The sequence below is a fragment of the Leuconostoc fallax genome, from assembly GCF_004354645.1.
GTDB lineage: Bacteria > Bacillota > Bacilli > Lactobacillales > Lactobacillaceae > Leuconostoc_B > Leuconostoc_B fallax.
The window spans coordinates 120343-178013 of sequence record NZ_PUFI01000014.1 but is presented as its reverse complement, the minus strand read 5'-3'; the positions used below and the strand labels follow the sequence as shown (position 1 = coordinate 178013).

66 protein-coding genes and 1 pseudogene (2 of these 67 only partly in view) are annotated in these 57671 nt (G+C 37.2%); 11 read left to right on the top strand and 56 right to left on the bottom strand.

Going from position 1 to position 57671, the window contains the following annotated elements:
- The 35 genes from C5L23_RS05190 to C5L23_RS05025 form a co-directional block, all read right to left on the bottom strand.
- Positions 1-911, bottom strand: the 5' portion of a protein-coding gene (locus C5L23_RS05190; protein ID WP_133264392.1) for an XkdQ/YqbQ family protein. It extends 136 nt beyond the left edge of the window; the window shows 911 of its 1047 coding nt (coding positions 1-911); it begins with the start codon at positions 909-911; its stop codon lies beyond the left edge, outside the window.
- Positions 908-1681 carry a hypothetical protein gene (locus C5L23_RS05185; RefSeq protein ID WP_133264391.1) on the bottom strand — a complete coding sequence of 258 codons (774 nt, stop codon included), beginning with the start codon at positions 1679-1681 and terminating at the stop codon, positions 908-910. The genes C5L23_RS05190 and C5L23_RS05185 overlap by 4 nt, the downstream gene beginning before the upstream one ends.
- A 12-nt stretch (positions 1682-1693) precedes the next feature.
- On the bottom strand, positions 1694-7027 hold the full coding sequence (locus C5L23_RS05180) for a tape measure protein (RefSeq protein WP_010007791.1): 5334 nt from the start codon (positions 7025-7027) through the stop codon (positions 1694-1696).
- A 47-nt stretch (positions 7028-7074) separates the two neighbouring features.
- Positions 7075-7221: a hypothetical protein gene (locus C5L23_RS08520; protein ID WP_170168013.1), complete on the bottom strand. Its 147-nt coding sequence runs from the start codon at positions 7219-7221 to the stop codon at positions 7075-7077.
- A 38-nt stretch (positions 7222-7259) separates the two neighbouring features.
- Positions 7260-7676 carry a phage tail assembly chaperone gene (locus C5L23_RS05175; protein ID WP_133264390.1) on the bottom strand — a complete coding sequence of 139 codons (417 nt, stop codon included), beginning with the start codon at positions 7674-7676 and terminating at the stop codon, positions 7260-7262.
- 55 nt (positions 7677-7731) lie between these two features.
- Entirely contained in the window at positions 7732-8190 is a 459-nt protein-coding gene (locus C5L23_RS05170; protein WP_010007796.1) for a phage tail tube protein, read from the bottom strand.
- A 17-nt stretch (positions 8191-8207) separates the two neighbouring features.
- On the bottom strand, positions 8208-9584 hold the full coding sequence (locus C5L23_RS05165) for a phage tail sheath family protein (protein ID WP_010007798.1): 1377 nt from the start codon (positions 9582-9584) through the stop codon (positions 8208-8210).
- A gap of 3 nt (positions 9585-9587) precedes the next feature.
- Positions 9588-9950 carry a hypothetical protein gene (locus C5L23_RS05160; RefSeq protein ID WP_010007799.1) on the bottom strand — a complete coding sequence of 121 codons (363 nt, stop codon included), beginning with the start codon at positions 9948-9950 and terminating at the stop codon, positions 9588-9590.
- Positions 9937-10368 (bottom strand): phage tail terminator family protein, encoded by a 432-nt coding sequence (locus C5L23_RS05155; RefSeq protein WP_133264389.1) that lies wholly within the window; start codon positions 10366-10368, stop codon positions 9937-9939. The genes C5L23_RS05160 and C5L23_RS05155 overlap by 14 nt, the downstream gene beginning before the upstream one ends.
- Before the next feature lies 1 nt (position 10369).
- Positions 10370-10813 (bottom strand): HK97 gp10 family phage protein, encoded by a 444-nt coding sequence (locus C5L23_RS05150; protein WP_081458715.1) that lies wholly within the window; start codon positions 10811-10813, stop codon positions 10370-10372.
- A complete protein-coding gene (locus tag C5L23_RS05145) occupies positions 10797-11189 on the bottom strand; it encodes a hypothetical protein (protein ID WP_010007806.1) in 393 nt (130 codons plus the stop codon). Before C5L23_RS05145 ends, C5L23_RS05150 begins: the two co-directional genes overlap by 17 nt.
- The gene (locus tag C5L23_RS05140) at positions 11186-11605 is read right to left on the bottom strand and encodes a head-tail connector protein (protein WP_010007807.1); all 420 of its coding nucleotides are present in this window, start codon (positions 11603-11605) and stop codon (positions 11186-11188) included. The genes C5L23_RS05145 and C5L23_RS05140 overlap by 4 nt, the downstream gene beginning before the upstream one ends.
- Before the next feature lie 2 nt (positions 11606-11607).
- Complete coding sequence (locus C5L23_RS05135) at positions 11608-11868, bottom strand: hypothetical protein (protein WP_133264388.1); 261 nt, start codon at positions 11866-11868, stop codon at positions 11608-11610.
- An 8-nt stretch (positions 11869-11876) separates the two neighbouring features.
- Positions 11877-12800, bottom strand: coding sequence for a hypothetical protein (locus tag C5L23_RS05130; RefSeq protein WP_010007809.1), 924 nt, complete (start codon positions 12798-12800; stop codon positions 11877-11879).
- A gap of 12 nt (positions 12801-12812) precedes the next feature.
- Complete coding sequence (locus tag C5L23_RS05125) at positions 12813-13388, bottom strand: phage scaffolding protein (RefSeq protein WP_010007810.1); 576 nt, start codon at positions 13386-13388, stop codon at positions 12813-12815.
- A gap of 153 nt (positions 13389-13541) precedes the next feature.
- Entirely contained in the window at positions 13542-14567 is a 1026-nt protein-coding gene (locus tag C5L23_RS05120) for a minor capsid protein (RefSeq protein WP_010007811.1), read from the bottom strand.
- Positions 14568-14587: 20 nt separating this feature from the next.
- Entirely contained in the window at positions 14588-15976 is a 1389-nt protein-coding gene (locus C5L23_RS05115; protein ID WP_010007813.1) for a phage portal protein, read from the bottom strand.
- 18 nt (positions 15977-15994) lie between these two features.
- On the bottom strand, positions 15995-17263 hold the full coding sequence (locus C5L23_RS05110) for a PBSX family phage terminase large subunit (RefSeq protein ID WP_010007815.1): 1269 nt from the start codon (positions 17261-17263) through the stop codon (positions 15995-15997).
- Complete coding sequence (locus C5L23_RS05105) at positions 17256-17717, bottom strand: terminase small subunit (RefSeq protein WP_010007819.1); 462 nt, start codon at positions 17715-17717, stop codon at positions 17256-17258. Before C5L23_RS05105 ends, C5L23_RS05110 begins: the two co-directional genes overlap by 8 nt.
- A 179-nt stretch (positions 17718-17896) precedes the next feature.
- Positions 17897-18484, bottom strand: coding sequence for a hypothetical protein (locus C5L23_RS05100; protein WP_010007821.1), 588 nt, complete (start codon positions 18482-18484; stop codon positions 17897-17899).
- 360 nt (positions 18485-18844) lie between these two features.
- Positions 18845-19279 (bottom strand): hypothetical protein, encoded by a 435-nt coding sequence (locus C5L23_RS05095; RefSeq protein WP_010007822.1) that lies wholly within the window; start codon positions 19277-19279, stop codon positions 18845-18847.
- Positions 19280-19308: 29 nt separating this feature from the next.
- Positions 19309-19674 carry a hypothetical protein gene (locus C5L23_RS05090; RefSeq protein ID WP_133264387.1) on the bottom strand — a complete coding sequence of 122 codons (366 nt, stop codon included), beginning with the start codon at positions 19672-19674 and terminating at the stop codon, positions 19309-19311.
- A complete protein-coding gene (locus tag C5L23_RS05085; protein ID WP_010007826.1) occupies positions 19671-20240 on the bottom strand; it encodes a hypothetical protein in 570 nt (189 codons plus the stop codon). Before C5L23_RS05085 ends, C5L23_RS05090 begins: the two co-directional genes overlap by 4 nt.
- A 108-nt stretch (positions 20241-20348) precedes the next feature.
- A complete protein-coding gene (locus C5L23_RS05080) occupies positions 20349-20741 on the bottom strand; it encodes a DUF722 domain-containing protein (RefSeq protein WP_010007830.1) in 393 nt (130 codons plus the stop codon).
- A gap of 173 nt (positions 20742-20914) precedes the next feature.
- Positions 20915-21340 carry a YopX family protein gene (locus tag C5L23_RS05075; protein ID WP_133264386.1) on the bottom strand — a complete coding sequence of 142 codons (426 nt, stop codon included), beginning with the start codon at positions 21338-21340 and terminating at the stop codon, positions 20915-20917.
- Between the two features lie 466 nt (positions 21341-21806).
- On the bottom strand, positions 21807-22262 hold the full coding sequence (locus C5L23_RS05070; protein WP_133264385.1) for a RusA family crossover junction endodeoxyribonuclease: 456 nt from the start codon (positions 22260-22262) through the stop codon (positions 21807-21809).
- 3 nt (positions 22263-22265) lie between these two features.
- Positions 22266-22352, bottom strand: coding sequence for a helix-turn-helix domain-containing protein (locus C5L23_RS05065; protein WP_081458717.1), 87 nt, complete (start codon positions 22350-22352; stop codon positions 22266-22268).
- A 509-nt stretch (positions 22353-22861) separates the two neighbouring features.
- A complete protein-coding gene (locus C5L23_RS08515; RefSeq protein ID WP_010007834.1) occupies positions 22862-23818 on the bottom strand; it encodes a phage replisome organizer N-terminal domain-containing protein in 957 nt (318 codons plus the stop codon).
- A gap of 11 nt (positions 23819-23829) precedes the next feature.
- Positions 23830-24486 carry a hypothetical protein gene (locus C5L23_RS05055; RefSeq protein WP_010007835.1) on the bottom strand — a complete coding sequence of 219 codons (657 nt, stop codon included), beginning with the start codon at positions 24484-24486 and terminating at the stop codon, positions 23830-23832.
- A complete protein-coding gene (locus C5L23_RS05050) occupies positions 24483-25442 on the bottom strand; it encodes a recombinase RecT (protein WP_010007836.1) in 960 nt (319 codons plus the stop codon). Before C5L23_RS05050 ends, C5L23_RS05055 begins: the two co-directional genes overlap by 4 nt.
- Entirely contained in the window at positions 25442-25627 is a 186-nt protein-coding gene (locus tag C5L23_RS05045) for a hypothetical protein (RefSeq protein WP_010007837.1), read from the bottom strand. Before C5L23_RS05045 ends, C5L23_RS05050 begins: the two co-directional genes overlap by 1 nt.
- Positions 25624-25827, bottom strand: a complete 204-nt coding sequence (locus C5L23_RS05040; RefSeq protein WP_010007838.1) for a hypothetical protein — start codon at positions 25825-25827, stop codon at positions 25624-25626. The genes C5L23_RS05045 and C5L23_RS05040 overlap by 4 nt, the downstream gene beginning before the upstream one ends.
- A 1-nt stretch (position 25828) precedes the next feature.
- Positions 25829-26554 carry a phage antirepressor KilAC domain-containing protein gene (locus C5L23_RS05035; RefSeq protein WP_010007840.1) on the bottom strand — a complete coding sequence of 242 codons (726 nt, stop codon included), beginning with the start codon at positions 26552-26554 and terminating at the stop codon, positions 25829-25831.
- Between the two features lie 105 nt (positions 26555-26659).
- On the bottom strand, positions 26660-26932 hold the full coding sequence (locus C5L23_RS05030; RefSeq protein WP_133264384.1) for a hypothetical protein: 273 nt from the start codon (positions 26930-26932) through the stop codon (positions 26660-26662).
- A gap of 208 nt (positions 26933-27140) precedes the next feature.
- Positions 27141-27356, bottom strand: coding sequence for a helix-turn-helix domain-containing protein (locus C5L23_RS05025; protein WP_010007844.1), 216 nt, complete (start codon positions 27354-27356; stop codon positions 27141-27143).
- Between the two features lie 283 nt (positions 27357-27639).
- Between C5L23_RS05025 and C5L23_RS05020 the strand changes: the two genes are divergently transcribed.
- From C5L23_RS05020 to C5L23_RS05005, 4 genes are all read left to right on the top strand, one after another.
- Complete coding sequence (locus C5L23_RS05020) at positions 27640-28020, top strand: helix-turn-helix domain-containing protein (protein ID WP_133264383.1); 381 nt, start codon at positions 27640-27642, stop codon at positions 28018-28020.
- A 21-nt stretch (positions 28021-28041) separates the two neighbouring features.
- Entirely contained in the window at positions 28042-28464 is a 423-nt protein-coding gene (locus tag C5L23_RS05015; protein WP_010007847.1) for an ImmA/IrrE family metallo-endopeptidase, read from the top strand.
- A gap of 54 nt (positions 28465-28518) precedes the next feature.
- Entirely contained in the window at positions 28519-29028 is a 510-nt protein-coding gene (locus tag C5L23_RS05010) for an Ltp family lipoprotein (protein ID WP_010007848.1), read from the top strand.
- Positions 29029-29134: 106 nt separating this feature from the next.
- Entirely contained in the window at positions 29135-30268 is a 1134-nt protein-coding gene (locus C5L23_RS05005; protein WP_029508657.1) for a tyrosine-type recombinase/integrase, read from the top strand.
- A 102-nt stretch (positions 30269-30370) separates the two neighbouring features.
- On the opposite strand, the gene C5L23_RS05000 is transcribed toward C5L23_RS05005, so the two are convergent.
- The 9 genes and pseudogenes from C5L23_RS05000 to C5L23_RS04960 all read right to left on the bottom strand — a co-directional run bounded on the left by C5L23_RS05000 (position 30371) and on the right by C5L23_RS04960 (position 38759).
- Positions 30371-32590 (bottom strand): DNA internalization-related competence protein ComEC/Rec2, encoded by a 2220-nt coding sequence (locus tag C5L23_RS05000; RefSeq protein ID WP_133264382.1) that lies wholly within the window; start codon positions 32588-32590, stop codon positions 30371-30373.
- Positions 32590-33255, bottom strand: a complete 666-nt coding sequence (locus C5L23_RS04995; protein WP_133264381.1) for a helix-hairpin-helix domain-containing protein — start codon at positions 33253-33255, stop codon at positions 32590-32592. Before C5L23_RS04995 ends, C5L23_RS05000 begins: the two co-directional genes overlap by 1 nt.
- Positions 33256-33326: 71 nt before the next feature.
- Positions 33327-34418 (bottom strand): annotated as a pseudogene (locus tag C5L23_RS04990) (SepM family pheromone-processing serine protease).
- Positions 34402-34887, bottom strand: a complete 486-nt coding sequence (gene coaD / locus C5L23_RS04985) for a pantetheine-phosphate adenylyltransferase (protein ID WP_010007852.1) — start codon at positions 34885-34887, stop codon at positions 34402-34404. Before coaD ends, C5L23_RS04990 begins: the two are co-directional and overlap by 17 nt.
- Positions 34888-34896: 9 nt before the next feature.
- A complete protein-coding gene (gene rsmD / locus C5L23_RS04980) occupies positions 34897-35451 on the bottom strand; it encodes a 16S rRNA (guanine(966)-N(2))-methyltransferase RsmD (protein ID WP_133264380.1) in 555 nt (184 codons plus the stop codon).
- Positions 35432-35746, bottom strand: coding sequence for a YlbG family protein (locus tag C5L23_RS04975; RefSeq protein ID WP_133264379.1), 315 nt, complete (start codon positions 35744-35746; stop codon positions 35432-35434). Before C5L23_RS04975 ends, rsmD begins: the two co-directional genes overlap by 20 nt.
- Positions 35743-36918: an FtsW/RodA/SpoVE family cell cycle protein gene (locus C5L23_RS04970; RefSeq protein WP_133264378.1), complete on the bottom strand. Its 1176-nt coding sequence runs from the start codon at positions 36916-36918 to the stop codon at positions 35743-35745. The genes C5L23_RS04975 and C5L23_RS04970 overlap by 4 nt, the downstream gene beginning before the upstream one ends.
- 57 nt (positions 36919-36975) lie before the next feature.
- Positions 36976-38052, bottom strand: a complete 1077-nt coding sequence (gene pepA / locus C5L23_RS04965) for a glutamyl aminopeptidase (RefSeq protein WP_010007856.1) — start codon at positions 38050-38052, stop codon at positions 36976-36978.
- A gap of 29 nt (positions 38053-38081) precedes the next feature.
- Positions 38082-38759, bottom strand: coding sequence for a 2,3-bisphosphoglycerate-dependent phosphoglycerate mutase (locus C5L23_RS04960; RefSeq protein ID WP_010007858.1), 678 nt, complete (start codon positions 38757-38759; stop codon positions 38082-38084).
- Positions 38760-38888: 129 nt separating this feature from the next.
- On the opposite strand from C5L23_RS04960, the gene C5L23_RS04955 reads away from it, so the two are divergent.
- A complete protein-coding gene (locus C5L23_RS04955) occupies positions 38889-40250 on the top strand; it encodes an MATE family efflux transporter (protein WP_133264377.1) in 1362 nt (453 codons plus the stop codon).
- Positions 40251-40397: 147 nt separating this feature from the next.
- Positions 40398-41705 (top strand): NCS2 family permease, encoded by a 1308-nt coding sequence (locus tag C5L23_RS04950; RefSeq protein WP_133264376.1) that lies wholly within the window; start codon positions 40398-40400, stop codon positions 41703-41705.
- A 48-nt stretch (positions 41706-41753) separates the two neighbouring features.
- Here the strand turns inward: C5L23_RS04950 and C5L23_RS04945 are convergent, their stop codons facing one another.
- The 9 genes from C5L23_RS04945 to ytpR all read right to left on the bottom strand — a co-directional run bounded on the left by C5L23_RS04945 (position 41754) and on the right by ytpR (position 51166).
- Positions 41754-42686 (bottom strand): hypothetical protein, encoded by a 933-nt coding sequence (locus C5L23_RS04945; protein WP_010007859.1) that lies wholly within the window; start codon positions 42684-42686, stop codon positions 41754-41756.
- 1 nt (position 42687) lies between these two features.
- On the bottom strand, positions 42688-43542 hold the full coding sequence (locus tag C5L23_RS04940) for a hydrolase (RefSeq protein ID WP_133264375.1): 855 nt from the start codon (positions 43540-43542) through the stop codon (positions 42688-42690).
- 138 nt (positions 43543-43680) lie between these two features.
- On the bottom strand, positions 43681-45027 hold the full coding sequence (gene glnA, locus C5L23_RS04935) for a type I glutamate--ammonia ligase (RefSeq protein ID WP_010007864.1): 1347 nt from the start codon (positions 45025-45027) through the stop codon (positions 43681-43683).
- Between the two features lie 13 nt (positions 45028-45040).
- Positions 45041-45379 carry a MerR family transcriptional regulator gene (locus C5L23_RS04930; RefSeq protein WP_010007865.1) on the bottom strand — a complete coding sequence of 113 codons (339 nt, stop codon included), beginning with the start codon at positions 45377-45379 and terminating at the stop codon, positions 45041-45043.
- Between the two features lie 80 nt (positions 45380-45459).
- A complete protein-coding gene (gene polA / locus C5L23_RS04925; RefSeq protein WP_010007866.1) occupies positions 45460-48150 on the bottom strand; it encodes a DNA polymerase I in 2691 nt (896 codons plus the stop codon).
- 89 nt (positions 48151-48239) lie between these two features.
- Positions 48240-48956 (bottom strand): Bax inhibitor-1/YccA family protein, encoded by a 717-nt coding sequence (locus tag C5L23_RS04920; protein ID WP_010007867.1) that lies wholly within the window; start codon positions 48954-48956, stop codon positions 48240-48242.
- Between the two features lie 85 nt (positions 48957-49041).
- Entirely contained in the window at positions 49042-50373 is a 1332-nt protein-coding gene (murC, locus tag C5L23_RS04915) for a UDP-N-acetylmuramate--L-alanine ligase (protein WP_010007868.1), read from the bottom strand.
- A complete protein-coding gene (locus C5L23_RS08615) occupies positions 50366-50527 on the bottom strand; it encodes a hypothetical protein (protein ID WP_010007869.1) in 162 nt (53 codons plus the stop codon). The genes murC and C5L23_RS08615 overlap by 8 nt, the downstream gene beginning before the upstream one ends.
- Positions 50528-50530: 3 nt before the next feature.
- Positions 50531-51166, bottom strand: a complete 636-nt coding sequence (ytpR, locus tag C5L23_RS04905; RefSeq protein ID WP_010007871.1) for a YtpR family tRNA-binding protein — start codon at positions 51164-51166, stop codon at positions 50531-50533.
- Positions 51167-51248: 82 nt separating this feature from the next.
- On the opposite strand from ytpR, the gene C5L23_RS04900 reads away from it, so the two are divergent.
- The gene (locus C5L23_RS04900) at positions 51249-51566 is read left to right on the top strand and encodes a hypothetical protein (RefSeq protein WP_029508660.1); all 318 of its coding nucleotides are present in this window, start codon (positions 51249-51251) and stop codon (positions 51564-51566) included.
- A 77-nt stretch (positions 51567-51643) separates the two neighbouring features.
- On the top strand, positions 51644-52990 hold the full coding sequence (locus C5L23_RS04895) for an MFS transporter (RefSeq protein WP_133264374.1): 1347 nt from the start codon (positions 51644-51646) through the stop codon (positions 52988-52990).
- A gap of 289 nt (positions 52991-53279) precedes the next feature.
- Here C5L23_RS04895 and trmB read toward each other — a convergent pair whose 3' ends face one another.
- From trmB to C5L23_RS04880, 3 genes are read right to left on the bottom strand one after another with little or no spacing between them, the layout of a single operon-like run.
- Entirely contained in the window at positions 53280-53939 is a 660-nt protein-coding gene (gene trmB, locus C5L23_RS04890) for a tRNA (guanosine(46)-N7)-methyltransferase TrmB (protein WP_010007875.1), read from the bottom strand.
- Between the two features lie 30 nt (positions 53940-53969).
- Complete coding sequence (locus C5L23_RS04885) at positions 53970-55265, bottom strand: ABC transporter permease (protein WP_133264373.1); 1296 nt, start codon at positions 55263-55265, stop codon at positions 53970-53972.
- Positions 55252-55992, bottom strand: a complete 741-nt coding sequence (locus tag C5L23_RS04880; RefSeq protein ID WP_133264372.1) for an ABC transporter ATP-binding protein — start codon at positions 55990-55992, stop codon at positions 55252-55254. The genes C5L23_RS04885 and C5L23_RS04880 overlap by 14 nt, the downstream gene beginning before the upstream one ends.
- 70 nt (positions 55993-56062) lie before the next feature.
- On the opposite strand from C5L23_RS04880, the gene C5L23_RS04875 reads away from it, so the two are divergent.
- From C5L23_RS04875 to C5L23_RS04865, 3 genes are all read left to right on the top strand, one after another.
- Positions 56063-56488 (top strand): HIT family protein, encoded by a 426-nt coding sequence (locus C5L23_RS04875; RefSeq protein ID WP_010007879.1) that lies wholly within the window; start codon positions 56063-56065, stop codon positions 56486-56488.
- A gap of 9 nt (positions 56489-56497) precedes the next feature.
- On the top strand, positions 56498-56734 hold the full coding sequence (locus C5L23_RS04870) for a hypothetical protein (protein WP_010007880.1): 237 nt from the start codon (positions 56498-56500) through the stop codon (positions 56732-56734).
- Between the two features lie 72 nt (positions 56735-56806).
- A protein-coding gene (locus C5L23_RS04865; protein WP_010007881.1) for a peptidylprolyl isomerase crosses the window boundary here: on the top strand, positions 56807-57671 show its 5' portion. It continues 41 nt past the right edge of the window; 865 of the gene's 906 nt are visible here — the first part of the coding sequence; the start codon lies at positions 56807-56809; its stop codon lies beyond the right edge, outside the window.

The following is a 57671-nucleotide window of genomic DNA, read 5'->3' as shown; positions in this document are numbered from 1 at the left end:
CGAATACCTAATAATCCTATAGCAGTCACTTTTAATGTTTGAGAGATTTTATTCTTCTCTCTTAAAAGTTGCTTTGCTTTGGTTAACATTTGTGCATCGTTCATATCGTTATCAGCTTTTTCGACAATCTGTAATCTTCCCCATTGCTTAATATGATCTGCTGAATCGGCATGTTTTACTGTTGTAGTAGTCCAAGACGTCGTTTCCGTTTTGGTTTTCTTCTTTTTAGTTTTTTCATCATATGTTACAACTTTACGTTTCTTACTATGCTTATCTTCACGGATCACTTTGACCGTGTTTGCTGATTGATCAATAGACTGCGTATAGTTGAAATCAGTTAATAATGAGGCATCCCCTAATATTAAATCGGTTTGTGTTTGTTGCGCTTTAAGAAGCTCTACTGTGCCGTAATTGTCTCGAATATAATAGCGTGTCCCTGTTGCAGATAAAACATTTTCAATACCTGTCTGCAGCATTTCAAAGTATGTTTTTTGATCTGCTACTTCTGTTTTCAACTTATACGTAGAATTATTTACGACTTTATGCGTAATACCAGCTGCCTTTGTTACACGTTCAAATCGTTGTGACAAAGTCGAAACTGGCCAAACAATCGAGTCCTGATTTTTAAGATATCGTAGCTTATCATAAGCGACACAACTTATCGTTTTATTATCCTTGCTGTATTCCGCACTAAAAATATATCCCATGAAGACATTGTTACCGTTCCATCCGAAGTAAACGGCATCTCCCATTTGAGGTATAAAAGTATTATCAATCATCAGCAACTCAAACGATAATTCACCAGCTTCATAAGTAGTATCTGTCGTCCATTTAGGAGGTAAAACCAAACTCCGCACATCCCAACTATCATTTGTTGTCCGTCGTTTAATAATAAATTTTGAAATTGTCATGTTGATTTCACCGCATTTTTAGATACCCAACCACGCCAACCGCCATTTAAATTAGTCACATGGTAAGGATATTTTCTTCCAGGTGCCACAAAATTAATCTTCCGTTTGGCATTTTTTTCAATTTGACCTGGTCCACTACCATAACTGTCTCGATGTAACTGACCATTAACCATAACCACAGAGCCAATACCAATTTTCTTAGCGGGCTTGGGTCTTTGTTTCCCTTTCTTAGGTGTAGTTTTCTTAGCAGTTTTTTTATTTGATATTTTCTGAACTGCAACCTTTCGGTATTCCGTTAACTTAATTGTTGCAACCCATTCACCATCAAAACCATTGCTGAATTCCCATTTGAAGCTCGTAACCATCATCGATAGATTCATATACCCACTAGTAACTAAAATACGACCAGGCTTCCTACTATCCTGCCAATCTCTAATAAATTTAATATACTCAACACCATCTGAAAATGGCAATTTTTGTGCAGTTGTATAATTTACTTTTTTTGGATTTTTGGGAATAAAAAAAGAAAATTCATACTCACGTAATTTTTGACTACCTATTAAATTAACCTCTCCAATAGCTGACACATCTTTGGCCTCACTTCCCAAAGTAGCCTCATGTGCAATATCACTTGGATTAACCGGTAATTCAATCGTTTTATTTTTGTGGTTAGTCAAATACACACCAATATGAATTTTCTTTTTATTGGACTTTGTTGAAACTATTGAAGCACCTTTCTTTGTTGGTGCTCTTTTATTTTGAGTAGCCATACTATATTAAACTCACCTTCTTAAAGTTTTATTACGCTTTTCCATTAGTTTTTGTTCAATCAGTGCCAACATTTTCTCCGCATCATAGTTCTCATTAACACTTTGAATAACAATAGCACCCGGTTGAATAATTACATCAACATCACCTTGTTCATGATTGAGTACCGGTTTGGGTTGTTGAACACCTAATAGATCATCATTCCTAGCAATAGTGTCAGTGTTTAAACGGTTGTTTTCTACGTTTACAGTGTCACTACCACCAATACCACTAATAGCTGATACAAACTTCAAAACTGCTTGAGTAGCCAAATCAAACCCATTAATAATTGCATTAATAAGATTATTATCGAAACTCCCCGTAAAATTCTCCTGATGAGTCATAGTTGTGTTTTGAGTTAAATCCTTTGGATGTGGTATTGAAGCTGTATATCGAACGGCTGCATTCTGATCACTTATTTGAGGTATTACAGGTGCATGCGCATCATAATTGAGATTTGCATGCTGATCTCTAATCTGCGGTGTCATCGGAATAACATTACTGTAATTAATATGAGCATTTTGGTCTCGAACATTTTGTAACGGCTCCGCCCTGCTCAAATATTGATTGATAACTGTTTGGCCATTAGCCTGTGGTGCCATCGGTACAATATTCTTGTACTCAATATTTGCAGTTTGATTTTGGATATCGTTTAGTGGTTGGATTGAATTGACATATTGAGTAGTAGCTACTCGATCACTAATTTTTGGCGTTTCCAGAGCGCCACTTTTGTATTGAACATTTGCTATTTGATCTCGAATATTTGGAACATCTTGCAAAACCTGGTTATAGCACACGGTAGAATTTTGATCCTTAACATTAGGCGTTGCCATTTTATTAAGAACATAATCAATACCAACAACTTGCTTAGCAATTTCTGGTAATTCTGGCACTGCATTGTGATATTGAATAGCTGCATTTGCATTTTCAATACTTGGCTGTGTTGGCACAATATTCATATAATCTACAGTTGCAGTTTGATTACTGATATTAGGCGTACCTTCAACGCTATTTTCATAATAGTTTATAGCTGATTGATTTTGTAACTGTGGCGCTGTTGGTACGGCATTAACGTACCTTAACATTGTTACTTGATCATTCTTAACTTCTGGAATATCTGGCAATGTATATGCTGTCACGTTACCACCATTGATATCAGGCATTACATAACCTTCTGCTGATTTAACAGCAGATTCTGCCATATTAGCACTGGCATCACTTACCGAAGAAGCATTAGCGATAATACCGACCGCCATACCTAATGCCACGAACTTTCCAACTTGATCTCGCATTACTCGTGATGGCGAATGAATATTCAAAAAGCTTTTGGCTGCGTTAACAGCACTTTTTGCCATACTTGCTGCTGCATCTACTGCCGCTCCAATAGAACCTTTAATCCCATTAACAAATCCCATAACAAAGTCTGTACCAGCGCTAACCAATGAACTGCCATAGCTTCTAACTGTGCTAACAGCACTTTGCATACCGCTACTTACAGATGAAACGACATTACTCATTGCAGACATTACAGCGCTAACTATTGAACTAAATACAGAAGATACCGTTGTATATAGGGCTTGAATACCAGCTGATAATGCTACAAGAGCTGCGCTTGTGGCAATAATTCCTGCCGATAATACCATCAGACCTGCGCCTGCTATTGTAGCTCCAGTACCAGCTACTATTAGTCCTGCACCAGCTACAAAACCGGCAGCACCCATAATACCTAATGCAACACTAGATGCCATAGACATGGCGGTTAATAATGTCAGCGTTGCGGTCAAAGCTATTGTAGTGGCACTAATCATCAATAGACCTGCCGAAACCATTGCTACCGTCGCTAACATTAATGTCAATCCTGTAACAACAGCCATCGTTCCAGTGGCTAACAACGCCATACTCGTTGAGGCCAACATGCTACCTGTCGCGATCATTAACATTGCTGCACTAGCCATCAATGCTGTAGCAGACATCATAATCATTGTTGCAGTAATCATAGTGAACGTTGCTACTAGCACTAATGATGTTGCACTCAAAACAACAGAAGCAGCACCCATGACTGCCATTTCCGCTGCCAAAATACCAAATGCTGATAACAGAGCAGTTGATGCCGTGGCCAAACTAATAAATGCCGCACCTAAGGTTGGTATTTGCGCTGCCATATTTGTAAAGGCTGTTCCAACAGTTGGTAATGTTGCAGATAATACAGTCGCCATTGCTACCACCGTTACCATTCCAGCTGATAACAAGGACATACCGGCACCTGCAATCGCTAGACCAGGACCTGCTGCAGCTACTGCACCTAATCCAACAGCTGTAGCAGTTAGAGTTCCTGCTAGCTTTCCTAATGGCAACGAAACTAATTGACTAACACCATTTGCTAACATTTCAAACCCTCTACCAGCTGATAACGCAGCATTGCCGATAGAATCAAAGACTTTGGCTAATGCATTCAAAACACCTGATATTGCATTACCAATAGCATCAACTACCTTACTGATACCTCCAGATACTGAATCCACAACTTGGCTCATGGCATTACCAATTGAAGTAACAACCTGACTAAAACCATCAGCCACAGAATTAACTACTTGTGAAATACCATTAGCAATGCTACTAACAAGTTCAGAAATAGAAGAAATGATTAATGCTACAGCCATAGCGATACTCATGACGATAATAGATACTGCACTAGCAATTGATGCAGCTGCAACAGCAAATGCCATAGATAGCGCATTAATGACTGGAGGTAATGCTTGAATGGCTGGTATTGCCAAGCCCATTCCCATACCAATCATCAAGATAGTTGCACCAAAAGCTAACATAGCCGGTATTGCAGCAGTTAGAGCTGTACCAAATAAAGCAAATGTGATAACCAGCCCTGCAACAACTAAGCCAAATGCTGCCATGGCCACGGCTCCTGCAGTTCCTGTTTGAGCAATCGGTGCCATAGCTAATGCCAAAATTGAAACACTTGCAGCAAACACTGCAATGCCTAATACATTGGCGGTTAATGCTGAACCAAATGTTGCAAATACTGCTGCTAAGCCAGCTATTACAACGCCAAATGTTACTAAAGGCCCAATGGCTGTGCTACCTAATGAAGCGAGTGGTACCATTGCCAAAGCCATAGCAGAAACAGATGCAGCAAATACACCAATACCAACAGCACTGCTTTGCAACTTGCTTCCCATTGATCCTAATATAATGGCTAAGCCACCCACAACTGCGCCAAATGACAATAACGGAGCAACTGCTGATGGTCCAATAGAAGCTAAACCACTCAACTCTCTAGCCAATAAGGCAATGGAGGCAACAACTAGAGCTATACCTGCCATCTTAGCCAATCCACTAAGTGCCCCCGTAGTTTTTTGAACAGGCTTTGCACTTTTTCCAAAGCTGAACATCCCCTTAGACAAGCTATTCAATTTTCCTCTAAACAGATCAAGTAGTAATGATATAGGCTTAAAGAATTTAAATGCAGCTACTACTGCTAAAGCACCCACAGCTAATAACGGTAATGACTGTGTAAAATGCCGAATAGTACTAGGATCTAAACTCTGTATAAAATTAGATACGCCTTGTATAGCTCCCGCCAAAAGTTTAAGTGCGCCTGCTGCCCAACGTGCTGCAGTTGCAATAGGATTAATTGCTTTTTGCCCTTTAACACCTGCTAAAGCACTTTTAATAGCATTAATGGCAAAACCAGCTTGTAAGAAAGCGCCCTGTAAGTCATCAATAGCGCCTGTATCTTTAAGTACGCTCCAGAACTCTTTACCCCACTTCATTGCAGTTTTGAAGCCTTTAGATAACCCATCTACTGCTGTGGTTGCAAATCGATTGATAGTAGGCACGGAGCTCTTAATTGTATTAGTAATACCATCGATTACTTTGGTCATGCCACCTTTAGCCATGGCATCTAATACAGTAGCCGTTGCATTGGTAACTGCATTTTTCATATTAGCAAATGATGTTCCGATACCTCCGGTTGCAGTACGTGCAGTATTTGCAAACCCTTTGGCACCACCGTCAAGCTCAATAAATCGCTTATTAAGCTGATCCATTGTGACATCACCATTCTTTAACTTAGCGTAAAGATCACGTTCTGCACTTTTACCAGTCAACCCAAATGAATTAGCGACTTTAGTCAATGCATAAGGCATGGTTTCTTGAAGTGTTCTCCAAGATGTCATATCAACGGTACCACTGGCTAACATTTGTGAATATTGTTCAACACCACGTGACGCATCTCCAGCACTAGCACCTGATGCCAAGAAAGCATCATTTAAGGCGGTAGCAGTCTTAGCACCTCCAGTAGCACTTTTTTCCAAAATAGCAAAGCTTTGAGCACTTTTTGTTAAATCCTGTAGGGATGTAGGTAATCCATCAACACCCTTTTTCAATATATCAACAGACTTATTGGTATCCTGTGTTGCATAGCCCATTTGTGCCATAACTTTTGGATAAGCGTTCAGTGTATCAACACGACTAACAGCACCACCGATACTATCTTTAACCATGCCCACCGCTTTACCAATACCAGCGCCAATTAAGTTCGCACCTAACATACTTTTAAACATGCTACCGGTCTTTGTTGCCGTTTGTGTCAATTGGCTAAATCCACTAGCACCTGTGTTAGTTTCAGACCTAATTTTATTGCCTAAACCAGTAAAAGCATTCTTGGCAGTATTACCTGTTGTTATCGCTGCAGTAGCCAACTTACCAAAAACACCGCCACTACTGGCGGTGTTTTGTAATGAACTTCTAAGTTTGGCACCAATCGTACCACTTGCTTGCTGTAATTGTGCTGCTTTAGCTGTGGCTGACGTAAATTGAATAGCCAAACCTTTGGTATTGTTTTCTGCTTGTTGTAATTGGGACTTTAATTGGCCCACGTTATTCTCAGCTTTCAACATTTCAGATGCTGAAGCCTTACCACCATTGGCTAATTCTTGGACATGATTTTGTGCCTCTGATAACGCTTTGGATGTCAAATCAGTCACGCGTTGAGAACGCTGTAATTCCTGTCCTAAAGAAGTAGCCCTTCCTTTTGCTTGTTCAAGAGGCGATACCATCTCGGTCATACTCCTAACAGTCTTCGTAGCAGTACCGTATGCTTGATTGAACGACTCACCCATACCTTTAGCAAAACTTGTCATGGCTGAGCTATTGATGTTGGATTCAACCGCTGATTTAAATTTATCAATTTGTGATGTACTACGACTAATATTGCTATCTAAACTATTTAATTTGTTAGAAAAATTATCAAATAGCTGTAGCGTCGCACTGAGTGTTGTTCCCGACCCCATAAATATCCCTCCACATTATGTACACGGTGTTGCCACCGTATTTGGCGTCATTTTGATTTTGCCTGACGTTCTGCTCGCTTCATTTCTGCCTTTTCTTGCTCAACTTTGATGTTAATTGATGCAATAACAAGTGCTTTTTCATAACGACTTAGGGATGACCATTGTTTAGGTGACCATCCGTGATTATTGAGCATATGAGCATAGTAAGCAAAATCTCCATTACCGCCTTTAATTAGTTTTTTGCATCTTCCACTAAATCATTAACATCTTCATTAAAGCCGTTGAATTCAGTTACTTCTTTTGCCAAAGTAGCGAATTCACCAGCACGAAGCATTGTACGAGCAGTATCCACAGCTGATCCTGTTCCATAATTTTCTTGTAGAACAGCATCTGAAAAGTTAGGTACAACCGTTGATGCCACAACTAACAAGCCAGCATACTTATCTCCGTCTGTTTCTGTGCGTACTTGGCCATTCTTGCTACGCAACTTGACCGTAGCACGTTGACGTAAGGCTGTGTTCTCAGCTTCAGTGATTGTCTTAATAACAAAAGGCTTTGGGAAACGATCAATCTTCACTTCCTTTTGCTCAACTGTTGCCTCAACGTTTTCCTTCAAAAAATCTGATACATTATATGCTGTTTCTGTCATGATAAATTTCTCCTATAATTTTAAATTCTGATATCAATTGATTTGTAAATACTAATTAAATGCCATTAAAAGCCGATACAAGGTTAAAGCCTTCAAACGAGAAGTCGCTTTCCCATTCCATAACGCCATCATCTGCTTCTAATGCCACCAATGGGATACTATCCATATTAATGTTATGGAATGCTACTGTTTGCTTTCCAACTGAACTTGTTTCGTCTTCAACGACTACTGTGGCATCAAAGAATGTATCAACACCCTCATTAGCCATCTTTTGACCTAATTTAGCCCAATTTGAATTAATAACCTTGCCACCCATGGAACCAGAACCAGCAATACTAGTTGTTTTCTTCTTAGTCCACAATGAGCCAATAACTTGAACATCTTCCTTGTTCTTATCGATTTGAGCAGTAAATTCTGTCAATTCAATTAATTCAATATTTTGGCCATCAATATTGACAGTCACCATACCTGATTTTGAATTGATAACATCTTTACCTGATAACACATCACGCATTTGTTGTCCCCCTTAGATTATTGAACTGTGATCTTTGCGTATAACTTTTCCATTGAATCCGTTGGTTGAACTGCCAACGTCATCACAACGGCATCTTTATCTGCACCAGGTTCAACCGTAATATCATCTGGTACAAAGTTTTGAATGGCTCCTTGTGCTTGTAGCCCTGTCAAATAGGTAATACGGTTAGCCTTAAACACATCACGACCTTGTGGGTTGTTATCCACTTTCCCAATAAATTGCTTTTCATAAGTGTCATGCGTATTGTTAGCAATTTCATCCAAGACACGTAGCACACGATTCTTACGGAAATATTGGTTCTTTGATACTGAATAAGTGTGGTGTGAGTTGATGTCCTGTTCAATAACAACACTGCCATCACGACGTGCTGTAAAAACAATCTTTCCAGCTAGTAACGCTTTTTCTGTATCACTGTTACTAAAGCGTGGTACTACGTCCACAGCTCCAGGATATGAGCGATATGTCAATGACTCATTTATATCAGCTGCAGCACTCACACCAGCAAAATAACCCGCTGCAACCGTTTCAGGTAGTTCATTGTCGTTTAACAGCTTCACACCATTTTGAACAACACTAATACCTTCATAATCGTAATCAAAGTTATCACTACCAGGAACAACACCTGTAACTTTCAGGCCATCATTCTCTCGTAAACTTTTGATTGTGTTGTAAACCATCAAATGAATATTTGCATCTTTATCTGCTCCTGCGGCAGTCAATACATTAAAGTTCATTGTTTCAGTAGCATGGTTAATTTCAGCTAATAGATCTTCACTTAGAACCGTTGTGCCACCTGACAAATTAAGTGTAATCGTTGATGACACCGCATCAATCAATGCACGGCCATCATCCCCTTGTGAAGCAGAAGTTGCCTGTACATCAAGATAAGCATTAGATTTTAATTCTGATGCATTTCGTACTGACTGTGTATTAACCAACTCTGTTCCAAAGAATGTGGCCACATCTAACTTTGTCGTATCAGTGGCATCACGATAAACGCTTACCTTAACACTGTTGCCTTTTTCTCCAGCATACTTAGCTGTGAATACCCAAGGTAATACATCACTTGTGGCTGTTGCCTTGTTTCCAGCATTAGAATTAAATACTAGAACACTCTTAGGTGCCCCCTTTAAGATTTCATTCAATGCTGCTAACTCGTTAGAGTTAATATCAACGCCAAATAATGCTTTGAAGTCGCTACCACCGCCAACTTCTGTTACACCATTCTTACCCCAACCAAATGAACCGCTATGAATCCAGAAAACAACACCTCGTGAAGTATCTGATCCTGCTGCCGTTAATGAGTTAGAGCTAACATCAACATATGCTCCAGGGCGTGCTTTGTTTTGTGATGTCCAATTTCCACCTGCCATAATTTAAAAAAGTCCTTTCTTCTTAAAATCTGCAAACAATTGACGAATCTGAGGGCGTGTGTACGTTCTCCCAGGCCTTGTCAGCATTTTTATCATCAACATGTCTGTATCGTTAAAACTACTTGTTAATAATTGTTCACGAGTAAATTCGATACTGTCATAAACTTCTGGATCAATACCAGAAGTTGCTTTTTCAGTTATCGGTTCTTTTGTTTCAACAGTTTTACTGGCACTATTTTGCGCTTTAGGCGTAACAGTGTTTTTCGTACTGGTTGAAACATCTTTATCATTCTTATCTGTACTAGTTGATACCTTTGTATCATCAGGCTTAGTACTAGATGAATTTTTAGAATTATCTGTTGCCATTCAACAATCCTCCTTCATAAATTAAATTGTTATTCATCTTTGGCCCATCATCTGAGACATGGTCTTGCACATAAATATCAAACTGAAAATGCAAAACATCGTCCACTATGTTTAGTGAACGATGCCATAATCGTGCAAAATTAGGTTGAATAAGTTTGAATTTTTCCATCAATAACTCACTCTTTAAATCAATATCAGATAGTTTTTTACGGCTGTCCTCTGCCGGCATATATACCAAATCATACGTATACATACGATGTTCATGATGACCAATTGAGCTTCCAATAGTCACCGGTAATCTTTGAATGAGATAACATGGTGTTTCATATGCACCATTTTCCTGTTTATCACGATAAATAATCATGTCAGGATCAATATCCGCTAAAGTATTACCGATAAGCAATGTAATATCTGTCATATTATTTACCAAATAATTTATTAATTTCAGCTGTGAAGCGTTTATCTACTCGTTGTGTCATAAGCGCTTCAATCTCAGTCATTGAATTTTTCAACATAAATTTACCAGGCACAAATGGTGTAACCAAGCGTGCATTGATAGCAGGTACGTATCTTCCTACCTTCTGCCGATGACCAAATTCAACAGATGCAGCATATTCAGTATTATTGACAAGCTCAACAACAACAGCGTTGCCACGTTTAGTGGCTGATGTCTTTTGCCAAGCACTCTTTAAACGACCTTTATCAGTTGGGGTTCGCTCTTTGACAGCAATCAATCCTAAATTACCTACATCATTCATCTCACTAATCATAGCTTGCAAGATATCTTGATTATGAAGTGAGTTTTGCAAGTTACTCAAGAAAGATTTTATTTCACCATCGTCAAATTTACCCATTCTTGACATTAGTCACCTCTGATGCCTTTCTGTCTAACTTCATGCGTACTTCTTGATGACTCTCATATCCCATATAACCGCTTGATGAACGTTTATAGGTCGTCTGATATCCATTAACGTCTGTAACCACAATAGTAGCTGCAGCAGGTATCTTAATATTGGCATCAATAAACAACACTGCATCAAAAGAATCTATCATGCCAACACTATCTGTCTGAACAACATTTTGAGTAATTTTAGAAACCTTACATGGATAATCTTCGGCAATAATCTTTGGTTGAGTTTCAGTAAATGGTCCAGACTTTGCAACACCAGAACCATATATCGTGGCTTTATCCCGATATAATGTATTCAAAATACTTCCCATTCCGCCAAATAAACTCATCTCAACAACCGCCTATAAGTATTTAGAAGCCCATAGTAACTATTTGTAATGAGATTGACACCTAATAAACTGGCCATAACTTCACCGTCTGATTTAAAAGACACACTTGTATCTCCTTCAGTCAAATTTGAAACATTCTGGTTAACCATTTGTTCAACAGGTGTAGTAAAGCCCGACAAATCAATCGTATTTTTAGCGATCATAACAATCGTTTCATCAAGTTCAGCAGGCAACTCATTAACGGGTATATGGGTATAAGTCGTCACATCTTTAATCGCTTTGTTGAGTAACAAATCAATAATTTTGTCATACATTTGACTGTATTCCTCATTATTCTGAATCTTTTTAGGAGATACCAATTTCAATGTCGCTAACAAATGATCATATCGGGGATGAGTTACCTGTTCCTCTAGCATAGTTACTCCTTAACGTCGTCAGCTGTTTCCTCATCGTTTTCAATAGCTACTTCTTCGGCTACTTCCATTTCGTCATCTTGAACATCCAACTGCTCATTCAAAGCAATGATCGCACCATTGTGATGGGGATGTTTTTCTGACTTCAATTCTTCTAGCCTTTCGCTACGCACACCAACATGTTTGAATGTATCGCCTTTCTTGTATAAACGATTAGCCAACTTATCAGTGAAGTCTTGTAGAACAATATACTTTTTTGCCATCATCTGTCTCCCTATCCTTGTGGTGCTGTCCCTGTTTTACGATCAGAAATATGGAAGAAAATACCATCCTTACGTGGTTTCAAAAGTAATACATCTTCATATGAATTTTCGTAATACAAATAATTACCAGAGTTTGCAGCAGTAGGTGCATCAAATCCTGCAAATTCATATTTTTCTGGTGCAATTTGAACACCATTTAAAATCAAGAACATATCAATTTGCTGTGAACCATCAACAGGCAATGCACCGACTTCAAAGTTATAAGTTGTATGCATAAGATGTGCTGGCACAACCTTAATAGTTACATCATCCAATGAGTAAACACGACGATCAATACTTGATGAGGAACTCAAAATGATTGAACGTGATCGTGCCTGTGCTGACTTCAAAATCTTATTAACAGTTGGTGTCACATAAAGAATACGTTGCAATGAATTAGCTACCTGTAATTCATCCAACTGCGCCATCCACTCATCAAAGAGATCCAGTACATTTTCTTCAGTCAGAGTATCTGTAATAATCCCTTTATCGTTAAATGCCTTCTTCTCTTTATATAACTTAGAGAACATAAAACGATCTTTTTCAGGGATCTTTTGTTGTGTATTGAAAGCATTTGTTACGTTAGCAATAGATGTTACTTGATTTGTTTCATCAACATCCAATGGGTCAACAATCGTTGACCAATCACGCTCAAACTTTAATTCGTAATCATCATAATCATTTGAGTAATTCATGACAGGTTGTGTAATTGTTGCTCGCTTACGATCACGTCGGCCACTTTCAATGGTTAACTTAGGCACCTTAACATGCTTGGCACCTGAAAAATTAACTAATGCATTGGCAGGCGAATTCCATAAATCGCTTGAATGTAGAAGTGTTTGATAAATTGTTGCTTGTAATGCAGCTTGATAGCTTGTTGCATAGTTTAAAACCATGTCTTACCTCCGTTATTGTGTATTAACAGTGCCACCCATTGCAGAAATAAAGGCATCTGTTGCATCTTGATTAGCAGGATCTCCACCAGCCGGCTTATATCCTGAATCTGTCTTACCTAAATCAAATAAGTAAGGTTTGTCTTTTTGAATTGCTTCAATCTTGTTAGATAGCCCCTCTACCTCCCCTTTATCATTAAGCTTAAGTTCACTTTTATCGATAAATCGCATCAAATCATCATTATTGCGGGCTTTAGAACCTGTCAAAGCCTGAGCAATGGCCGTATCTAACTTCAAGCTATCAATGCTAGACTGTAAGTTTTGAGTATCATCTGAATACTTTGATTTCAACTCATCGTACTTCTCTTTATAGTCAGCATTATCTCCAACCATCTTTTTCAATTCGGCCATATCTTTATCGCGTTGCTTGATTTGCGCTTTAAATCCATCACGTTCAGTGGTTAATTCATTGACCTTATCCTGTAAGGCAACAGCATCTTTAAGAGACTCTGTATCTTGGCCATGAATTTTCATAACACCATTAACTTGATCTTCTGATAAACCTAACTTAATTAATTGTTCTCGCTTCATTGTTTTACCTCTCTCGTGATTTATTACGCGGAACGACCGCGATTGAGTGCATACAAAAAGCACACTATTTGTAACGCCCGGTATGCTAGCGGGCGAATATATTATGTACAGCGTGCCGTATATTAACGGTACGCCATTATTTGATAACAATGTTTATATATCATTTAAGCCAACAGAATTGGCCCACTCATTATAAGTTTGCTTAGGGATGTACTTCCCTTTATTGGTATCAGGATCTCTAGCCCAACGTTGATGGCTTAATCGTTCTTCTCCCTTAACCACTGGCACCGTTGTGCAACGGCAATGACCATGAATAGGTGGATAATTAACACTGATTTTTCTATCATCTACTGCAAAAGTTTCATAATCCAAGTCACCACATATTGCACACGTTTTTGTTTCAAGCGTGGCCAAAAATCGATATTCCTCAATATGTTCCGTCTTATATGCCTTATAGCTGGCTTCATTAGCAGCATGAGACATTTCTGTAATGATAAGTCGATGTTGTTTATATTGCTCAAACTCTTGAAACTTTGCACTGGCATGTTTAATGATGTTGTAATTACTCATCCCCATCAATATGCCACGTCTTACCGCAGTAGTTAATTCTTGTGGCAAGTCATTAACAAAGTTGCCCCATACTCGTTCACTAAAGTTTTTACCGTGCCAACGCTGATTTACAAAGGTTTCTAATTGTGCATCAGTGTATTTGTCAAAGTTACTGTCATAGGTTGCTTTCTCACTTTGTATCTCATACACATCACGATAATAATTTTGTTTGAATTCATTAACTAGTGTGTTTTCCATGGACTTAACTTCTAAATCAGCATACTTAGCTATGACAAATTGTGTCTCAGCTTCAAGAGCCTGTAATCTAGTAATTTGTAAACGGTAGTAGGCTAAATTAAGTCGCCCTTCATATCTGCCATTTCTGGCCAATTCTTCCCAATGATCTAAAGTTTCATACCAGCTATCTAATGATTTACCCCGTAATTTCTTATTAGCACTCTCGATAGTCATACCAGTAGACAACGCATATTTATTCAACCATTTATGTAAAACAAGCTGTATTTCTTTTAATGCTGCTTGAGATTGATTGAGAATATACCGTTCATAATCATCACTTCTTGCTAGACTAGCCTTTTTGTTTTCTAGATGACGCTCTTGCCAATAATCCATGAATGATCTCCACCTATTTTTTATGGTTCATAGCTATCATGTCCTGCCTCACGTTCTTGTTTTAAACGCTTTACTTCATCCTGCCAATCATCAACTAGTGGATTGTTCTTGGCAATGGTATCAAGACTAGATACATCAGCAAGCTGTTGTAAGACTGTCGCTTGTTCTACGTTGTTAGTAATTGATGTTCTCGTCCACGTCTGTGTGATTTTACGAGTATTATAATCAGATACATTCAAGTAACGCATAATCGCTCTAATAAGCTGTGAGATACCAATTCTAAACTGTTTTTCGACAACGCTAGCTTTTAACTCTAACTGTGAATAAAGCATTTTAATGGCCACACCTGTGTTGTTCCCTAATTCAATCTTATTCGGGTTAACGGCCTGTGCATTATAGTAAATGGCATCACGTGTATTAGTCAGCAGTTTTTCTCTAGCTTCAACGGGAATATCAATGGTTAAAGTATCAACCCCTGCTTTTTCAGAACCCGCAAATGTTTCAACTTTAATGGCTTTATCTTCAACGAGCTGTTTTTTGAACTCACCTAAATCAGTACCACTGTAGTTATTAAGCACCAGGATAACCTGTTGTACGTCATCAACATCATTAACAAAGCCGTTATAAACTTTATCGTAGACATCTATTAAACCTTTGTACTTATCTAGGTCCCGACGTTCCCGCTTATTATTTCTAAATGCAATAAATGGCACTTCACCAAATTCATGTTGCCTAGTGTTACTAGTGCCAACAGTTTCTTGTGTACTGATATCAATAATATTAATGCCCTGATACTCTTGAAATACTCGTGAACCACTTTCACCGTATGGCTGTGATTGGTACATCTGTACTTCGGTATCATTCCAGTACTCATGAATGTAAACATTCTTACCAGTATCACCATCTAGCTTTTTATACGTTCTCAACATCCCGATAACGTTCTTTTCAAGATAGTTATCATACACTGGTGTGCATTCTCCAGGGGGGATGATGCCAAATCTAAAAGTATTGGTATCTCTGTCTATCCAATAATGTAACCACACCAAACCAGCATTACTTGCATCAACTACCAAATCAAATAATGTATTAGCAAAACCATCACCCAATGTATCGCGTATCTTATCATTGATATCTTGGCCATTACCTACATCAATTTGTGGCGCTACTGTAGCCAAATAAGCTGCCTTTTGGTCAACAATAGGCTGATGGAAGTTATTGCTCACACGGTTATCAGCAGGTCGTAATGGATCATCTTTACCCTTTGAATTGAGCTTACTTTCACCATTATTACGATTAGTAATATCATTCTGGTTATCATAATAACGTTGGCTTTCATCAAATTTTGCATAGATATTAATACGCTCTGATGTTTTATTTTTAACAAGCTCTTTGATTTTTTCAATATCCATTATACTTACCTCTGTGTATTACTTCTTCCACTGCTTAAAGCCACCTAATCGAATAATACGTTCAGCAGCATATCGTGTTGGGTCAATCGTATGGTTATCGTGATCAGGATACTCACCACGTAAGTTACCCATACGGTCCTCTTCTAACTCATAACCTGAGAACTCACGATAAATGTTAGGCGTTCTACGTGGATCAATGATAATGGCATTTAGGTCTTGCAACCATTTGATACCATGTTCAACTGAACCAGGTCCTTTGACGGCTGGTTGAATATTAAGCCCTAAGTCTCTAAATTCAGCAATCGTTCTTGGTTCGGCACTATCAGCAATCACTACATTATTGTCTTTGTTAAGTTTCATAATGGCTTCAACTGCTACACGGTTTTTCATCCCCGTTTTGTATATCTCATTCACGAAATACAAACGACGTCGTGTACTGTCATAATAAAATTCAACATACCCAAGTGGGTCTGCACCAAAACCAAAGTCGAGGCCACGATAAATCGTATCAAATGTTGCAGCCAATTCATCTGGAATGCGTTGATTAATGATATTAGTAAATACTTCAGCACCAGTACCAACAACCTTGCCCAAATATTCATGCTCATACGCTGTTGGATTAACTTCTTTAAGCGCCTTAGCTTCACTGATAAAAACATTACCTAGCCACGTTTTAGGGACAGTCAGATAAGTTGAACGATGAACTAATACATCATCACGCACCTTTTCTTGTTCCACAAATTCATTGGTCCAATTACGCTGTGACTTTGGTGGGTTAAACGAGAAGATAAACATCTGCTCACCACCACGTCCAAGAGACTGCTTAATATTACGAATACCAGCTGCTGCCTTGAACTCTGACAACTCTTCAAACCAAATGAATTTAATATGCCCTTTATCAACCTTCACTGATTTAATCTTTTCAGGATCATCAGCACCTCGAAAGATAATTTTTTGACCTGTGTAGATATTCTTTATCTCTAATGGGGATGTTGTTGCTTTCCAGTTAGCAGATAAACCTAGCTTATTAATTGCCCATTTTAATTGAGCCACCACACTATCACGTAAGGTATCAGCAACTCGTCTTAATACTGCAGCACTAGCGTTACTATCTTCCTCCAGCATTAACATCAGCATAACGGCAATAAACGAACTCTTAGTAGAACCACGGCCACCAACAAAATAGTAATTTGAATGCGCTATTCTCATCATGTCATAATACATATGATAAAAACGTGGCGCTATCATGTCCTTTAAATCTAACGTCAGCACACGTTCATTACTCATATTCGGGCTCCGGTATTTCAACATCATCAAACGACGCCACAATATTAATCTTTGTTGGTGCATTCAAATTAATATCCACTGGTAATGGATGGCGTTTGAGTATTTCGGCAGCAGATTTTAAAATAACAGTTTTATCCACGCGTTTCTCAACTCGTTCCACCGTACCAGTGATCGGGTTCATCATCACAACCTCATCAGTTGTATTACCACGCATAATATTAGTGATCGTTTCCAATGCCTCATCAGCATCCGCAATCGTTGACTTTTTCAAATCGCCCATAAGCCCGTCAATATAGGATTTAACCTTAACATTTCTTAACATTCTGTTTGCTGACGATGCTGCACTCGTTTCACTTTTCACAGCGTATCCAGCAACTTGATAGGCTCTAGTTGCATTTCCAAGTTTCACGTATTCTTCACAGAAGCGTTTTTGTTTTGTTGTTAATTTGTCCAATCTGCTCTCCTTTCTACATTTTTTGATAGTAAATGTTTACTCTTGTCACAAAATAAAAAGGCTACCACATTTGGTAACCCCCCGCTTTCTCGTAAAGTTTTTTCTCTCTTAATTTTAAAATCCTATTTGTTAAAATAAGTTTATTTTTCACATTAAATTTAAGTAACATGATTCATATCTCAATCGATTTTTTTAGTATTAAATAATTCCTCATTTTCTGCGTTAGCAGCTTGTGGATTCAAATTATAATATTGATACTGAAACTTCAAATCTTCCCTCATAGATTTCAAACTCAAAGATATTACTTTTCCAGTATATATATTTCCAATAGAATCAGTTACTTTGGGATATATTTTCACTTTTTTATTCGGACCATAAATGTCTTTAAGAGTCTTATAAACACCGACTGCGTTACAACCTGTAGAATATCCCTCTCCTGGTTGAATAACTCCGCCTAAAAATTCCATAGATAAAAGCAACATTTTTGTACTACCAACTAGGCCAATAGATAGGCTACGGATATTTATTGCAGTTGACCCTGTATTGTAAAAAGACACTTTAAACCCCATTAACTCAACTTGTGGAGTGTAATACATAGATTCCAATTCAGCTTTTCCTCTTGGTCTGGTTGCTCGGTACGGTAAGTAAACGGCTACAAAAACAGCAGCAATCGTTCCTAACGCACCGAACCAATCTGGAACGGTACCCCAATTTAATCTCTTAATCCATTCTATAAAGTATTCCCAATAATTACCTATGTCTTTCACACTTTCAACCTCCAATGGCATGATTGTACTACTGGAAAACGTTGAACAACAAAATCACTATGCCAAACAAGAGACGAACCGTACAATTAATCCAATAAAAATCACAACAATATGGAGTGTCTTTCATCTATTTAACTATATTTTTGCGTATTCATCATTCATACTCAATTATCCTCTGAATAATGATACGCAAATAAAAAGAGCCACACATACTTTTGTCTGACTCTTTTCGATATTACAATATTAACACCATTTTTTAGGCAAAAAGTACCAAAATAGTACCACCATATTTAGGGGTTGAGTTATCCACAGAAAAAAATTGTCATTTATATTAATATCTAAAATGTTTTAAAAACCATTTTAGATATTTTCTGTGCTTTCGTTTTCTGCATCAAAAGGAACAGCAATCATATTTACATTTATTCTTGGTTGATAATCTAAGTCTGTTATCTTTTTGATTACATCTTTTACACTAAATAATGCTGCTTCTAAGCCGTGCTTAAATACAAAATTATTTATATACTCAGCATCATTCAACGGAAAATCTTCCATGTCAAATATGTATTTATAATCAAACTTTATTAATCTAAACTCCTCATCGACATTATCATAGTGTGATATCAATGTGACTTTAAAAGCAATACTAACTTTACTAGATTGTTCATTAGATATAACACGAATATTATCAATATTCATGTTACAATTTTCATTTCCCTTTTTACGATCCCATGGAAACGTCTCATTAAAGTGGTATTCCAAATTATTTATTCTATACAGCCAATACTTAATTTTCATATAGATATATTCCTCAATGATTAGACAACTTATGCGTATGCAAAGCTATCTTCCTCTTTTATAGTAGTGGTGCTATTGATCTGTGTACGATAAGAATTATTATTTTTAAAATAACCATAAATATCTTTACGCTCAACTCTCACATTAGCAGTACCATTGCCAAAATTTTTATCTAGTTTTTTTTGTATACTCAAATAAGAGAGTGCGTTACTTATTTTTTCAAATGAATACTCAGAGACAAAGGGATTCCCACTACCTAGTCGCTGAACATCATTAACCGGAATATTATAAGGAGCTACACTTAAAATATCTACTAAATCAACATCATATTTCAAAGAGTAATTGAACATATCTTGAGATAATGTATCCACTAACTTTTCATCCAATTTCTTCATATCTCTATCCTCTCTTGTATATAACCTTGTATATGTGTCTGCTGATAATTTATATTCTTCAAGACATAACCACACGAATCAGCACACTCATTTGTTTCCTGATTAGTAGCACCACTACGTGAAAATAAGGGTATTTTATCTAAGTAGTGAGTATATGTTCTTAATTCGCCATTTTTACTTGGAATTCCAAAAAATAGTCTCGTACAAATTCTTTGTATATTTTTCTCATTTAATTCTAAACGCGCCTCATAGACGTCTTCAGACGAACTAGAAATTCTCTTGACCACCACAACATCAATGTAGTTATCTTCACCTTTAGAATTCTGACCTAATATGGGATCTCCATTACTAGTATCATATGGTATAAAACGATACGTCGAATTTCTTTTACCTATGTAATATTGGTAAAGAATACGATTACTTAAACCATTGATCTTTTTCAGAACAAATTTCAATAATTGTTTTTCAATGATGGATAAACGCGGACTATTTACATAGTCCGCGACGGGTCTGTATTCTTGATTTACAAGGCTACTGGGAAAAATAGCTGAATTTTCAAGTCTCATCAAAAGCCTCAATATTCTCTTAGATATACCTTTATTGTACATAAAAATACTCACTTATTGCAATTTAATTTAAAATAATGGTTAATTTTCATTATCTTAACAGTCTATTCACATCTGAACCGCCAACACTCGCTTAAACCAATTTCGCTTGCGAATCGCTGTGTTGCGCCCAATAAATAACTCATTGGATATCTTGTCCCATGTATACTTCTTACCATAGTGCAATTTCAATATCTCATTGGTTTCCTTGTCACACACACCAGATGATAACCACTCTTTCATAATACGACGTTGCCGAAATAAAGCTTGTAACTCATAATCACTTTCGTAACGGATAAGCATATCATCTAACGGACGGGTGTGCTTATTTTGCGCACGACCACCGCCCACATTTTCATCAGTGGAGCCAACGCTATCCAACTCACGTTTTCTTTGTATAATCTTCAAATCCAGAGCACCGGTAAAATAATCTCTCAATACTGCATCAATCTTATCTGCCAAAATAATACTTCCTCCAAATAGTTATGTACGCCACAGGGTACTTCTGTGGCTTAATACTAAACGAACTCTTTCCACTGGGTTATATGTTTAGTAACAGTTTAATGTCATGCTCAGGACAGTGCTCTATACGACTTCTTGTAACTCTCTCTTGGTCGCTGCTATATTTCTAGCAATCACTCCTGTAATAATTCCGTGTTCTTGTGTATGTTACCGATAACTTCAGCATTTTGTGTGTATATTGTGTTAACCGGCACGGTCATATCAAAAGGTGCTACGTTTTTTAAGTTGCTTGCATTTTCGTAATAAAAGCCTACCGCACGGTCCTGATAAACCTCTTCTGCCATATTCGGAACACCAAATTCTCCAAATCTAACAATCGAAATATCTTCTTTACTTTCATAATGTTGAACGATATCGCCCTCATAAATATTGACACCGTTTTTATCTTTAAGTCCTGTGTATTGTTCCAAAACGGCGTCTCGATATTCATAACCGCCCATATCAATAACTGCTCCGTCATATGGACTAATGTAGAATTTTTCAATATTAATATACTTACTTTCCTCTTTATCCCATGCCCTAAATCTAGTCTCTCGCATAATCACTCAACTTTCTTTTGGCATTCAGAACAAAAGTATGTTTTAACTAGATTTCCATACCATATTTGGTCATCTCGGTAACACCTTGTTACTTCTTCACAAAATTCACAATACTTATTTTGTGTCATATTTATCTCCCATAGTCCCTTACTAGCACCGCTTTGCTCTCGCCGTTAACTTCAGCGCTCATGTTAAACGCTTTTAACTGTTCCAACGCTTTATTCTTGTCTGTGTCGCTAAACAATGTTTCACCATTTCTGCGCACATCATAATAAACCGGTCTGTGTGTCATTATTGCTTTACCCTTTCTGAATCCATAGCGCTTCACTAAAACCAAATGCTGATACCCCTGAGACACCTTTTTTAGTTTTACGTCTAATTGCCCTATCGTTAATAAAACGGGTGCATTCGGGATGTGTGCCCGTAAAATAAACAGTTCCTGATCGGTGTCCAATCACTAATAATTTCAAATCTCTAACTCCTTAATTCGGATAGCCACGCATGGCTTCTCCGTATAATATTTCACTGAATACTTGGCGACGATAAAACGATCATCATCAATGGCCAAACCATTCAAAACATCTTGTGTTGATTTTTCAAGGTTGTCTAAGTCACCTTGATTGCGATTACTAACCGGCAATAACTTTCTCAATAAGGCAGCTACTCGGTCCTTTTTACTAAATGACTTCAATGGCTCAAAACCAAACTCATATTCAACGTAGAGTGGCACCTTGCCAAACATACTGATTTTGTTGTTATGCATGTAGCGTGCAATTTGTAACTGCAATTCAGCTTGGTAAGCCCGCTCTTTTTTATTTGGAATTGCGCGCTTTAGTTTGGTATTGAAAACCATGCCATTATGGGGATGCGGTTTGTTAATCAATTCTGTTTTAAAATCAAAGCTTGTCGTTGTATCAAGCAAATTTTATCTCCCAATTAAATAATCAATCGTGACATCAAAATAGTTCGCTAAAGATATAAGCATACTGATAGATGGTTCACGTTTACCCATTTCATTTCCTTAACCAAGGTATTAGTGTTATCCTTTACTGGTGAAGTGTTTATTGCTAATGAATTAGTTACTCAACTTTCTTAACTTCTTTACACTTCTCAAGCTGGAGTATTTGCTCCGGCTTTTTATTTTCATGAAAAACAACATTTATTTTCAGAAAGTGTTATCATGAAGTTGCAAGCAGATCTCTCCTTTAAAAAGTTTATATGAGATTTTTTACCAATGTATTTGCTTGCAAGCCAAGATAATTTTTAATAACATGACATCTCTCTCCCATTATCGATGTAAGACTGACCAGTCTCATCTCAGAAATGTTGTTATTAAATCTTTATCTTGGTTTTACTTTTGAGTTAATCACCAAATGCTAAACTTACTATATTCAAGTGAGCAATCATTTGAATGACCGAATCAGAATACACACAGCCCATCAGGTGCAATCCTTAAATCCATTGGTGTGTATTTCTGGCTCGGTTTTTTATTGTCCAAATTACCTGCTATCTAGGTTGTCATTATTCTGCCTTTGTTTTGAGGTTCTTGAGCTTTTCCATTGCTTTTTGGTATTCGTCATCACTATATGATCTAACCTGCTCAGATTCGCTAATAACAGCCTTCTCAGGTTCCTGCTTTTGCGGACGCCTGTTAAAACTATTTCGACTTTGCTTAGATTTTTCATCTTTGCGTTTTTGTTCAGAGGCTTCAATGTCTTTTACCGTGAATAACTTTTTCTGGTACCAACCTTTCGTAATAGACCAAACATAGCTAAACTTACATGCTCCGTTAGATACTGCCAATTTAATCGCTAATAGAATTACTTTGTATGCTTCCCGATAATCATCATTATTAGCTTCAGCAAAATCTTTTAGTTCGTTAGAGATATCAGTTGATACCAAACCACCAATAGTACCGAAACCATTTTCTTCGAAAAGTGAAACAAGAGATTCATAAGCTTTCGCGTTGTCGTCCTCTTTTGCTTTTTCGTCTTCTACATCTACATCTTTCTCTAACTTTGTCTCTTTCTTTATCTCTATCTCTTTCTCTAACTCTATCTCTGTTGGACGCTCATTGGACAACGATTGGACATTGTCCAATTTATTGCTTTTTCGTTGTTCTCTTTTGTATCTAGCCCAATTAGTTTCTTGGTCAATTAATGCTGATACTTGTGACATTTCAACGTTTTGATTATCATCTATTTGGATTAAACCAGCCTTGGTGAAATATGATAAAGTCATTGCAACTTGCTCCACCTCTTCATCAATCATTAACGCTAATTCTTCTTCAAGTTTTCCGTAGATACCTTCGTAATAAATGACTCCGCTGGTGTCTAGAGAGCTCAACATCATTTTCTGGTATATAACTACCATGGTGTCGCCACCAGCCATTTTTCTAACTTTTTTTATAGCTAAATTTTTGTAGAAATTGTTGTCAAGTCTCAGCCAAAAGTAGATTGGTTTTTTCTTATTAGCCATATATCATCCCTCTAACCAAATTCACTTGCAATCGGCTTCAGTAGATTCTTGATATCAGCACCACTATAGATATCATCATCTTCAATTTGTTCCCACACTTTAGCAAACTGATATTTCAATGCTCGTTTAAAGCGTTCATCTTCAGTAATTTCAGGTACTTTATTCTCTTCCGATTTTGCTTTGATAAATTCCAAATTCAATAACTTTGTTAAAGCACTAGTTGGTTTACCGGTTGCCGTAAAGTTACTCATCTTTAACCAGTCCGCTTTGATCGTCAACGGTACTTTTAGTTGATAATTTTCATTACGTTCATCAACTTCTTTTTGTAAGACAACTTCTAATTCTTTAAGCCTGCCTGTGTTATAAACATTTTGGTTTTCAGTAATATCCGCAATAATACTGTCTGCCGTATCTTGAATAGCAAACAACGTGCCATTCTGTTCATGTAGTTGATTCTCATACTCTTTAACAGCTTGTTTGGTGGACTTTTTGATGTTATCCGATACGAACTTCATGTCCTTTTTCAAAGCTGCCATCTGTTGCGCATCAATCTTGTCTTCAATAGCCACAACTTGAACGCCACGCAACATGGCACGCAAATCTTCAAAACCTTGGGCAACGCCATTTTCAAAAGTTACGACTGGTAAAACTGTTTTTACTTCACTCATTTCACATCCTCCAAATTATTAAACAAAGACCCGGCATTAGCATCATCAGCAAATGGATTATCACTTATTGTTTTTGCATTTTGTTGTGGTTGTTCAGTGGCAGGTGCCTTAGGCGTTTCAGTAGTTGGTTCCGGTTCAATGACTGCACTTGCACTCGTTTGATTATTGGCTTCAACTACTTGCTGTTGCGGTGCATTATCAGGCGTTACATCACGAACTTCTCGTTCTGAACGGTCATCTTCGGCCATGGCTTGTGCTACCTTAGTTGTTTTGGGAGCAAACTTAAGCAAATCCTTCATCACTGTTTTAATGGCCATAGCATCAAAGTCTGAATACCAAGGCGTTTTAGGTTTGTTACCATACTTATCTTTGTAATCTAATCCCTTAAATGTTTGGCTAAATTCTAGGGCATGCTCGACCACTCTCTGTAATGGCCAATACTTAACAATGCGTTCACCATCTAAATAGTAAAAGGCAATATAACCCGCAACGGGACTCTTACCATCAACATAGGGATCATAGTCTTCGTTATCCATTCGGAACTCATCAAACACGTAGTTATAATGTGGCTTATTCGCTTCATAGACCACGCTACCCCCGATACGACCAACGCGCCCCGTATTCTGAACTAACTTGATAATGCCGCGATAACCTAACTGAAATTGTGGTTTAACATCAGTTGTGACCCACTTGCCATCAATTTTCCGGTTTTTACCATACGGTATGACATAGGCTTCACCCAAGTCAGGCAAAACCGATAAATCAAGCACTGCTGCGCGCATGGCAATACTGGTCAAATCGGCAATATTTGTTTTGGCCAAGTCTGGGTTCAACGCCACTACTGTCGATAGCCCACTTAAGAAACCAGCAGCATTGTCTTTCAAAATATCTTCAAAATGTTTTGTCATTTTGTCGCTGTTAATCATCTTCTGCATTTTCGCTACATCATTTGCCATTAATCTGCTCCCATCTCTGATAACTCTTCTTCACACTCAGCAATGTAATCATTGCAACCATCTATTTCTTGCTTAGATATTTCGATTTCATGTTCTAAAAACTCTCGCCTGTCTTGTTTTTCGTAATAGAATTGATCACCCCACGTGCTATCGTGTCGTTCTGTGATATCTGGTACATATCTCATATCCACCACCACACGGTTTCTTGCTTCAAATCAGCAATGTTACTAATGCATATTTCATCATTTTCTGTATAGAAATGTACTGGCTTGCCTTTTCGCAATTCACGCTTGATAGCTTTGATCGTGAGCCACCAATCAATATTTTCTTTGTAGATGAACCACCCAACAACGATTACTACGATTAAGATATTAATTGCGATCATATTAGCCCACCTTCTCTTTCAAGAACTTGTTGATGAAGTATTGTTGACCTTTACCCGTCACTTTTGGTGTCTTTGATACTGTGATGCTGCCATTACTTCGAGTGATTGATGTTTCGGTAATTTCAAATAATCTTAATTCCATACTTTTCTGCGTTGGCATATTATAGTCAGTGCCTTTGCGACGGATTAAGTAGCCATTATTACGTAACCAACTGAATAATCGTGTGGCACCAGTGTCGACACCGTTTTGTTTAAGTATTTTAGCTAATTCCCCTACCAATACACTTGTTTCGCTAGTCGCTACTGCATCGGCAAACAATGCCTTTGGTTTCATTTCGGCAATTAGCTTATCCCTATTCTCAAGCTTCATTTTGCTAATTTGTAACGCTCGAGCCATGATTTGATCTGGACTATTCCATGCTTTTTCCACTTGAATAAAGTACATACGGACTTGCTTACCTTTTTCAGTACCAGACATTAAAGCAATTTGTTTTGCAGCGTCTACCGTTAACGAGTAATCCTGTAAATATTGAACATTTCCATTACCACCTTTAACGGGTGTACCTCCAAGTACACCTGTAAAATCTGCACCATCAATTAATTGGTCACTGTTTTGTGTAAACCAGGCACTAAAACGTTTCTTCACTCCTAATGCTTGGTATAACTCTCGAGCACTCACTTGTGCCTCACCTTGTTCGTTTTGATTAATTTTGATAACTTCTTGCATTTTGTTTTCTCCTCTTATTTTTGATATAATCGGAGCTGTAAATCCTAATCTAGATTACAGCTTCCGCATCTAAACCTCGTCCGTTTAGGTGCTTTTTTGTTGCGATTAATACGTTGTTGTATGTTCGTCTAGCCATTGCTTAACGGCTTTCTTCGGATATACAATCCCTACGCTTCCTGTTTTTTCATCAGGTATTTCAATGTGTGGTAGTTTGTGACGTATCTTTTCAAAATACGTTCTACCAATGCCAAGTTCTTCATAAGCTTTTTTATCACTATTCCAAACATAGGCAACGTCTTGTTCTTTTAACTTTTGAAGCTCGCCGACTGTTTCGTTCAACAGCCGGGACAATGCTTCAATCGTTTCATTTGTTTCCATATTTACACCTTGCTATCTTTTGTGGTTATTACAGCGCTATCCTTTAGTTACTGGCATTGCAGTGCCTAGTAAAAAAAGGAAATAATAATATGAAACGCAATACATTCGATAAAAAATTTTATCTTTCTTCCGAAGGAGAAGGAGAAATATTCGAAGACGACTATATCCATACTCTTCAATATTTCAATGACCATAGTTGGAAAGTCGTTTATACATCTTCAATATTCAAAAGTTGACGTACCTTATTTCTAACTTCTCGCGATTGCTTGTTAACAGCGTATGTGTTGATAGCTAAACTCAATGTCGCTTCACTAACACCTATAGCTTTGGCCAAATCTCGCTGTGTCATCTCTCGATCGTAAAGCGCATCTTTGACACGCTTTTTAAATTCACGGGCAGCGTTAACAATCATTTGTTCTGTCATGGTGTCTCCTTCCTCTAAAACTTACTAAGTTTTGTATGATTACTTATAAGTTTTTATTTACAAGTCTGATAATTTAGACTATAATGACATAGTAAATACGCATAACAAATGTACTAAACGCCTTTATCCCTCCGCCAAGATAGATAATACGTAAGTGTTTTTGTTTTGCTTTTAGCTTACTAAGTAACTTACAAGAATTATTATAGTACAACTAGTTAGACTTGTAAACATATATTTCTAACTTATTAGACTTTTCTTGTACACATTTGGAGAAAAGATTATTATGACGCTACTTTCACGTACAAAAGATACCGCTAAAAAAAGAGGATTATCTATAGAAAAACTAGCCAAACAAGTTGGTATATCAAAATCAGGTATCTACCAGTGGGATATTCACGAACCAAAACCTTCAACTATTCAAAAGGTAGCCGATGTCCTGAACGTCTCAACCGATTATCTTCTTGGTCGTACAGATGAAATGACTATGCCCCTAGAGAATAAAAATCACCCTTCTGATTTGGCTATTGATGATATCCTCTCATTTGATGGTGCTGAATTGTCTCCAGAATATGTAGCACAGTTACGTGCTTTTGCTCAGACAATGATTGATACTGGGCAATGGGAAATTGACGAAAACGGTAATCGTAAGCCTAGTAAGAAATAATCACCAGGAGACCTACTATGTATGCAGCATGAAGCATTACACGAACACTATTATGAAGAACTACAAGATTTAGCTAGAAGCAATGATATTTATGTTAGTAAAATATCTGGTCCATCTAGTGAACCAGATACAGCAACACCCTCTTTACGTTGGATAAATATCAATCCCAATTTTGATACAAATTACTCAATTCCGTTCAGATTAGCCCATGAGTTGGATCATGTTATCAATGCAGATCATGGTAACATTCAGATCTACAATTTCTCTCCCTTGGGTAAACGTAGCGAAGAACGACGTGCCAACCGAAATGCTATTATTAGATTACTGAATATGTATTTTCCAGATGGTGATTTTTTACCAGAGCGTTATTTAGAATTTATGCACGTATTTGGAATTGGCAGTTATTTAGAGCCCATTGTTTTATCAGAAATTGTTAAACGTTAAATAAAATAAGTAGTACGTGCCAAGCAACCACGTTAAAAGGCAAAGGAGTTTTTTATGAGTAAAAAGATTGTAGATGAGAACGGCAACACATATGTGCAAAAGAAGCCCATTTACAAACGTGTTTTGTTTTGGATTGTAGCGATTGTTATTATTGTAATGTTTGGTAGCATGGCCACTAAAAACATTTCCTCCAAAACAATATCTTCTTCACCATCAAAATCATCATCCAAAAGTAGTTCATCTTCCAAGCCAAAAGTTTCAGCAGAATTCAGTGCTGCCTTGGCAAAAGCAAAGACATACTCTGACACAATGAGTATGTCTAAACAAGGAATTTATGACCAACTCACATCTGAAGCCGGTGAAAAATTTCCTGCTGATGCTGCACAGTATGCCATTGATAATGTTAAAGCAGATTACAATAAAAATGCGTTAAATAAAGCAAAAACCTATCAAGAAAAAATGAGTATGTCAGTAGATTCAATTCATGATCAATTAGTGTCCGCTGCTGGTGAAAAATTCACTACTGCACAAGCTGACTATGCAATAGCAAATCTCAATAAATAATTAATGCCCTCTTTGGGCGTACATAGGCCACAAAGTCATGCCGTTAAACTGCCCTCTTTCTAAACACCTTGCTATCGACAAAAGTGGTTTAGAAAGGACAATTATTTTGAAATATACTTATAAAAAAGAACGCCGTGATCCCCAAATACAAAGTTATATGACTGATAAAGGGAAACGCTGGCGTATTAGATTTACTATTACTATTCGTGGTAAGCGTCATCAAGTAGAACGCCAAGGCATTACTTCGTTTGATATGGCGCGTTCTATGAAGCAGTCAATCATATCTGATCTTGAATCTGAAACTGGTTATACAACGCTTACTGTTGAGGAGTATTTTGAACAATATTGTGAAGAGAAACTAAACAATGGTTCTTGGCGTTATTCAACATATGCACGATCAAAATCAATGTTTAAAAAGCGTTTTTACCCTGATTGGGGCGACACGCTAATGATTGATGTTAGACGTGGTGATTATCAACGTTGGATAACTAAACTCATCAAAGACAAGAACTACGCTCACAATACTGCTTCTACATTTAGTCATATTGTTTCTAGTGTGTTTGCAGACGCATTAGTCAATGATGACATACCAAAAAATCCGATCCAGAAAATCAAAATATCAGGTACAAAACCACGTGATACTTCAATGACTAGATCGGAGTTTGAAAAAGTATTCAATTATATCAAGTTATCGCCAAGTTTATCCACTCAAGAACGAGCCATGGCAATGTTGGCTACTCTAGGACTACGCCATGAAGAGATAGACGGTATTAAGTTGAAATACGTTAAAGACAACATGATTGGTGTATTTGAAGTTCTTAATCTTCACGGAGAAGTAACAGAACCTAAAACACACTCATCTAAACGTTGGGTACCTATGACTCCTCTTGTAGAGGAATATGTTAATCAAGCTATTAAGGAAACTAAGAAAGTCTACGCCAAGAAAGGCAGAATCATGTCCCCTGATGACTTCATATTTGTAAGCCACTGGGGAAATCACGTTCGCTATACTCAATTAACCCAAGTGTTCCAAAGAATAAGTCAAGATACCGGTATTCATGTTTGGCCACATAAACTACGTCACGCATTTTCTACCATAGCCTTTGGAATAGAGGGAATAAATCCACGAGACATTGCCAATATTTTAGGACACTCAAAGTTGGACATGTCCATGTTCTATAACAACGGAACTGATGAAGGCAAACAGAATGTGATTACTAAGATCGGAAACATGTTCTAAAAGTTCCCAACTTTTTCCCAACCCTACCCAACATTTTAAAAGCATAAACGAATATTATAAATTTTAAAACGTTGGTATATTGCCTTTTAGGTTATCTTAAGCTCAAATCCGTGGAACATATGTTATCATACCATTTATCTGGGTATTATAAACGATTAATTTTTGTTGTTGCGCCAGATCTAAGGTTTCCTGATGGGGATGATGATATCGATTATTTCGGCCAGCTGATACTAAACCATATTGCGGGCACCATTGCTTTATTGCTTCACTACTAGTAGATGTCTTCGACCCATGATGTCCGAATTTTAGAATATCTAATTTTAAATTTGGATATTTTTGACATATTTTTTCTTCACCTGCTTTATCTAAATCTCCTGATGTCAAAAATCGTTTACCACCAAATTCACCGTATAAGGCGATACAATCTTCATTTTTACCATGCCCAGATTCAAAAGGATAAAGTACCTTTAAAGGCATATTCTGTTGCGTATCATTGTCCGTGGTTTCAATCACTTGTGTTCTCTGCTTAAGATACGGCTTTATTTTTTGAGCAAAAGCAGGTTGTTGCCGCATCCCTTTTGGTATAATCACACGATCTACTGCCATCTTTTGCAAGATAATATACGCATCACCAATATGATCTTGATCTTGATGCGTTAAAACTAATTGATTTACTTTAGAAATACCACGGCTGTGTAGATAATTAATGATAACCGTCTCTCCCTTTGGCCGTGAATACTTTAATCTTTGCCAATTTTCTTCACCAAAGTTCACTTTTCCGCCTGTATCAATCAGCGTAACATTCTGGTTGAATGGTAATCGAACTAATATCGCATCCCCTTGACCAATATCAAATAAACTGACTTCACCATGTAGAGGAAAGCGGACCCAAATGATACCTAAAATTAACGTTATCAACCAAGTCATGCGAGCAATGCGTGCGGTTGTTTTCTTATTGGTAAACGATAGCATAGCTAAAATGAGTAGCAACAGTACAAAAGGCCAAGCTAATTTACCAACCACACAATTAAGTGGTAACGATGCCACCGTGTCAATAATTGACGCAAATAAATGAATTAACTGGTTAACAAATGAAGTGATAAAAGGTATTTGCCACACGCCAACAAAAATACTAGGCACAATGATGATTTCAAACAATGGTATCGCCAAAAAATTAATCGGTATTTCCAACAAATGCCAGGTAAATTGCTGATGTGTAATTAATGGAAACATCACGATGCCCATTAATAAATTAGATTGCCAAAAAGATAAATGGCGAGAAAACAGTAAACAAAATGTCAATAAGAAAGATAATTGCCCGCCAAGGGTCAACAATAATTGTGGTGCCACTACTAAGCTAGCTAATAAACTAATTGCCCAAATACTAGTCGCTGATAAATTAAAGCCTTTATATCCTAACGATAATAAAGCTAATTCTCCTGCGACAACAGCGCGTACTAATATTGCTGGTGCACCAACAAATATATAAAACATAATTAAAATCATCATTAAAAAAATAACAGCGTATTCTTTAATCATACGTAGCCGTCGTGCTAAACTCATCAAAGTTGTAATAATATAACTGACCTGAAAGCCAGAAACACTAAATAAATGAATTAGCCCCAAAGTCGAAATACCTGGATTATCGCTATATAAAGATTTCGGTGTTGTACCTAATAACAATGCTTGAGCATAGTTAGCTAATGGCTGTGGTAATTGTGCTACTTGTCCCAAAGCTCTTGCATGCCATTGTCTTAAATTATCGATCAAAAAATTCGGCTTAAAATTATCATCTGATTGTTTGGAATATGACCACTGTTGAACCGTCGCTTGATGTACTATTTTTTGCGTTTTATAAAATTTCTGAGCATCAAATTGGTTAAAATTAGTGGCTGGCGGTATTACTGTTTGCTTAACATTAGCGTGAAAATATAAGGTGCTGGTATTCGTTTCTAGCCACTGCTTTTCTTTTTGTGTTGGGACTTTCCAGTATAGTTTCACCTTTTCATGATGCCTTAAATATGCAACTGCTTTTAAGTTATCGCCATCAACCTCAATATCATCCGCAAACATATATCCAGTAACATAACTATCCGGTTGCATTTTATTTATCTGTTCAAGCTGATGATTATCATAAATAAAATAGCTTAAAAAAGGTAAAGTAATCATGGTAATCACAAGTAATAATTTAAAGGATTTTAACTTCAACAAAATACCAACCATCAATAGAAATAATGTTATCGTCACACTATTACACTGATACACAAGGCCACTTACTGTGGCTACAATTAAACTAGTTAATAAAAGTATTCTTTGGTGCATTAGATTGAAAGCATATCCTTTATTTTTTCAAAGCGTTTATCACCAATTCCGGATACTTTTTTAATATCTTCTATCTGCTTAAAGCCGTTGTTTTCAGTACGATAGGCAATAATTTGTTCTGCCTTTTTTTGACCAATACCATCTAATTTTTGTAGTTCTTCAACTGTTGCTGTATTAAGATTAATTGTTGTCGCGGTTGATGAGCTGGCGACACTTTGTTGCTGAGATTGATAAATATCAGGCGTTTTTTCATCCTTGCTTGGTATATAAACGACTTGCCCATCCGCTACTTTTTGCGCCAGGTTAATGTGTAATTGGTCTGCACTTTTATTGAATCCACCTGCAAGTTGCACAATTTGCTCAATTCGGGCCGAGTCGGATACTTTATACACACCTGGATGATTAACGGCACCTTTAACATCTACAATAATTTTATGATCGACGTGATTTCCTCCGTGAACTGCTTCTCCTGATTGACCAGATTGATTAATTTTGGAACTTTTATCAATACTGCTTAGTGTACTAGTTGGTGATGTTGGGTTCGTAACACCACTATAAAAATATATGCCAATTAAACTCATTAAAAAAATAATTAGGGTTACAGAAACCATCACTATTTTCTTATGAGTCATGATAAATTGTTTGATTTGATCCCACTGATTCATATAACGTACGCCTCTGCTATATATTACGTACGCAATAAAAAAAACTTGTATTGAATACAAGTTTTTAATGATTATTGAACTTTATCAGTTGTTTGAATAACTTTGCCTGTTTTCAAATAATTCAGTGCGTCTTGGAAGGTTTCAACAGGTACAACTTTCATATTTGGTGCATACTTTTTAGCAGTATCACGCGCCAACATATAATTTGTTTTATGCTGCTCCTCTAACTTTAATAGCGCACGACTAGGTTTAATATATGGTGCAAAAAATACCTTTGAACCGGCTGCATTAGCTGCAATAACTTTCTTATCAATACCACCAATTTCGCCTACATAACCCTCTGAAGAAATTGTACCTGAGCCGGAAATATTACGGCCTTTTCTCAAATTTTGATTCGTTAATTGATCATATATTTGTAATGAAAACATCAAGCCCCCCGAAGGACCACCGATTTGGCCAGCGTCAACCTTAACACTTGGCACTGTTTTAATCGATACATTATCAGTCAAGACAATACCGATGCCCGTACGACCATTAGGAAATTCTTTCGTCTTAGTACCAGGTAATTTCATGGTCTTTCCAGATGTGTTGCCTAGTTTATTATTTCTTTGATAGGTAACCGTAACCTTTTTGTTTTTATCCTTATTCGCCAAATATTTAATAAAACCATCTGAATTAGTATAGTGATGACCATCAATTGCGGTAATTGTATCACCAATGCGAATACGATTCTTAAAATTAGATGTTTTCGAAACACTTAATACATAGATACCACGATACGTTGCTTTGATTGTTTTATGCGCTTGCTTAAAGGCAACAATTTGAGCATTAGCAATCGCACTTTACATATAAAAATTTTGTACTTTGTCAAAATTTTCGGTACTTTCACCACCCGTGATATCTGACGCTTTTTCAAAACTTTCATGTGGACTAATTTTTGATTTCAAATAACTAAAACCATTGGCTTCTGAAAGATACACAGAGGTAATACGATAAGCCCCTCTCTGCGTATCTTGCTTATTATCAATGCGTACAAATTGTGATAAATCATCCGCACCACCCGGTGATTCGATGTATCCATTGACTGGCCAAAATCCACCAACTAGCACACATGTTACAAGGCTAGCCAAAATAATGGCGATAACTTTACTCTTTTTTCTCATGGAAACGCTCCTGTAAAGCTTTGTTAATATTATCTGGCACTAAATGATCGATGTTAGCACCAAACTTTGCAACTTCTTTTAAAATTGATGACGAGATATTTTGATTAACAGGTTTTGCCATGAGCAAAATCGTTTCGATACCTGCTAACTGCCGATTCATTTCGGCAATATCACGCTCATATTCATAATCAGTTGCATTACGTAAACCACGAACTAAATACTCAGCATTAATTTCCGCCATAAAATCAACCGTTAACCCAGACATTAATGACACACTCACATTATCAAACTGTGTAGTTGCGCCCTCAATCAATTGTAATTTTTCTGTAGCTGAAAATAACGCTTTTTTAGATGTATTCGTTCCCACACCAATAACCACTTCATCAAATAATTTACTAGCACGTGCAATAATATCTAAATGCCCGTTCGTTAGTGGATCAAAACTACCTGGGAATAGTGCCTTTGCCATGAATTAATTTCACCTTTCAACCTGGTATATTGTCACGATCGTAATACCATAGTGCTTTTGTTGAATAATCGAAAAATGTTCTGTTGCGTCTGGTAGATTAGCAGCGTCGTCACTTTCAGCGACAATAATAGCATGATTTTGTAATAAATCATGCGCATATAAATATGCCATATCATCAGCAATGGTTTCTTTAGCATATGGTGGATCCAAAAAAACCATATCAAACTTAATTTGTTGTGCCGTTAACTTTTGTAATGCAGCCTGTGCGGGTGCCTTCAAAATTGTAAATTGGTTCTCAGCATGTGTCTTCTGAACATTTTGCTCAATCACTTTAATCGCTTGAAATTGACGATCAACCAACGTAGCATGTGTCATGCCTCGTGAAACGGCTTCCAATCCTAACCCACCAGTACCAGCATAAAGATCGAGCGCTTGCCCATCATCTAAGTATGGCATGAGCATGCTAAACATGGCCTCTTTTACTTTGTCTGTTGTTGGTCTTGTCTTGCTACCATTAACTGCTTCGAGGCGTGTACCACGAAATTTACCGGCTATTATGCGCATAATGCTGTGACTCGCTTTCTTGTTCATCATAACTTTCAAAGAAAATATCATCATGAACATTATCAAAATCTGGATCAATATCTGGACGAGGTGAGGTTGTCACCTTTTTAACAAATTTATAGCTCATAATATGACTAATCTTTTTATCTAATTCATCATCATCAACATACAATGCTACAAGCGCCATTTTTTTAGATATATAGACAATGCGACCAAATTTTTTTAATTGTTGAGCATGACGAATATTTTTTAAATATATATATAATGCGCGTCGGGGCTGAATTTTAAATGTCATAATCGCTCCTTTCTAGCAATAATATCATCTCGATGTGCGCGTACTAATTTCTTTTGATGAGCCGCAATATTAAGACTCATTCCTACTCCAGCGCTCATCACGATATAGGAAGATCCACCTCCAGATATAAATGGGAAAACAACACCAGTTATTGGCAGTAGGCCAATAACACCGCCCAAATTAACAAATGTCTGCATAAACAATAAGGTTGCAATACCAAACATCATGAGACGATGATACTGTTGAGATGCTCTAATACCAATTAAAATGATACGCACAATTAATATTAGCATTAATACTAATACTGCAATAGTCGCAATTGCACCCATCTCTTCACCAAAGATAGCCATAATAAAATCCGTATTGGATTCAGGCAAATAGGGCTTAATTAACGAATTACCCAATCCGACACCAAATAATCCACCGTGTGCAATCGCATAGTAACCATATAACAATTGTCGACTGGCATCTGGATTTTCCCAAGGATTAACAAAGTTAATCAATCGTGACACTGCATAGTGTTGACTCGTATTATTAAAATAACTTGCTGGCACCACTAATTTAATTAATGTAGGAAGAATAGCAAAACCAAGTGAAAATAACGCAACAACTGTCGCACCCCATAAACGTGAAATCCCTGAAGCAAGCAATATCACTAATAATATCATTAATGTAATCATTGCATTACCATTATCCGGCATAAAAATAACCAAGACTAAAGCTGCTGCAGGCCATCTCCATGCGCTAAATTGGATAATCTGCTGAGATCTAATGCGCAATCGCTCATTCCAAGGATTTTTTGATAAATAATCTGCAAAATAAAGAATTAATGCTAACTTTAAAAATTCTGCTGGTTGAATTGTAATTAATCCAAAGTTCATCCAGCCATGCGCCCCATTAACGGGTGGAAACGCAAAGCGTGCTAAAAGAAGCGAAACGATAATTATCCAGAGTATACGCTCTAAAATTTTCTTACCACGTAGAACATTTAAATTCATGTGGAAAAAGAAAAAGGCGCCCATACAACCAATCACAACGAAAATGAGCTGCTTAATAAAATTGATAATCGCACTACTTTGGCTAGCTGAGAATACCATTACGATACCTAAAGCACTCAAAACAGCAAAGGGCACCAGTATCCAATAATCTAATTTTTGTAACTTTTTAAACACAAGTTTATATAACCCGCTACGAACAATTCAACTTTTCTGGGTTGTCTTGCCAAGTAGCTATCCTTCCATAATCGTTTTAAGTGTGCTGGCGTCAAGCTGTTGCGCAATCGCTACTACCAACGCTTTTGCCGCTTCAAAATCTTTAATCGACCATACAGTCTGGTGTGTATGAATATAGCGAGAAGCCACTCCTAAGGCCACGCTAGGTATTCCAGTTAATTCACTTTGCGCAGCGGCAGCATCTGTTCCACCCTTAGACACAAAATATTGGTACGGAATATGATAATCAGATGCAATATCTAATAAGAACTCTTTTAATCTCACAGGCATAATCACACTAGGATCAAAAACACGAATTAATGTGCCTTGATCAAGAACACCTTGAGTACCTTGAGCACTTCTTGTATCATCGGCTGCACTTGAATCAATAGCAAAGAATATATCTGGTTTCATTAAATTAACCGCGCCATGTGCTCCCCGCAAGCCAACCTCTTCTTGAACATCAGCACCCATAATTAAAGTATTTGGTGTTACTTCATTTTTTAGCGTCTCAAGCGCTTCTAAAACCGTCACGACACCGAAACGATTATCCCAAGCCTTGCTCATTACACGTTTTTGATTAGCTGTCATAACGGTTTCAACTTTTGGCACAATAAAATCACCCACACGGACACCAAAAGCATCTGCTTCTTTATTATCCATAAAGCCCGCATCAAATAAAATATTATCGATAGTCGGTACGCCGGACTGATTTGCATTGCCTCGTAATAAATGAGGCGAAACAGAGCTTGATACAATAGGATACGCACCTGATCGCGTAAATAATGTAAAACGTTGTGAACTAACGACTGTTGGATTCCACCCACCAATTGGCGTGACTTGTAATGCACCACTCGGTAGAATTTGCGTTACAATGAAACCGACCTCATCTAAGTGCGCAGCAAACATTACGCGAGGTGCTTTGGGATTATCATGATGTTTGACACCAAAGATACCACCTAAGCCTTCACTTTTTATGTCATCAACTAATGGTGCTAAATCTTGCTTAAATTGTTGCCGTACCATAAATTCCTGGCCAGATGTACCTTGTAATTCAGTATATTTTTTAATACGTTGCCATGTTTTATTGTTCATATCACACCTACTTGAATGATGCCTAGTCCCTACGACATTAAATAATGTCGCTCACTCATCTGAAAATCATCGTCAAAGTAATAAGCAATGGGTTCGCCATTACCAATTTCAAGGCCATCGATATCTTCATCACGAATTTCTTCTAATAATTTAATTAAGGCACGCAACGTCGAACCATGCGCAACCACCAGTTGATTTTTACCATCTCTTAATGCTGGTGCAATCACGTCTTGCCAATAAGGTAATAGGCGCGCACTTGCCATTGAAAGGCTTTCACCTAATGGTTCTTCAATATGGCGATATCGGCGTTCATGTATTAAATCATCTGTTGATAACAAAGGGGGAATTGCCGTATAACTTCTACGCCATAACGCAACCTGAGATTTGCCATAAAATTCACGTGCATCATCTTTATTTTTCCCGCGTAACGCGCCATAATGCCGTTCATTCAAACGCCAGGACTTATTAACAGGTAACCATAACTGATGAATATCTTCTAATATAACGTTACTTGTACTAATCGCACGCTTTAATAAAGACGTATGTACCCCATCAAATAAAATACCTGCATGCTGTAATGTTAGGCCAACTTGATGTGCTTGTTGGTACCCTTTGGGTGTCAACGGTACATCACTCCAACCCGTAAACTCATTATCACGGTTAGCTGTTGACTCACCATGCCGTACAATTACAAGTGTTGCTGCCATATTCCAACTCCTTTTTTGATGGTTATTCCTATTATAGCAATAATTTTTGACAAATTAAGCAAACAAACTAGGCAATCGTTTCTTTTTCGTTTACAATGATTCTCGGACTATTTTTGGGAGAATACACATATGCAAGATTTAACACGTGGCAATGCCGCAAAACAAATACTCTTCTTTACCATACCTTTAGTGATTGGTAATTTATTTCAACAACTTTATAATTTTTCAGACACATTAATCGTTGGACAAACCTTAGGTGTTAAAGCACTTGCCGCTGTCGGTTCAACAGGTTCAATCATGTTCTTAGTCATCGGCTTTGTACAAGGTTTTACTGCGGGTCTTTCCATTATTACGGCGCAACGTTTTGGTGCACAAGATTTACCAGAAGTTAAAAAAAGCATGGCAAGTACACTAATAGTTTCAGCTATCGGAACCGTTGTTGTGACTACTGTCAGCTTAATAGCAGTCTATCCACTACTCAAAATCATGCAAACACCCGATGACATATTTAATAACGCGTTAACATTCATCGGTATTATTTTAGCCGGCCTTTTCTCGACTATGGCTTATAACGTTACAGCCAATGTTATGCGAGCCGTTGGTGATTCTCGCTCACCACTTATTTATCTTATTATTAGTATGTTTGTCAATGTTGGGTTAGAATTGCTCTTCATTCTTGTCTTCAAATGGGGTGTCGCTGGTGCTGCATTGGCCACTGTCATTGCCCAGACATTATCTGCTGTTCTTAGCTTTTGGCATATTTATCGTTTCATACCTATGTTGCAAATTAGAAAGTCCGATTTAAAATGGGACTTCCAAGATATCAAAGTGCATCTCAACGCGGCGTTACCAATGGGATTTCAAAGTTCAATTGTAGCCATTGGTGCCTTGGTACTACAAGGTGCGTTAAACACATTAGGTACCGATGCCGTAGCGGCAACAACAGCTGCTCAACGCATTGACCAAGTTGCAACATTACCATTAATGTCGTTTGGTATTACAATGGCAACTTTCGTTGCTCAAAACTATGGTGCTCAGCAGTACCAACGCATACTTGACGGTGTTAAACAATCATTAATCATGACCATTAGTTTAGCCATTATCCTAGGTGCCTTAGAGATCACATTTGGTCATTTCCTTGTTGCATTATTTGTCGGTCGTGGTCAACATGCTGTCTTAAACTTAGCGCAACAATACTTCTGGGCAAACGGTACGTTCTACTTCTTCTTATCCGCCCTCTTCATTATTCGCTATGTCCTACAAGGGTTAAACGATGCCAAAACACCAACATATGCAGGTGTAGCTGAACTTGTTATGCGTGCGATCACTGCAATTGTGTTGGTCGGACCATTCGGATTCTTTGGTGCTAGTTTAGCAAATGTCTTAGCATGGGTTGGTTCTCTTGCAGTGATGATTCCTTCTTATCTTAAAATAGTTAATAGTTTAAGAACCAAAATATCTTATCAAAAAACGAACAATCAAGAATTATAATTCGTCTTTAAACCGTTTTCAATACATCACAATCGTAGTTATCTAACAAATAGTACGTTTTCATCACGTAATATGATTTAATTTCGTTTAAATGACTGCTAAACTTAAATACGTACACAGTGTGTAACTATCTTTTGGGAGGCAATCATGGAGTCGATTGCAAATTATTTTAAATTAGATGAACTTCAAACCAATATTAAGACTGAACTCGTGGCCGGTATTACGACTTTCGTTTCGATGGCTTATATTTTGTTTGTTAATCCATCAGTTCTAGGCGCTGCCGGAATGGATCAAGGTGCTGTATTCACAGCCACAGCCATTGCAGCAGCAATTGCCACTATTTTCATGGGTATTGTCGCTAAGTACCCGATTGCTATTGCGCCTGGTTTGGGCGTTAATGCATTTTTCTCCTACTCTGTTGTGATTGGTATGGGTGTTAAATGGCAAACAGCGATGGCCGGTGTTTTAGTGGCTGCCATTATCTTCTTGATTTTAACATTATTTAAAATTCGAGAAAAAATTATTAACATTATTCCACAAAATTTGAAATTAGCTATTGCTGCCGGAATTGGATTATTTATTGCCTTCATCGGTTTGCATGAAGCTGGATTGATTGTTGCCAACAAAGATACAATGGTGAGCTTAGGGCATTTAACTACCCCAACCGCGTTGTTATCAATCTTTGGTATTATTATTACTTTCATCTTAATGAGCCGTCGTACACCAGCAGCTATTTTCATTGGTATGGTAGTAACAGCTATTGTTGGTATTATTTTCGGCCTAATTAAATTACCCAGTGCTTTAATTTCTCCGGCACCATCTCTAGCACCAACATTCGGTCAGTCACTGTTGCATATTGGCGATATTAATTCCGTTCAATTGTTTATTGTTGTTCTAACTTTCTTGCTAGTTACTTTCTTTGATACAGCTGGTACAATGATTGGCTTAGCTACTCAAGCTGGATTCATGAAGAATAATGAAATGCCCCGTGCGGGTAAGGCCTTAATGGCCGATGCTGTTGGTATGACCGCTGGTGCTATTTTAGGTACATCACCTACCTCTGCATATGTTGAATCTTCATCTGGTATTGCTGTAGGTGGCCGTTCTGGATTAACAAGTGTTTTCACTGGTATCTTCTTCATTTTCGCCTTGATGTTTTCACCATTATTAACTGTCGTAACGTCACAAGTCACTGCCCCAGCTTTGGTTGTTGTGGGGGTATTGATGGCACAAAATCTTCGTCAAATTGATTGGAATGATCTTGCAGTTGCCGCTCCTGCATTCCTTATTGTCATTGGTATGCCATTAACTTATTCAATTTCTGATGGTATTGCACTTGGTTTTATTCTTTATCCCATTACTATGATTGCAACTGGTCGTGGTAAAAAAGTTCATCCATTGATGTATGTATTAGCTGTCATTTTCATTATTTTCCTCGTCATTATTGCACATTAAATAGCATAAAAATAACGCCGCTACTCAAGATAAGTAGTGGCGTTATTTTTATACTGTTGTAAATACTTCACGATGATCATTAATACCAACTTGATTTTGCCAGTCATTATACCATTTTCCCAAAAATGGGAATACTTGTATCAGTGTAAAAAAAGTTGTGTCTGGTGTTAAATGTGTTAAATCATAATACCAATGTGAGTGCCCTTCTTGATCACGTTCATGAATAATGGAAAGTCTACCATCTTCAAAATCGATATAAGCCCCCTCATTTTGATCATCCGATAATAGTCGTAAAACAAATCCAGAATGTGCAGCCTGTATAAATAAGCTATCAAATACTTCTGTTGTGAGATCTAACTGACGCATTTCTAAGCGTTCGGCGTTATTGACATTCAAATAATGAATATCAGTATCATACCCAAGTTGCTCGAGTTGATGGCCGATTAAAAATAAATGCTGCTGAAATTGTAGTAGTGTCTTCACACCAGCAAGCTGCGCTGCGTTAGATTGCATTAACATCGCTAATTCCGTCGTATCAATATAAAATCGCTTCTGATAAATATCCCAATAGGCTACACGTAAATTATATGTATCTTCTTCTAAATAGAATCCACCAGCTGCCAATGGTGCTTTAACGAAACGAAATTCTGCATTGGACCATTCTTTAAAATGTAATATCGTTGTTTTTTGTCCTTGTGGCATTAACACATTAATATCCAAAGTTGACGTACTCTTCATCAATTGCGCAAAAACCACACTCACCCAGTGCGTCGTTGCATACCAGAAGCGATTGTCCATTCGTAACATTTCGGATTCGTGGCTGTCAAAAGATAGAATACCTTCCAACATGCCTAAAGATTCTGTGACATTGGTCGATTGAGAGAGTGCTGTAATATATTCACTAAAACGCGAAAATACCTTTAAATCTTTGCGCAATTGTTGTGCATATTCTTTTGTATTAAAATAATTGAGCTGTGACATGTTACTTCTCTTTACCTAATAAATTTGCAATATAAGCACGATAAATATCATGCAAAGTTTGTTCAAAGGTAGCATAATCTGTAAACTTTTCAAGCACGACTTTTAATTCTAAATCAAGCAAGGTACTTTCTTTTTCTAATTCTAATAGTTCATGTTGGTGCTCTTTTAATTTTTCTTCAACTGCTGGTACACGTTTCTCAGATGCAAGCAATAATTGGCGTTTCTTTTGTAGCTCATCACGCGTTTTTTGATCCGCACGATTCACAAAGAAACCTTTTTTATCCTCATGCAATTGTTCAATTTGATCGTCGATGACCCTGATTTCTAACTGTCGTTTCGTAGCATCATCCAAAAACTCTGACAGTCCAACCATGATCTTATTAATTTCATCAATATCGGTATCATAAATTGACTGATCGTGTTCCAATTGACTCGTACGCCGTAATTTATCAATTGCTTCTTCATTTAAATCAAAGCGAACATTAATAATATCTAAAACACCAATTTGCCGATGATTCCACCAATCTCCGATAAAAACACTATATGTTACTAATTCAGCATCTAAGGGATACAGCTCAAAAAAAGGATAATAACTTTTAATATAAGCCAGTAAATCCGGCGCTAAAAATTGTGCAATACTAGCGCGATTATCTTGTAATAAAAACGCTAAATTCTCCTGCGCGTCATCAGCTTGATCAGATTGTGTTACGTCATCATATCTTTGCTTATCTAATAAGCGATACAATGGTGCCAACTTTTCATTTTGAATAGCCTGCTGTACCTGACTCAAATAATCTATTTTTATACTCAACTGACCCTGTAATGCTTTTGATACCATTTGATGTGTTTCGTTCACTGCGAAGACCTCCACAACTGAGAAATTAAGTTTAGCATACGATATTTTTACGATAATTCATAGGCTATTAATGTATTTTTATTTTATTTTATCAAAAATAAAAAAGCCAACCGCTTAAGTTGACTTCTTGTCTTTATTTTAATAATTTTCAAGATAAGTATCTGTTTCCCACTGTGTAACGAATTGACGGTAAGCAGCATACTCGATCTTTTTAGCTTCAGCAAACTTATCAATAATATGTTCACCGACAGCTGCACGAATCACTTTGTCATTTGACATTTCGCGAACCGCTGCTAACAATGTATCTGGCAAATCTGTAATACCAGCCTTTTCTCTTTCAACTTCATCCATCAAATAGATGTTCTTGTCAACTGAGGCACGTGGTTCCAAATCATTGTCAATACCATCTAGACCAGCTGCTAGAATAGCTGCTAATGATGAGTAAGGATTGGCGGTTGGATCAACCGAGCGCAATTCCAATCGTGTTGAATTACCACGAGAAGCTGGTACACGAACCATTGGTGAACGGTTAGATGCTGACCAGGCAACATATACTGGTGCCTCAAATCCTGGTGTTAAGCGCTTGTATGAGTTAACAGTTGGATTAGTCAATGCTGTAAAGGCAGTGGCATGCTTCAAAACACCGCCTAAGAAATTATAAGCCGTTTGAGATAGGCCCATTTCATCATCTGTATCTAAGAAAGCATTGCCATCCTTAGTGAACAAAGACATGTTAATATGCATACCTGAACCGTTAATACCAGCTACCGGCTTAGGCATGAATGTTGCGTAATAACCATGCTTACGTGCAATCGTCTTCACAACAAGCTTGAACGTTTGGATATTATCAGCTGCTTCTAAGGCATTAGCATACTTAAAGTCAACTTCATGTTGTCCTTCAGCCACTTCGTGGTGCGCTGCTTCCACTTCAAAGCCCATGTCTTCAAGCGTTAATACGATGTCACGACGAACATTTTCACCCAAATCCAACGGTGCCAAATCAAAGTAACCACCCTTATCATTTAGCTTCTGTGTGATTTTGCCATTGTCATCTAATTTAAATAGGAAAAATTCTGGCTCAGTTCCGATGTTAAATGATGTGAAGCCCTCATCTTTAGCTTTTTCTAACAAACGGCGCAAAGCATAACGTGGGTCACCGGCGAATGGCTGACGATCTGAAGTGTAGATATCTGCAATTAAGCGTGCCACTTTACCACCATGAGAATCAGTTTCCCAAGGGAAAATCATAAATGTGGATAGATCAGGGTACAAATACATATCAGATTCGTTAATTCGCACAAATCCTTCGATAGATGACCCATCAAACATCATGTTGTTATCCAACACTTTATCCAACTGTGAAATAGGTACTTCAACGTTTTTAACTGCACCTAGAACATCTGTAAATGTTACACGAATGAATTCCACATTTTCATCTAAAACGATTTGCTTGATTTCTTCTTTGGTAAATGACTTACGTGCCATACTGCTCCCTTTCTTACTTAACACCAAAACGGCCAATCTTTGCGAATTCACTTTGAAGTGAACGTCGTAAAGCATCCTGTGAATTATGTTTTTCTTGTGCTTTGCGTTGCTGCTTTGCAAATATCTCTTGGATGTCCTTAATTGAATCACCAGCTTCCAAATAATCTTTGATTTTTAGTAGCTGATCAACATCATACAATGAAAAGCGACGCTGTCCACCTTTACCACGTTCTGGGTGCACTAGATTATTTTTCTCATAATAACGAATTTGCCGGTCTGTCAACAGCGTTAACTCTCGAACAGTACCAATCGGTAAAATAGCTAAATTCCGCCTCAATTCACGTTCGCTCATGCAACAACCTCCGCTCAACATACTTATATTGTAACGTTTAGCTCTATTAAAAGCGAATTTGTGTTAGATTTCCTGACATCTCATTTAGCGCTATACCAATTACTACCATGTCGGCTTTCCACCTTTAGCGGTACATCTAACGCAACAGCTGAATCCATAACTTGCGGAACAATCTCTTCTAATTCAGGGATTTCACTCGTTGGTGCTTCAAATATCAATTCATCGTGTACTTGAAGTAGCATACGTGCTTGCAAATGATGTTCATGCAACACCTGATTCATTTTAATCATTGCAATTTTAATAATATCAGCTGCAGACCCTTGAATAGGTGTATTCATCGCTGTTCGTTCCGCAAAGCTTCGGCGATTAAAGTTTTTAGCATGAATATCAGGTAAGTATCGCCGACGTTTGGCAAGTGTTTCAACATAACCTTGTTCATGGGCTAACGTTTTCGCATTTTCCATCCACTCATGAACCTGCGGGAATTTTTCGAAATACGTATCGATAAAGCGCTTAGCTTCAGCTCGTGAAATACCTAGATTATTTGATAAGCCAAAATCAGAAATGCCATAAACAATACCAAAATTCACAGCTTTAGCTGCACGACGCTGCAATGATGTAATTGGTGCGTCATCATTAAGTCCAAATACCGCTCGTGCTGTTTCTGAATGAATATCCTCGTCATTTAAGAAAGCGCGTTGCAAATTTTTATCACCTGTCATATGCGCTAAAACACGCAATTCAATTTGTGAGTAGTCGGCACCAAATATTTGCCAATTGGGTTCGCTAGGTACAAAAGCTTTTCGAATTTGTCGACCAGCTTCTGTACGCATTGGTATATTTTGTAAATTAGGATCAACACTCGATAAACGCCCAGTTTGTGTCAGCGTTTGTAAGTAACGAGTGTGTATTTTACTATCTTGACGATAGACTACTGCCAGCAAACCATCAATATAGGTTGATTTAAGCTTAGCCAATTGTCGATATTGCAAAATATACGCTACAATTGGTGCTTGATCAGCTAACTTTTCTAATACTTCCACTGCCGTTGAATAGCCTGTTTTTGTTCGCTTAATAACCGGCAATCCCATTTTTTCAAATAATAAAATACCTAATTGTTTGGGAGAATTAATATTAAATTCCTCCCCAGCTTCTTCATAAATTGCTTTTTCAACATCGACAATTTGCGCATCGAGGCTTTCACCCATTTCTTGCAGTTGATTCTGATCAACACGAATACCGGTATACTCCATATCTGCTAACACACTTGCCAATGGCAGTTCGATATCTTGATACAACGCTAATTGTTCATGTTCTTTAAGTTGTACCATAACGGGTTCAATGAGTTGATTGAGTGTATCAGCTTTATGGGCAATGTGCATGAGCACACGACCTTCATCAGTCGGCACACTAAATTTTGCACCTTTACCATAAATATCCTCATCCAATTGGAGATAAATATCATACTTTTGTGCTAAAGTAGCTAACTCTGCATTATTATCCGTTGTATCTAATAAATAAGCAGCAAGCAAAAAATCAAAAGTTGCGTTGCGCAATTCAATATCTAATCGCTTGAATAATACACGTTGCGCTTTGACATTATAAACACGTTTTTCAACCGTTGGGCTTTCAATAATTGCCTTAATTTCAGGAGACTGTAATAATGAAAAATCACGACTAGCAAAATAACCACGTTGTTCATCCCCAATGACAAAACCAATCATGTCATCTGTATGATAATTATCACCCGCTATTTCAATATGCAAAGCAACTTGATGCCCTAATTCGGTCACCGCATGTAAATTATTACTTTGCAATATCGTTAAAGACAAATTATCTTCAACTTCACTTTGATCTTCACTACCAAGTTGACCAGATTTTTTGAGTGCCCTGATTTTAGCCAATTGTTGTTTAAAATCTAACGTTTCATAAAATGGAATTAAACGGTCAAAATCAATACCACGATATTCAAATTCTGCTAACGGCAATGCCATATCCGCATCAGTTAAAATCGTCGCTAACTTTCGAGAACAAAAAGCTTGATCTCGATCTTTAATTAAGTTTTCCTTCATTTTAGATGCTTTCATTTGATCAATATTAGCATATAAATGATCTAAATCTTGATACTGAGCCAACAACTTTAACGCTGTTTTTTCACCAATTTTGGTAACACCAGGATAGTTATCTGATGTATCGCCAGTCAGTGCCTTCATCTCAATAATTTGTTGTGGCGTTAAGCCATTATATTTTTCCGCAATATATTCTGGTGTAAAGCGTTCAATTTCAGTCACACCCTTTTTGGTCACATTAACGGTAATATTATCTGTGGCTAACTGCGTTAAATCGCGATCGCCGGTAACAATGGTCACAGAATAACCTAATGCTTCCCCTTCACGACTAAACGTTCCAATAATATCATCTGCTTCCAAGCCATGCTGTTCATAGTTACGTAGGCCATGAAAAGCAACCATTTCACGCATATAAGGTAGTTGTTCAGCTAGTTCCGTTGGCGTCTTCGCACGTCCGGACTTATATTCTGAATATAGTTCACCTCGAAAGGTACTCTTACCGCTATCCGCATCCCAAGCAACAACAGCATAGTCAGGTGACATAGGATCCACAATCTGATCCATAAAATTATTGAAAGCCACCAAGGCATTGGTGTGCAAGCCATCATGAGTTACCATACGGTCTAATTGCTTATACATCGCATAAAATGCACGATAAGCTAAGGAATTGCCATCTATTAAGAGTAGTGTCGGTTTGGTCATGTATTTCGCCTCATCTTTAGTCTGTTACATCTATTCTACCATTTAATTAATGTCAAAATAAAAGCTCGCCGAAGCGAGCCCTTAAATCATTAATCTCGTGTATTCATGACACCGAATAAACGAAGTAAGTAGAAGAATAAGTTAATGAAGTCAAGATATAGTGATAATGCACCGTTAATTGCAAGACCTGTTGTGTCCATCTGCCCTGCCGTTTGTGCATACATTAGCTTCAAACGTTGATTGTCATATGCTGTATAAAGTGAAAATACAACCACAGCGACATAAGAAATCAACAAATTCACAATACCATTAGGGAAAAACATGTTAATTAAGCTAGCAACAATCAATCCGACTAGTAAACCAAATAGCGCTTGACGTAGACCGCCTAAATTCCGCTTTGTCATTAAGCCATAAGCTGACATACCGCCGAACACTGCCGCTGTTGCTGCGAATACGCCTAATATTGAAGCTGTTGTATACAGTCCAAGTAAGACACCCGTTGTTAAACCTTCTACTACTGCAAAAGTCATTAATAAACCAAATGCATTAGCAGTATTTTTTAGTGTATTACGTCCAATCATGAAAATAAGCAAGAATTGAACACCGATTAGACCAATAACACCAACAGCATTACCATAAATTAATGAAGCGATTTGTTCCCAGAAAAAAGATTTAACGATATATCCCGTAATTCCAGTAATCAAGACAGCTAACGCCATATAACTATACGTTTGTTTAAAGAAGGCACGCATACCCTCATCGACACCGGTTACATCACGGCGTGTATTAAAATCGTAATTATTCATAAGCAATCTCCAATCGTAAAATATTTATTATCTACCTAATCACTATTATAACGTAAGGGTAATTAAATGAGCATTAAGTGAGCCGTTATTGTAAATCAGTTCGTAATTGGCCCAGTAATTTTTCATAAGCAAACTCGTACTTTTCAATATCACCAGCCCCCATAAACACCATCACGGCATTTTGGTAAGGCATTAATAAGCCCATATTACTTTCCTCAATAATACCACCAAATTTTTCAATTTCTTTGCCTAAATCTTCAGATGTAATCGTTCCCGACTGTTCTCGTGCTGATCCAAAAATATTAGCTAAATATACCTTATCAGCTGCATTTAAGCTTCTTGCAAATTCATCTTTATAAGCAATTACTCGTGAAAATGTGTGTGGTTGGAAAATTGCAATAATTTGTTTATCTGGATATTTTTGACGTGCTGCATCCAAGGTTGCATCAATTTCTGAAGGATGATGCGCATAGTCATCAATTACTGTTATATCAGCAATGTGCTTCTCACTAAAACGGCGCTTAACACCAGTAAATGTCATTAAATACTCTCTTAGTAAATCTAAGTCTACTTTCTCCATGTAAGCAACCGCGATTACCGCTAAAGCATTTAAAATACTATGTTGACCATACAACGGTACCGAGAATTCGCCTAAGTCTTTGCCACGATAGGTAACATCAAAATGAGACCCCTTAGTTGACTTTCGAATATTTTGAGCCACAAAATCATCGCGTGTCGGATTAACGCCATAATAGTAAATATCCGCTTTGGGGTGCAATTGGCGTAAATGCTTATCATCTCCCCAAGCAAATATCGCCTTTTTGACATTATTGGCAAAATCAGAAAAGGCACTTGTCACATCATTGATATCGGTATAATAATCAGGATGATCAAAATCGATATTCGTTAAAATGGCATAATCGGGTGCATAATCTTTAAAATGACGACGATACTCATCTGCTTCTACCACAAAAAATCGTGAATTAGGAACGCCACGTCCAGTACCATCACCCACAAGATAAGATGTCGGTGCAATATTCTTTAAAACATGCGCGAGCAAACCGGTTGTACTTGTTTTACCATGAGCGCCTGCTACAGCAATAGACGTTGTCTGGGCAATCTGCTCCTGAACAGCTTCTGGATAAGAAATCATCTTAACCCCTAATGCTAATGCCCGAGCCACCTCAACTTGTTCATCACCAAAAGCATTGCCTCTTACAAAAGTAGCGTCTTGATGTGCATCTACATTTTTAGATGAGAAGGGTAAAATCTCAATACCTGCAGCCTCTAATGGTGCTTGGGTATAAGTATACTGCTCAATATCAGAGCCAATGACCTCATGTCCTTGATCATGTACTATTTGAGCTAACGGTCCCATACCCGTCCCTTTTATGCCAATAAAATAATATTTACTCATTTCCATCCTCTTTTACAAATGTAAAATACTGTAATTCACCTTTCCGTAATGCAAAAATCAACTGGCGATATCTCGTATCTTCAGTATGCAATATACGGTAAACGCGTCTTTTGTCAACGATATAAGTTGGCTGGTAATCATTTTTGTTGACCATCCACTATGCCTCAAATAACTGTGCACCCTTTTCAAAATCAAATGGTTCACCGACTTCACCAAACGTTTCTGGTAAGATGAGTGCGCCTGGCTTATCAGGTGCGCCTGGTAAGCGTAACTCACGGCCTGATACAATCATACCAGCAGAATCAATACCACGCAGTGCACCATCCCAAATGATCTCACCACTTGGCATCATCGTTCCTGGTTGTGCGACGACAACCTTAATATTTTCCGCCATATTTGGTGATCCGGAAACAATTTGTAATGTCTTATCTTCTGTAACACGTGTTTGTGTAATGTGTAAATGATCTGAGTCAGGATGTGCTTGCATCGACTCAACATAACCAACAACCAGTTTTGATGGTGAAACAGTTAATTCAGTCTCCAAGCCAACGCTCTTAAATAGTTGATTAAGCTGATTGATCTGCTTTTCATCTAGAAAAATTTGTCCGCGATCTTCTTGGATACCGAGTTGCTGTCCCATACCAAAAACATTAATACCAATTATTTGATTTGTGTTGCTATCCGTTATTGCAACAACATTATCAAACTGATTGATTTTCGGATTTGTAACGTTTGGTGCCAATACAATAATTAAGGCATCCCCCATTGCTGGATAATTGTAACTTGTTATCATTTTCTAACCCTCTTTAAATGTGCTACTACTATATTACTAAATTATCGCGCGTCTATAAAGTCAAATATGCTATACTCGACACATGAATACTTCAATCGTTACAAAATTAAGTTGTGGTTTAGCCGGTTTCTCATTAGGGATGTGGCTGTTTTCTAAGTCAGCTGAAGCTGCTAAACCACACCATGTTCTAGACAATGTTAAGCATCAATTTGGCCAAGAAGGCAAAATTCTTGGTTCATGGATTAATCGCACACCACAGCGTTATCAAAAATTTGCAATTAAATATATCATTTATGGTGGTGGTATCACACGTTTAGAGAATAATGTGCCTGTAAACTATCTTTTTATGGCCGATGCACATACTGGTAGTATCATCAATATCAAACGAGAAGCGGAATAATATTCTGCTTTTTTGTTGCAATATTTTGTTTTTTATTCTAGAATCATTCTATATTAGAAGATATTGAGAGGGAATTTATGTTTAAGAATATTCGTCAGTTAACGCCGTTCTCGTTGGTCCTATTGTCCATATCGTTTATTATGTCCATTAGTCAATCGACAATGACGACGACATACCCAATTTTAATGAAAAGTTTCAATGTTGATACGACAACTGTCCAGTGGCTAACCACTGGTTTTATGGTTGCCATGACATTAGTAATGCCACTTAGTCCTTGGCTTTTAGATAATATCAAGCTAAAGCAGTTATTAAACGGCATTGTCGCTGTTTTCTTAGTTGGTACTGTCATTGCCATGATCACACCTAATTTTACAGGAATTATCATTGGCCGATTACTTGAAGGTGTTGCCGTTGGTGCCTTATTTCCCACTTTTCAAAGTGTCATCATTGAGAACACACCAAAAGACAATCGTGGCGTGACCATGGGCGTTGTTGGGTTAGTGATGGGATCAGCATTGGCAGTCGGCCCCATCATTTCAGGTATCATTCTGCAATGGGTATCATGGCGTGCCTTGTTTGCACTCTTTTTAATCGTCCTTCTGATTTTGGCCATTTTTTTACAGAAATATATTGAAAACACACATATTTTAAAACCTAGCCGATTTGATTGGTTTTCCGCTGTAACATTGCTTGGTTTTGGGGGTATTTTGTATAGTATCTCTATTTTACCTAGCACCACAATAAATTGGCGCTGGTGGTCTATCATCATCATCAGTGTCTTATTATTAATAATTTTCATCACCCGACAAATTAAATTGCGTGTTCCTTTTTTAGATTTACAAGTCTTTAAATACGCAGGCTATACACCAGCGATGTTACTAACTGGTCTATCTTATAGTGGTTTAATTATTGCGACTGTGTTGCTCCCACTATTTTATCAACGTATCTTTAACTTCAGTCCTCTTGTATCAGGCCTCTTAATGGTCCCCGCTGCCATTTTCTTAAGTCAGCTCAACCCACGTGCTGGGCAAATGCTCAACAAAATTGGACTTAAAAAATTAGTTTATATTGGTATGGGGATGATGATTCTTGGTTATCTTTTGCTTAGCACTGTAGGTGCAAAATTCTGGATCGCAGCGCTCATCGCCGCGATGTTGCTTGAAGGTGGTAATGCTTTTATTATGATGCCTGCTGTAACTGCTGCGAATAATGCTCTACCAAAAGATTTAGTGAGCCATGGTACCGCAATTGTGACCACAATGCGTCAGTTTATTGGTGCTACTAGCGTTGTTGTTGCGTCAATACTAATTACCGCCTTTGACACGCGCTTTAATTTTACTGTAGCCCTCACATTAACAAGTCAATGTTTCATCATCGTACCAATTGTCGGTATTATTTTGATTAACCGTATTAAAGGTAAATAAATATTAATAATGTTAAAATAATTTATTTTTGATGTCATGTTACCGTGACTATGATACGATAGACGTACGAGATAGCATATTTTGATTTTAACAATGTAATGTTTAACAGATATTTCCTTCTCGTCAGCCAAGATATACGACTAAATAATAACAAAGTCATTTTGTTAATGAGCTATGAGCAACCTCCATCCTATTTAGCTGTGGTATCTTGGCTTTTTTATATCATAAAACAATAAAAGCACACGCTTTAGCGTGTGCTTTTATTTATAGACATCATTGCTATTGTTAACTAAAAGTGAGCCTTAATCCAATAAATAGGTTGTCCCTTAGCCATGAACTTTTGTTCATACTCTGTCTCAACATTACCTACCACTTTATCTTCGTCAGCATGTAAATCCAAAGAAAAATCACTGGTTGTCCAACGCATACCATAGTCTATAAAGCTAACTAATGAGTATTCAAATAAATGACGGTTATCGGTTTTAAATTCTAACTCACCCTTTTCAGGAAGAATTGCTTCATACCCCTTTAGGAAAGTCTTATAAGTCAGCCTTCTCGCTTCGTGACGTGTTTTAGGCCACGGATCAGAGAAATTCAAATATAACTTACTGACTTCTTCTTTTTCAAAATAGTTCTCAACACCAGCGCCATTACCATAGATAAATTTTAAGTTGGGTAATTTACCAACACTATCAAAACTTTTTCTGGCAGCAATCGCCACTGCCGTTTCCTGGATTTCCATCCCAATATAATTAATTTCTGGATGTGCTAAAGCCATCCCCAAAATAAATTGGCCTTTCCCTGAACCAATCTCAATATGAATAGGTTGCGGTTCATCAAAAAGCGCCTGCCAATCACCACGTTGTTTGACGGCACGATCCTGGTCAATCACAATATCATGATGTTCTAATAGCCAATCGGCCGCCCATGGTTTTGATCGTAGATGCATAATCGTATCTCCTCATAAAGTTTGCTTTTATTATTTATGTCGCTTAACTTGCTTCAAGATAAAAGGTAAGTAAATGCTATTAATAATGATATTGATTAAAATAATACTAACACCAACTAACGCCATGTCAGACAACTTATTCTGTCCTAATACAATACAAATCATAAAGTATAGTGATGTCATGATTGATAGTTGGCGCGCTAATTTTCTAAAATCGCGTTCCTTTTGTATATCCGTTACTGGTATTAATCGAGTCCAAAGATTCATCTGTGTACTACGATAAAGTGGTAAAAATTGAAAATTAACCAAATAGATAAATAACGCACTCGTCACCAAAATCAACCATAATGGTGCTGATTTTAAAATATAAATCAATACCCCACCAACAAACGCTAATCTACCTATAAGCGGGAATAATTCTTGTGTGCGAATAAAACGCAACATGTACAAACGATACATGACTGTACTTGACTTTGTCAATGGTTGAATCAACCAATTAATTATTGGTCTTTGCTTGATCACCGTCTCTTTATTCGGTACATCAGCAAAGGACGCATAAAAGCTTTGAATACGTTGCTGACGCTTACGTTCATATTTAATAGCATTCTGCCAATTCATCGCCACCCGATACGATAAGGATTTAGAAATACTAAATAAATAAATCATAAATATCGCAATAATCAGTAAGATAGCAGTACAGATAAATACCATTGATGATGGCACAATTAATATCAAAACAATAAATACCATTGGCATTAAAAATCGAAATAGCACTTTTTCAATCAGTGAATTCGGCTCAAAAATCATGAGCATGCGACTATGTGATATCATGAGCTGTTTATATCGCTCATATACTAATATAAAAGTTTTAAAGACAATCAAAAATGCCAATAAACAAATTATCCTGTCATAACTTTCATAGTATAGCTGATGTAATATTGGCACTAGTAAACCGACGAATATCAATTGTACAGTCGCACTCACTGCGACACTCACTTTGAGGGCCGATTTAAAATATTGATGGCAAATATTTGTGTCTTGACTCAATAAAAATAAACGATCAGCTGGTTTAAAATAAGTCATTAAACTGCCAATTTGTAAACCTAATAACAACCATAAAACAATAAAAACTTGCCACAAACAAGGTTTTCCAAAAGAACTGATTGTATCATATGTTAGAAGTTGTCGATAACCTAATATAAAAGTACCTAAAGCAATAAGTAGAAAAAGGACAAAATGATCGTTAAACAGTAATCTAAAATATTTAATATTATTTTTTTGAGCCACCCGAAAACGCTTGTAGTATAAAGCTTTAGCGTTCATCATCTAACTCCTCTTGAATACTCTCAAAAAATTGTTCCAAATTATCAACACTCAATTGAGATGCAGCAGCCAAATGATGTGGTGATCCTGTGAAACGAATACGCCCATCGTACAACACAACAAATTCATCCACAAACTGTGTCGCTTCTTTTAATAAGTGTGTTGTTAGTAAAATACTGTTGCCCTTACGTGCCTGTTCTTGCATCAAATCAATGACGGCTTTGATGGCTAATGTATCCAATCCCAAAAATGGCTCATCAATAATTAATAATGGGCGCTCTAGCATAAAAGCTGCAACTAACATTACCTTTTGTTTCATGCCTTTAGAAAAATGCGTCGGCAACCAATGTTGCTTTTTTTCCAAACGAAATTTAGTCAGTAGCTTCTCAACTAGTTGCCAATGCTGCTCATCATCTAATTCGTATGCTGATAACATTAAATGCAAATGTTCACTTAACGTTAATTCATCATATAAAATAGGTTGCTCAGGTATATAGGCAATTTGCTTTTTGAACTCTGTTGGCGTTTTGATAAGATCAACGTCATTAAGGGCAATCGTACCCATTTGTGGTTGTAATTCACCGATGACATGATTAATTGTCGTAGATTTTCCAGCGCCATTAAGTCCAATTAAAGCGACAATTTTACCATCTGGTACTTTAAAGCTTATATTTTTAAGTATGTTGTGTCCGGCATAACCGCCAGACAAATTATTAATATCTAATCCCATAGTTTAATTATAGCAGGCATATTCCAATTATTTGTTATAATTAGACTAATAATAGGAATGGAGTTTAGATATGACAGATATTTTTGATAAAATTATTGCTGGTGAAATCCCAAGTTACAAAGTTTACGAAGATGATGATGTTGTAGCCTTTTTAGACATTTCTCAAGTAACGCCTGGTCACACACTTGTCGTCCCTAAGCAAGAAGTAAGCGATATTTTTGACTATACAGACGACATTGCCCAACGTACCCTACTCAAACTACCAAAAATTGCTAAAGCTATTAAATCTAGTGACGATAGCATCGTTGGTATGAATATTGTTTCTAATAACGGTGCCGCTGCTGGACAAACTGTCCCCCACTCCCATTGGCATCTGATCCCTCGTTATGCGGATGATGGTTTGGGTGAGACTTTAGCCCCAACTATTGATAACTCCTCTAATTATGATAATGACAAATATCAAACAATCGCAGATAGTATCCAAACGCAATTTTAAGGATTAAAAATGAAATGCTTTGATAACTTAAAAATACTCATAAAGGCTTTAAAAGATATTGCTCGTTTAACGCAACAACTGGCACAACAAAAAGCACAGTTAGATGCTTCTTTAGAGCAAATCAAAAAATTTCAAGATGATATTCAAGTTGACATCGATAAAATGAATTTCAAAAATGAGATTCATTTAGCACGCATAGAAAAGGCTCAGCAACATATCGCCCAGGAACTTGAAAAGTACCGTTAATCAGCATAAAATGTGTTAATATGTTACACTGGTTAGCGATACTATAATTTTGAAAAGGAAAAACTATAATTTATGCGTAAATTTATATGGGGCCTACTCGTTGTCATTTTTGTTGGTGGTATGGTCTTCTTATCTGTTAACTCATCTAAAACATTAGCCACTTCTACAGCTGGTAAAATCACTGAAAAAGATTTCTACAATCAAATCAAGAAATCTTCAGCTGGTAAGCAGGAATTCGCTAAAATGGTGATTAATAAAGTGCTTGAAGACAAGTACGGTGACAACGTCTCTAAAGCAGATGTTGATAGTGCTTTTGAAGCTCAAAAGTCACAGTATGGCTCATCTTTTAAAGAAGTATTAGCTTCTAATAATATGACTGAGAAGCAGCTCAAGGATAGTTTGAGAAATAATTTATTAACTAAAGCTGCCATTAAAGCAAATTATAATGTGACAGAAAAGCAAATTAAAAAAGCTTACGATGATTATAAGCCAGCAGTTACGATTTCAATGCTAAAAGCTAAGAATGAAGAGAATGCTAAAAATGCTGCCAATGATATTAAAGATGGCAAAAGCTGGTCAGAAGTTTATAAGAAATACTCGACAGACAGTACCTACAAGTCAACAACAGGTAAAATTTCAGCTTTCGATTCTACCAGCACTAGCGTTGACAGTTCCATTCAAAATGCTGCGTTCAAGTTAAACAAAGTTGGTGATTATGCTGTTACTTCCGATTCTAGTGGTAATTATTATCTCCTTAAACTCGAAAAGAAGACAGATAAGCCAAGCTTAAATAGCCTACGTAGTAAGTTAACAGAACAAATTATTACAGAATTCATGAATAGTTCTGATAATACTTCTAAGGTACAAGCGATTATCGGTAAGATTCTTCGTAAGGCAGATGTTTCTGTTAAGGATAGTGATCTTAAGAGTTCACTTA

Excerpts from the sequence above, each read along its gene's own strand:
- C5L23_RS05185 (WP_133264391.1), bottom strand. The coding sequence starts at position 1,681 with ATGGCTACTCAAAATAAAAGAGCACCAACAAAGAAAGGTGCTTCAATA.
- C5L23_RS05180 (WP_010007791.1), bottom strand. The coding sequence starts at position 7,027 with ATGGGGTCGGGAACAACACTCAGTGCGACGCTACAGCTATTTGATAAT.
- C5L23_RS08520 (WP_170168013.1), bottom strand. The coding sequence starts at position 7,221 with ATGCTCAATAATCACGGATGGTCACCTAAACAATGGTCATCCCTAAGT.
- C5L23_RS05175 (WP_133264390.1), bottom strand. The coding sequence starts at position 7,676 with ATGACAGAAACAGCATATAATGTATCAGATTTTTTGAAGGAAAACGTT.
- C5L23_RS05170 (WP_010007796.1), bottom strand. The coding sequence starts at position 8,190 with ATGCGTGATGTGTTATCAGGTAAAGATGTTATCAATTCAAAATCAGGT.
- C5L23_RS05165 (WP_010007798.1), bottom strand. The coding sequence starts at position 9,584 with ATGGCAGGTGGAAATTGGACATCACAAAACAAAGCACGCCCTGGAGCA.
- C5L23_RS05160 (WP_010007799.1), bottom strand. The coding sequence starts at position 9,950 with ATGGCAACAGATAATTCTAAAAATTCATCTAGTACTAAGCCTGATGAT.
- C5L23_RS05155 (WP_133264389.1), bottom strand. The coding sequence starts at position 10,368 with ATGACAGATATTACATTGCTTATCGGTAATACTTTAGCGGATATTGAT.
- C5L23_RS05150 (WP_081458715.1), bottom strand. The coding sequence starts at position 10,813 with ATGTCAAGAATGGGTAAATTTGACGATGGTGAAATAAAATCTTTCTTG.
- C5L23_RS05145 (WP_010007806.1), bottom strand. The coding sequence starts at position 11,189 with ATGAGTTTATTTGGCGGAATGGGAAGTATTTTGAATACATTATATCGG.
- C5L23_RS05140 (WP_010007807.1), bottom strand. The coding sequence starts at position 11,605 with ATGCTAGAGGAACAGGTAACTCATCCCCGATATGATCATTTGTTAGCG.
- C5L23_RS05135 (WP_133264388.1), bottom strand. The coding sequence starts at position 11,868 with ATGATGGCAAAAAAGTATATTGTTCTACAAGACTTCACTGATAAGTTG.
- C5L23_RS05130 (WP_010007809.1), bottom strand. The coding sequence starts at position 12,800 with ATGGTTTTAAACTATGCAACAAGCTATCAAGCTGCATTACAAGCAACA.
- C5L23_RS05125 (WP_010007810.1), bottom strand. The coding sequence starts at position 13,388 with ATGAAGCGAGAACAATTAATTAAGTTAGGTTTATCAGAAGATCAAGTT.
- C5L23_RS05120 (WP_010007811.1), bottom strand. The coding sequence starts at position 14,567 with ATGGATTATTGGCAAGAGCGTCATCTAGAAAACAAAAAGGCTAGTCTA.
- C5L23_RS05115 (WP_010007813.1), bottom strand. The coding sequence starts at position 15,976 with ATGGATATTGAAAAAATCAAAGAGCTTGTTAAAAATAAAACATCAGAG.
- C5L23_RS05110 (WP_010007815.1), bottom strand. The coding sequence starts at position 17,263 with ATGAGTAATGAACGTGTGCTGACGTTAGATTTAAAGGACATGATAGCG.
- C5L23_RS05095 (WP_010007822.1), bottom strand. The coding sequence starts at position 19,279 with ATGAAAATTAAGTATTGGCTGTATAGAATAAATAATTTGGAATACCAC.
- C5L23_RS05090 (WP_133264387.1), bottom strand. The coding sequence starts at position 19,674 with ATGAAGAAATTGGATGAAAAGTTAGTGGATACATTATCTCAAGATATG.
- C5L23_RS05085 (WP_010007826.1), bottom strand. The coding sequence starts at position 20,240 with ATGAGACTTGAAAATTCAGCTATTTTTCCCAGTAGCCTTGTAAATCAA.
- C5L23_RS05075 (WP_133264386.1), bottom strand. The coding sequence starts at position 21,340 with ATGCGAGAGACTAGATTTAGGGCATGGGATAAAGAGGAAAGTAAGTAT.
- C5L23_RS05065 (WP_081458717.1), bottom strand. The coding sequence starts at position 22,352 with ATGGGTAAACGTGAACCATCTATCAGTATGCTTATATCTTTAGCGAAC.
- C5L23_RS08515 (WP_010007834.1), bottom strand. The coding sequence starts at position 23,818 with ATGGCTAATAAGAAAAAACCAATCTACTTTTGGCTGAGACTTGACAAC.
- C5L23_RS05055 (WP_010007835.1), bottom strand. The coding sequence starts at position 24,486 with ATGAGTGAAGTAAAAACAGTTTTACCAGTCGTAACTTTTGAAAATGGC.
- C5L23_RS05050 (WP_010007836.1), bottom strand. The coding sequence starts at position 25,442 with ATGGCAAATGATGTAGCGAAAATGCAGAAGATGATTAACAGCGACAAA.
- C5L23_RS05045 (WP_010007837.1), bottom strand. The coding sequence starts at position 25,627 with ATGAGATATGTACCAGATATCACAGAACGACACGATAGCACGTGGGGT.
- C5L23_RS05040 (WP_010007838.1), bottom strand. The coding sequence starts at position 25,827 with ATGATCGCAATTAATATCTTAATCGTAGTAATCGTTGTTGGGTGGTTC.
- C5L23_RS05035 (WP_010007840.1), bottom strand. The coding sequence starts at position 26,554 with ATGCAAGAAGTTATCAAAATTAATCAAAACGAACAAGGTGAGGCACAA.
- C5L23_RS05030 (WP_133264384.1), bottom strand. The coding sequence starts at position 26,932 with ATGGAAACAAATGAAACGATTGAAGCATTGTCCCGGCTGTTGAACGAA.
- C5L23_RS05025 (WP_010007844.1), bottom strand. The coding sequence starts at position 27,356 with ATGACAGAACAAATGATTGTTAACGCTGCCCGTGAATTTAAAAAGCGT.
- C5L23_RS05020 (WP_133264383.1), top strand. The coding sequence starts at position 27,640 with ATGACGCTACTTTCACGTACAAAAGATACCGCTAAAAAAAGAGGATTA.
- C5L23_RS05015 (WP_010007847.1), top strand. The coding sequence starts at position 28,042 with ATGCAGCATGAAGCATTACACGAACACTATTATGAAGAACTACAAGAT.
- C5L23_RS05010 (WP_010007848.1), top strand. The coding sequence starts at position 28,519 with ATGAGTAAAAAGATTGTAGATGAGAACGGCAACACATATGTGCAAAAG.
- C5L23_RS05000 (WP_133264382.1), bottom strand. The coding sequence starts at position 32,590 with ATGCACCAAAGAATACTTTTATTAACTAGTTTAATTGTAGCCACAGTA.
- C5L23_RS04995 (WP_133264381.1), bottom strand. The coding sequence starts at position 33,255 with ATGAATCAGTGGGATCAAATCAAACAATTTATCATGACTCATAAGAAA.
- coaD (WP_010007852.1), bottom strand. The coding sequence starts at position 34,887 with ATGGCAAAGGCACTATTCCCAGGTAGTTTTGATCCACTAACGAACGGG.
- rsmD (WP_133264380.1), bottom strand. The coding sequence starts at position 35,451 with ATGCGCATAATAGCCGGTAAATTTCGTGGTACACGCCTCGAAGCAGTT.
- C5L23_RS04975 (WP_133264379.1), bottom strand. The coding sequence starts at position 35,746 with ATGACATTTAAAATTCAGCCCCGACGCGCATTATATATATATTTAAAA.
- pepA (WP_010007856.1), bottom strand. The coding sequence starts at position 38,052 with ATGAACAATAAAACATGGCAACGTATTAAAAAATATACTGAATTACAA.
- C5L23_RS04960 (WP_010007858.1), bottom strand. The coding sequence starts at position 38,759 with ATGGCAGCAACACTTGTAATTGTACGGCATGGTGAGTCAACAGCTAAC.
- C5L23_RS04955 (WP_133264377.1), top strand. The coding sequence starts at position 38,889 with ATGCAAGATTTAACACGTGGCAATGCCGCAAAACAAATACTCTTCTTT.
- C5L23_RS04950 (WP_133264376.1), top strand. The coding sequence starts at position 40,398 with ATGGAGTCGATTGCAAATTATTTTAAATTAGATGAACTTCAAACCAAT.
- C5L23_RS04945 (WP_010007859.1), bottom strand. The coding sequence starts at position 42,686 with ATGTCACAGCTCAATTATTTTAATACAAAAGAATATGCACAACAATTG.
- glnA (WP_010007864.1), bottom strand. The coding sequence starts at position 45,027 with ATGGCACGTAAGTCATTTACCAAAGAAGAAATCAAGCAAATCGTTTTA.
- C5L23_RS04930 (WP_010007865.1), bottom strand. The coding sequence starts at position 45,379 with ATGAGCGAACGTGAATTGAGGCGGAATTTAGCTATTTTACCGATTGGT.
- polA (WP_010007866.1), bottom strand. The coding sequence starts at position 48,150 with ATGACCAAACCGACACTACTCTTAATAGATGGCAATTCCTTAGCTTAT.
- C5L23_RS04920 (WP_010007867.1), bottom strand. The coding sequence starts at position 48,956 with ATGAATAATTACGATTTTAATACACGCCGTGATGTAACCGGTGTCGAT.
- murC (WP_010007868.1), bottom strand. The coding sequence starts at position 50,373 with ATGAGTAAATATTATTTTATTGGCATAAAAGGGACGGGTATGGGACCG.
- C5L23_RS08615 (WP_010007869.1), bottom strand. The coding sequence starts at position 50,527 with ATGGTCAACAAAAATGATTACCAGCCAACTTATATCGTTGACAAAAGA.
- ytpR (WP_010007871.1), bottom strand. The coding sequence starts at position 51,166 with ATGATAACAAGTTACAATTATCCAGCAATGGGGGATGCCTTAATTATT.
- C5L23_RS04900 (WP_029508660.1), top strand. The coding sequence starts at position 51,249 with ATGAATACTTCAATCGTTACAAAATTAAGTTGTGGTTTAGCCGGTTTC.
- C5L23_RS04895 (WP_133264374.1), top strand. The coding sequence starts at position 51,644 with ATGTTTAAGAATATTCGTCAGTTAACGCCGTTCTCGTTGGTCCTATTG.
- trmB (WP_010007875.1), bottom strand. The coding sequence starts at position 53,939 with ATGCATCTACGATCAAAACCATGGGCGGCCGATTGGCTATTAGAACAT.
- C5L23_RS04885 (WP_133264373.1), bottom strand. The coding sequence starts at position 55,265 with ATGATGAACGCTAAAGCTTTATACTACAAGCGTTTTCGGGTGGCTCAA.
- C5L23_RS04880 (WP_133264372.1), bottom strand. The coding sequence starts at position 55,992 with ATGGGATTAGATATTAATAATTTGTCTGGCGGTTATGCCGGACACAAC.
- C5L23_RS04875 (WP_010007879.1), top strand. The coding sequence starts at position 56,063 with ATGACAGATATTTTTGATAAAATTATTGCTGGTGAAATCCCAAGTTAC.
- C5L23_RS04870 (WP_010007880.1), top strand. The coding sequence starts at position 56,498 with ATGAAATGCTTTGATAACTTAAAAATACTCATAAAGGCTTTAAAAGAT.